The organism is Streptomyces sp. NPDC104309 (genome assembly GCF_055584025.1).
On sequence record NZ_JBVJMV010000015.1, the window covers coordinates 1 to 57,671 of the forward strand.

44 protein-coding genes and 1 riboswitch (1 of these 45 running past the window's edge) are annotated in these 57,671 nt (G+C 71.9%); of the genes, 14 read left to right on the plus strand and 30 right to left on the minus strand.

Annotation, left to right across the window (positions count from 1 at the left end; genetic code table 11):
* Positions 1-321 precede the first annotated feature (321 nt).
* The 3 genes from ACZ68L_RS22350 to ACZ68L_RS22360 form a co-directional block, all read right to left on the minus strand.
* Positions 322-1,311, minus strand: a complete 990-nt coding sequence (locus ACZ68L_RS22350) for a malate dehydrogenase (RefSeq protein ID WP_469579513.1) — start codon at positions 1,309-1,311, stop codon at positions 322-324.
* Positions 1,312-1,804: 493 nt separating this feature from the next.
* Positions 1,805-2,482 carry a DUF3017 domain-containing protein gene (locus ACZ68L_RS22355; RefSeq protein WP_469579515.1) on the minus strand — a complete coding sequence of 226 codons (678 nt, stop codon included), beginning with the start codon at positions 2,480-2,482 and terminating at the stop codon, positions 1,805-1,807.
* Between the two features lie 296 nt (positions 2,483-2,778).
* Complete coding sequence (locus ACZ68L_RS22360) at positions 2,779-3,642, minus strand: bifunctional methylenetetrahydrofolate dehydrogenase/methenyltetrahydrofolate cyclohydrolase (protein ID WP_469579516.1); 864 nt, start codon at positions 3,640-3,642, stop codon at positions 2,779-2,781.
* Between the two features lie 234 nt (positions 3,643-3,876).
* Between ACZ68L_RS22360 and ACZ68L_RS22365 the strand changes: the two genes are divergently transcribed.
* The gene (locus ACZ68L_RS22365; protein ID WP_469579518.1) at positions 3,877-4,464 is read left to right on the plus strand and encodes a hypothetical protein; all 588 of its coding nucleotides are present in this window, start codon (positions 3,877-3,879) and stop codon (positions 4,462-4,464) included.
* A 93-nt stretch (positions 4,465-4,557) separates the two neighbouring features.
* On the opposite strand, the gene purH is transcribed toward ACZ68L_RS22365, so the two are convergent.
* Positions 4,558-6,111, minus strand: a complete 1,554-nt coding sequence (gene purH / locus ACZ68L_RS22370; RefSeq protein ID WP_469579519.1) for a bifunctional phosphoribosylaminoimidazolecarboxamide formyltransferase/IMP cyclohydrolase — start codon at positions 6,109-6,111, stop codon at positions 4,558-4,560.
* Positions 6,098-6,754 (minus strand): phosphoribosylglycinamide formyltransferase, encoded by a 657-nt coding sequence (gene purN / locus ACZ68L_RS22375; RefSeq protein ID WP_469579521.1) that lies wholly within the window; start codon positions 6,752-6,754, stop codon positions 6,098-6,100. The genes purH and purN overlap by 14 nt, the downstream gene beginning before the upstream one ends.
* A gap of 351 nt (positions 6,755-7,105) precedes the next feature.
* On the opposite strand from purN, the gene ACZ68L_RS22380 reads away from it, so the two are divergent.
* Complete coding sequence (locus tag ACZ68L_RS22380) at positions 7,106-8,041, plus strand: hypothetical protein (RefSeq protein ID WP_469579522.1); 936 nt, start codon at positions 7,106-7,108, stop codon at positions 8,039-8,041.
* Between the two features lie 34 nt (positions 8,042-8,075).
* Here ACZ68L_RS22380 and ACZ68L_RS22385 read toward each other — a convergent pair whose 3' ends face one another.
* Together ACZ68L_RS22385 and ACZ68L_RS22390 are read right to left on the minus strand one after the other, a co-directional pair.
* On the minus strand, positions 8,076-9,620 hold the full coding sequence (locus tag ACZ68L_RS22385; RefSeq protein ID WP_469579757.1) for a cell division protein PerM: 1,545 nt from the start codon (positions 9,618-9,620) through the stop codon (positions 8,076-8,078).
* Positions 9,621-9,966: 346 nt separating this feature from the next.
* Positions 9,967-10,350, minus strand: a complete 384-nt coding sequence (locus ACZ68L_RS22390; protein WP_469579774.1) for a hypothetical protein — start codon at positions 10,348-10,350, stop codon at positions 9,967-9,969.
* Positions 10,351-10,360: 10 nt separating this feature from the next.
* Here ACZ68L_RS22390 and ACZ68L_RS22395 point away from each other — a divergent pair, with 10 nt between their 5' ends.
* Positions 10,361-11,239 (plus strand): sigma factor-like helix-turn-helix DNA-binding protein, encoded by an 879-nt coding sequence (locus ACZ68L_RS22395; RefSeq protein ID WP_469579759.1) that lies wholly within the window; start codon positions 10,361-10,363, stop codon positions 11,237-11,239.
* 139 nt (positions 11,240-11,378) lie between these two features.
* Here ACZ68L_RS22395 and sucD read toward each other — a convergent pair whose 3' ends face one another.
* The 6 genes from sucD to ACZ68L_RS22425 all read right to left on the minus strand — a co-directional run bounded on the left by sucD (position 11,379) and on the right by ACZ68L_RS22425 (position 19,353).
* The gene (gene sucD, locus ACZ68L_RS22400) at positions 11,379-12,263 is read right to left on the minus strand and encodes a succinate--CoA ligase subunit alpha (protein WP_469579523.1); all 885 of its coding nucleotides are present in this window, start codon (positions 12,261-12,263) and stop codon (positions 11,379-11,381) included.
* A gap of 21 nt (positions 12,264-12,284) precedes the next feature.
* Positions 12,285-13,466, minus strand: coding sequence for an ADP-forming succinate--CoA ligase subunit beta (sucC, locus tag ACZ68L_RS22405; RefSeq protein WP_469579525.1), 1,182 nt, complete (start codon positions 13,464-13,466; stop codon positions 12,285-12,287).
* 502 nt (positions 13,467-13,968) lie between these two features.
* Positions 13,969-15,186, minus strand: coding sequence for a VWA domain-containing protein (locus ACZ68L_RS22410; RefSeq protein WP_469579526.1), 1,218 nt, complete (start codon positions 15,184-15,186; stop codon positions 13,969-13,971).
* On the minus strand, positions 15,183-17,708 hold the full coding sequence (locus ACZ68L_RS22415; RefSeq protein ID WP_469579528.1) for a DUF5682 family protein: 2,526 nt from the start codon (positions 17,706-17,708) through the stop codon (positions 15,183-15,185). The genes ACZ68L_RS22410 and ACZ68L_RS22415 overlap by 4 nt, the downstream gene beginning before the upstream one ends.
* Complete coding sequence (locus ACZ68L_RS22420) at positions 17,705-18,817, minus strand: ATP-binding protein (protein ID WP_469579530.1); 1,113 nt, start codon at positions 18,815-18,817, stop codon at positions 17,705-17,707. The genes ACZ68L_RS22415 and ACZ68L_RS22420 overlap by 4 nt, the downstream gene beginning before the upstream one ends.
* A 110-nt stretch (positions 18,818-18,927) precedes the next feature.
* The gene (locus ACZ68L_RS22425; RefSeq protein WP_469579533.1) at positions 18,928-19,353 is read right to left on the minus strand and encodes an MmpS family transport accessory protein; all 426 of its coding nucleotides are present in this window, start codon (positions 19,351-19,353) and stop codon (positions 18,928-18,930) included.
* 132 nt (positions 19,354-19,485) lie between these two features.
* Between ACZ68L_RS22425 and ACZ68L_RS22430 the strand changes: the two genes are divergently transcribed.
* A complete protein-coding gene (locus tag ACZ68L_RS22430; RefSeq protein ID WP_469579535.1) occupies positions 19,486-20,934 on the plus strand; it encodes an SWIM zinc finger family protein in 1,449 nt (482 codons plus the stop codon).
* Positions 20,935-20,957: 23 nt separating this feature from the next.
* Positions 20,958-22,592, plus strand: a complete 1,635-nt coding sequence (locus tag ACZ68L_RS22435) for a DUF5691 domain-containing protein (RefSeq protein WP_469579537.1) — start codon at positions 20,958-20,960, stop codon at positions 22,590-22,592.
* Between the two features lie 282 nt (positions 22,593-22,874).
* On the opposite strand, the gene ACZ68L_RS22440 is transcribed toward ACZ68L_RS22435, so the two are convergent.
* The gene (locus ACZ68L_RS22440) at positions 22,875-23,288 is read right to left on the minus strand and encodes a cobalamin B12-binding domain-containing protein (RefSeq protein WP_362625171.1); all 414 of its coding nucleotides are present in this window, start codon (positions 23,286-23,288) and stop codon (positions 22,875-22,877) included.
* 508 nt (positions 23,289-23,796) lie between these two features.
* On the opposite strand from ACZ68L_RS22440, the gene ACZ68L_RS22445 reads away from it, so the two are divergent.
* Positions 23,797-24,774, plus strand: a complete 978-nt coding sequence (locus tag ACZ68L_RS22445; RefSeq protein ID WP_469579540.1) for an esterase/lipase family protein — start codon at positions 23,797-23,799, stop codon at positions 24,772-24,774.
* Positions 24,775-24,837: 63 nt separating this feature from the next.
* Here the strand turns inward: ACZ68L_RS22445 and ACZ68L_RS22450 are convergent, their stop codons facing one another.
* Entirely contained in the window at positions 24,838-25,971 is a 1,134-nt protein-coding gene (locus ACZ68L_RS22450; protein WP_469579542.1) for a winged helix DNA-binding domain-containing protein, read from the minus strand.
* 379 nt (positions 25,972-26,350) lie between these two features.
* Here ACZ68L_RS22450 and ACZ68L_RS22455 point away from each other — a divergent pair, with 379 nt between their 5' ends.
* Positions 26,351-28,006, plus strand: a complete 1,656-nt coding sequence (locus ACZ68L_RS22455; RefSeq protein ID WP_469579543.1) for a M23 family metallopeptidase — start codon at positions 26,351-26,353, stop codon at positions 28,004-28,006.
* Positions 28,007-28,177: 171 nt separating this feature from the next.
* On the opposite strand, the gene pcrA is transcribed toward ACZ68L_RS22455, so the two are convergent.
* Positions 28,178-30,622, minus strand: coding sequence for a DNA helicase PcrA (gene pcrA, locus ACZ68L_RS22460; protein ID WP_469579546.1), 2,445 nt, complete (start codon positions 30,620-30,622; stop codon positions 28,178-28,180).
* Positions 30,623-30,879: 257 nt separating this feature from the next.
* Positions 30,880-31,044: riboswitch (cyclic di-AMP (ydaO/yuaA leader) on the plus strand.
* Here pcrA and ACZ68L_RS22465 point away from each other — a divergent pair.
* Positions 31,043-32,200 carry a C40 family peptidase gene (locus tag ACZ68L_RS22465; protein WP_469579549.1) on the plus strand — a complete coding sequence of 386 codons (1,158 nt, stop codon included), beginning with the start codon at positions 31,043-31,045 and terminating at the stop codon, positions 32,198-32,200. It overlaps the preceding riboswitch by 2 nt.
* Positions 32,201-32,389: 189 nt before the next feature.
* Here ACZ68L_RS22465 and ACZ68L_RS22470 read toward each other — a convergent pair whose 3' ends face one another.
* The gene (locus tag ACZ68L_RS22470; protein WP_469579551.1) at positions 32,390-32,743 is read right to left on the minus strand and encodes a hypothetical protein; all 354 of its coding nucleotides are present in this window, start codon (positions 32,741-32,743) and stop codon (positions 32,390-32,392) included.
* 355 nt (positions 32,744-33,098) lie between these two features.
* Between ACZ68L_RS22470 and ACZ68L_RS22475 the strand changes: the two genes are divergently transcribed.
* Positions 33,099-34,145 carry a C40 family peptidase gene (locus ACZ68L_RS22475; RefSeq protein WP_469579553.1) on the plus strand — a complete coding sequence of 349 codons (1,047 nt, stop codon included), beginning with the start codon at positions 33,099-33,101 and terminating at the stop codon, positions 34,143-34,145.
* 107 nt (positions 34,146-34,252) lie between these two features.
* The gene (locus tag ACZ68L_RS22480; RefSeq protein ID WP_469579555.1) at positions 34,253-35,026 is read left to right on the plus strand and encodes a GNAT family N-acetyltransferase; all 774 of its coding nucleotides are present in this window, start codon (positions 34,253-34,255) and stop codon (positions 35,024-35,026) included.
* Positions 35,027-35,045: 19 nt separating this feature from the next.
* Here ACZ68L_RS22480 and ACZ68L_RS22485 read toward each other — a convergent pair whose 3' ends face one another.
* On the minus strand, positions 35,046-35,741 hold the full coding sequence (locus ACZ68L_RS22485; protein ID WP_469579556.1) for a LuxR C-terminal-related transcriptional regulator: 696 nt from the start codon (positions 35,739-35,741) through the stop codon (positions 35,046-35,048).
* A complete protein-coding gene (locus ACZ68L_RS22490) occupies positions 35,725-37,023 on the minus strand; it encodes a PspC domain-containing protein (protein ID WP_469579557.1) in 1,299 nt (432 codons plus the stop codon). The genes ACZ68L_RS22485 and ACZ68L_RS22490 overlap by 17 nt, the downstream gene beginning before the upstream one ends.
* 158 nt (positions 37,024-37,181) lie before the next feature.
* Between ACZ68L_RS22490 and ACZ68L_RS22495 the strand changes: the two genes are divergently transcribed.
* Positions 37,182-38,519: a PspC domain-containing protein gene (locus ACZ68L_RS22495; protein WP_469579560.1), complete on the plus strand. Its 1,338-nt coding sequence runs from the start codon at positions 37,182-37,184 to the stop codon at positions 38,517-38,519.
* Here the strand turns inward: ACZ68L_RS22495 and ACZ68L_RS22500 are convergent.
* The 6 genes from ACZ68L_RS22500 to guaA all read right to left on the minus strand — a co-directional run bounded on the left by ACZ68L_RS22500 (position 38,514) and on the right by guaA (position 43,885).
* A complete protein-coding gene (locus ACZ68L_RS22500) occupies positions 38,514-38,660 on the minus strand; it encodes a hypothetical protein (protein WP_469579562.1) in 147 nt (48 codons plus the stop codon). The genes ACZ68L_RS22495 and ACZ68L_RS22500 overlap by 6 nt on opposite strands.
* 15 nt (positions 38,661-38,675) lie before the next feature.
* Entirely contained in the window at positions 38,676-39,185 is a 510-nt protein-coding gene (locus tag ACZ68L_RS22505; RefSeq protein WP_469579760.1) for a DoxX family protein, read from the minus strand.
* A 123-nt stretch (positions 39,186-39,308) separates the two neighbouring features.
* The gene (locus ACZ68L_RS22510) at positions 39,309-40,577 is read right to left on the minus strand and encodes a hypothetical protein (RefSeq protein WP_469579762.1); all 1,269 of its coding nucleotides are present in this window, start codon (positions 40,575-40,577) and stop codon (positions 39,309-39,311) included.
* A 113-nt stretch (positions 40,578-40,690) separates the two neighbouring features.
* Positions 40,691-41,461: a class II aldolase/adducin family protein gene (locus tag ACZ68L_RS22515; RefSeq protein ID WP_469579564.1), complete on the minus strand. Its 771-nt coding sequence runs from the start codon at positions 41,459-41,461 to the stop codon at positions 40,691-40,693.
* A 111-nt stretch (positions 41,462-41,572) separates the two neighbouring features.
* The gene (locus ACZ68L_RS22520; protein ID WP_469579565.1) at positions 41,573-42,175 is read right to left on the minus strand and encodes a Uma2 family endonuclease; all 603 of its coding nucleotides are present in this window, start codon (positions 42,173-42,175) and stop codon (positions 41,573-41,575) included.
* A gap of 114 nt (positions 42,176-42,289) precedes the next feature.
* The gene (guaA, locus tag ACZ68L_RS22525) at positions 42,290-43,885 is read right to left on the minus strand and encodes a glutamine-hydrolyzing GMP synthase (protein ID WP_469579567.1); all 1,596 of its coding nucleotides are present in this window, start codon (positions 43,883-43,885) and stop codon (positions 42,290-42,292) included.
* Positions 43,886-44,249: 364 nt separating this feature from the next.
* Between guaA and ACZ68L_RS22530 the strand changes: the two genes are divergently transcribed.
* Both ACZ68L_RS22530 and ACZ68L_RS22535 read left to right on the plus strand, forming a co-directional pair.
* Positions 44,250-44,573 carry a chorismate mutase gene (locus tag ACZ68L_RS22530; protein ID WP_469579570.1) on the plus strand — a complete coding sequence of 108 codons (324 nt, stop codon included), beginning with the start codon at positions 44,250-44,252 and terminating at the stop codon, positions 44,571-44,573.
* A 740-nt stretch (positions 44,574-45,313) separates the two neighbouring features.
* A complete protein-coding gene (locus tag ACZ68L_RS22535; RefSeq protein ID WP_469579572.1) occupies positions 45,314-46,327 on the plus strand; it encodes an LAETG motif-containing sortase-dependent surface protein in 1,014 nt (337 codons plus the stop codon).
* Between the two features lie 99 nt (positions 46,328-46,426).
* Here the strand turns inward: ACZ68L_RS22535 and ACZ68L_RS22540 are convergent, their stop codons facing one another.
* The 5 genes from ACZ68L_RS22540 to ACZ68L_RS22560 all read right to left on the minus strand — a co-directional run bounded on the left by ACZ68L_RS22540 (position 46,427) and on the right by ACZ68L_RS22560 (position 56,876).
* Complete coding sequence (locus ACZ68L_RS22540; RefSeq protein ID WP_469579575.1) at positions 46,427-48,268, minus strand: GMC family oxidoreductase N-terminal domain-containing protein; 1,842 nt, start codon at positions 48,266-48,268, stop codon at positions 46,427-46,429.
* A gap of 48 nt (positions 48,269-48,316) precedes the next feature.
* Complete coding sequence (locus ACZ68L_RS22545; RefSeq protein ID WP_469579576.1) at positions 48,317-49,945, minus strand: succinic semialdehyde dehydrogenase; 1,629 nt, start codon at positions 49,943-49,945, stop codon at positions 48,317-48,319.
* Positions 49,946-50,086: 141 nt separating this feature from the next.
* Entirely contained in the window at positions 50,087-51,763 is a 1,677-nt protein-coding gene (locus ACZ68L_RS22550) for a serine/threonine-protein kinase (RefSeq protein ID WP_469579578.1), read from the minus strand.
* A 131-nt stretch (positions 51,764-51,894) separates the two neighbouring features.
* The gene (locus ACZ68L_RS22555) at positions 51,895-54,711 is read right to left on the minus strand and encodes a protein kinase (protein ID WP_469579580.1); all 2,817 of its coding nucleotides are present in this window, start codon (positions 54,709-54,711) and stop codon (positions 51,895-51,897) included.
* A gap of 182 nt (positions 54,712-54,893) precedes the next feature.
* Complete coding sequence (locus tag ACZ68L_RS22560; RefSeq protein ID WP_469579582.1) at positions 54,894-56,876, minus strand: serine/threonine-protein kinase; 1,983 nt, start codon at positions 56,874-56,876, stop codon at positions 54,894-54,896.
* 120 nt (positions 56,877-56,996) lie between these two features.
* On the opposite strand from ACZ68L_RS22560, the gene ACZ68L_RS22565 reads away from it, so the two are divergent.
* Positions 56,997-57,671 carry the 5' portion of a serine hydrolase domain-containing protein gene (locus tag ACZ68L_RS22565; protein WP_469579584.1) on the plus strand. It continues 405 nt past the right edge of the window, so only the first 675 of its 1,080 coding nucleotides appear in the window; its start codon is at positions 56,997-56,999; its stop codon lies off the right edge, out of view.

Here is a 57,671-nt window from a genome sequence, read left to right on the forward strand (position 1 = left end):
CAAGGCCACAGTGCACCCCAAGGAGGAAGAACCACCTGGCCACGGGGTCAGGTACTCAGCGGGTCCCAGGGGAACTCACGGGATGTCGCACAGAAGAGCGAGTATGCGAGGGGCCGGAACAGCGGGCTGGTCACCTCGGTCAGTGCCGGAAGGATCATCGTCGCGCGCATGCCGGTGCAGACTCGCGAAGTGGTGCGGTCGGTTCCCGGCCGGGGCCGTATGTCCTGACGCGGCCGCCCCCGGCAGCGACGGCTGCCGGGGGCGGTGGGGTACGCGTCAAAAGGCGTACGGACCTGATCCGGGCGGACCGGATCAGGCGGATCAGATCAGGCCGAGCTCGCGAACCGCGTCGCGCTCCTCGATGAGCTCCTGCACCGACGCGTCGATGCGCGTACGGGAGAACTCGTTGATGTCCAGGCCCTGGACGATCTCGTACTTGCCGTCCTTCGTGGTGACCGGGAAGGACGAGATGATGCCCTCGGGCACGCCGTAGGAGCCGTCCGACGGGATACCCATGGAGGTCCAGTCGCCGGCGGCGGTGCCGTTGACCCAGGTGTGGACGTGGTCGATGGCGGCGTTGGCGGCGGAGGCGGCCGAGGACGCGCCACGGGCCTCGATGATCGCGGCGCCGCGCTTGGCGACGGTCGGGATGAAGGTGTCGGCCAGCCACGCCTCGTCGCTGACGAGCTCGGCGGCGTTCTTGCCGACGACCTCCGCGTGGAAGATGTCCGGGTACTGGGTCGCCGAGTGGTTGCCCCAGATCGTCAGCTTCTTGATGTCGGAGACGGCGGCACCGGTCTTGGCGGCCAGCTGCGAGATCGCGCGGTTGTGGTCGAGGCGGGTCATCGCGGTGAAGCGCTCGGCCGGTACGTCGGGGGCGGCGGCCTGCGCGATGAGCGCGTTGGTGTTGGCCGGGTTGCCGACGACGAGGACCTTGATGTCGTCCGCGGCGTTGTCGTTGATGGCCTTGCCCTGCGGCTTGAAGATGCCGCCGTTGGCGGAGAGCAGGTCGCCGCGCTCCATGCCCTTCGTACGCGGGCGGGCGCCGACCAGCAGGGCGACGTTGGCACCGGCGAAACCGACGTTGGCGTCGTCGGTGATCTCGATGTTGCGCAGCAGCGGGAAGGCGCAGTCGTCGAGCTCCATCGCGGTGCCCTCGGCGGCCTTCAGGCCCTGAGGGATTTCCAGGAGACGCAGGTTGACCGGCACGTCCGGGCCGAGCAGGTGGCCGGAGGCGATGCGGAAGAGCAGCGCGTAGCCGATCTGGCCGGCTGCGCCGGTCACGGTGACATTCACGGGAGTGCGGGTCATGGCGATCTCCGTTAGACAGCTGGCGGTGGGGGTCCCTGCCCCTGGTGCTGGACATCCCTGAATCTTGATGTGAAGAGATATCCAGCGTTCAGGCTATCCGACCGGGAACCTCCCTACCGCCCGGACCCCTGTGGCACCGCACACAACCCGTCACACAGCGCTCACCCGGCCCTGTCCACTCACCCGGGAGGCGGTCGCCCGATGGCGGGCCGAGCACACCGACGCATGCCGGACACACCGTTGCAGGACGATCACACCGTGGCGGAATGGTCACTTCCGTGCCACAGGCCACAGGGTTCCCTTGAACCGGTCTTCGCCGTCGACGAGGCTGAAGCCAGGACGGGGGCAAGGCCGCTCAAGTCACCACATTCCGGAGCCACTTCGCTCCGGTGGCCCCCCGCCCTCGGGTGTCCGTCCCTTCTCGGGGGAGGGGACGGACACCGTCCGCGAACGGCGCGGCCGTACGGACGAGCGGATGGACGGGCGGGCGGACTCAGCGGATCGTGAAGTGGACCGCGTCCTCCAGGAACGGCATGTCCAGCCACGGCTTGGGCTGCGCCACCAGCGCGAGCATCACGATGAGGAAGCCGAGCACCCCGTACGTCACCAGGTCGGTGAAGCGGGAACGGACCGCCAGCATGCCCACCGACGGGACCACGAGCCGCAGCACGGCGCCCCCGATGAGGGCCGCCCCGATCAGAATCGTGCCGATCCTGAAGGCCTCGGCGAAGGGGTTGACGGCCACGATCAGCAACCCGATCCCGGCCGTGCAGAGCACGGCGAGCAGCGGCCACTGCCGAGCCGGTGCGGGGGCGTCCCCGGACGCGGCACGGCCACCGCCCTCGGGGCGCGCGGTGTCCCGGGTGAACGAGGGGAACCTCCGCGACGGACGTGCCCCCTCGCGCGGGGCGGTCTGCGGGCGAGCACCCTCACCCCGGTCCGAGCCGGTGCCGCAGCGGGAGCCGGTGCCGGAGCCCTGCTTCGTGCCGGAGGCGGAGCCCGTGCGGGAGTCCGAGTCCGACTCCGGTTCCGAGCCCGTGCTGGAGTCCGAGCCCGAGTCCGACTCCGGTTCCGAGCCCGTGCTGGAGTCCGAGCCCGAGCCCGACTCCGGTTCCGAGCCCGAGCCTGAGCCCGGGTCCGCACCAACCGCCGCGCCGGCGGTCGCGTTCACGTCAGTGTCCGCGTGCGCATCCACGTCAGCGCCGGCATCCACGTCAGCGCCGGAGTCCGCGTCCACGTCCGCGGGGCCCCGAGCGGCTGCCCCTTCAGCTGACTCCTCAGGGGCGGCGCCCTCCGAAGCAGTGCCCTCACGGGTCACAGCCCGATCCGGCACGGCCGCATCCGCCGCACCGGCGGGGGGCATCTCCGCGTCCGACGGCACCGGAGACGTCCGGTCCGCCTCGGCGGCCGGGTCGGCCGGACTCGTACCAGCACCCATGGGGTTCCTTCCGGATCGGGTCGGTCGGCTCAGACCGCGGCGGCCGCGTCGCGCTCGGCCGCCTCGACCACGTTGACGAGCAGCTGGGCGCGGGTCATCGGGCCGACGCCGCCCGGGTTCGGGGAGATCCAGGCGGCGACCTCGGCCACGCCCGGGTGGACGTCCCCGACGATCTTGCCGTTCTCGTCCCGGCTGACGCCGACGTCGAGCACGGCCGCGCCCGGCTTCACGTCCTCGGGCTTGATGATGTGCGGAACACCGGCGGCGGCGACGATGATGTCGGCCTGCCTCAGCTGGGCGGAGAGGTCACGCGTACCGGTGTGGCACTGGGTGACGGTGGCGTTCTCGGACTTGCGGGTCAGCAGCAGCGGGATCGAGCGGCCGATGGTCACACCGCGGCCGACGACCACGACGTGCGCCCCGTTGATCTCCACGTCGTGGTGGCGGAGCAGCTGGACGACACCCTGCGGAGTACAGGGCAGCGGACCCGCCTCGTTCAGCACGAGACGGCCGAGGTTCATCGGGTGGAGGCCGTCGGCGTCCTTGGCCGGATCCATCAGCTCCAGGACGCGGTTGGTGTCGATCCCCTTGGGGAGGGGAAGCTGCACGATGTAGCCCGTGCACTCAGGGTTGGCGTTGAGCTCCCGTACGACGTCCTCGATCTCCTCCTGGGTGGCGGTGTCGGGGAGTTCGCGCTGGATCGAGCCGATGCCGACCTGGGCGCAGTCGCGGTGCTTGCCGTTCACGTACCACCGGCTGCCCGGGTCGTCCCCGACGAGCAGGGTTCCCAGGCCAGGGGTGATGCCCTGCGCCTTGAGGGCCGCCACGCGGACGGTGAGATCGGACTTGATCGCGGCTGCGGTGGCCTTGCCATCGAGAATCTGGGCAGTCATGTCCCCATACTCGCGGATGACCCCGCCCGCATACCAATTCCGGGCGCCGAGGATGGCCACCAGGTTGCGCTTGGACAACGCATTCGGCAATTGGCTGGACAAAAAGCCGACGTCAAGACCACGATGAGCCGCGCAGTACCGCGGACAGTGCCGGGGGGACAGACCGTACTCATTGCGCATGTTTCCTCCGCCCGGACCGCGTCGTCCCCATTTTTACAACGGAGGAATCTCGCCATGAGCTTCGGCGACCCGAACAACCCCTACAGCCAGCAGCAGGGCGGGCAGCCGGGGTCCGGCTATCCGCAGCAGTCCCCGCAGGGCGTGCCGCAGCAGGGTGGCTACCCCACGGCCCCGCCCGCGCAGGGCGGATACGGCTTCCCCGGTGCACCCACCGAGATGCCGGGCGGCGTGAAGGCGGCCCGCGTCATGCTCTACGTGATCACCGGCCTGCAGGTCATCGGCGCGATCATCTTCGCGATCGCCGCCGCGGCCGTGAACGCCGCCAAGAACGACGCGACGCTCAAGGACGACGTCCAGTTCCAGCAGCTCGCCGACTACTCCGGCAACGCCCTGTGGGGCATCGTGGCCTTCGCGGTGCTGTGGGGTGTCTTCGCCGTGTTCCTCGCCGTGAAGTTCGGCAAGGGGACCAACGGCATCCGCATCACGGCGATCGTCTTCGGTGCGATCACCGCGATTCTCGGCATCTACCCGTTCGTCATCTTCGGCCTCGTGCACACGGTTCTCGCCGTGCTGATCATCGTCTTCGTCGCGAGGGCCGATGGCAACGCCTGGTTCAACCGGCAGCAGCAGCCGCAGTACTGAGACGTTCGTCCTGCTGTTCCCCACGGGAACGAAGAAGGCCGTAAACCCGCACGCTCGCGGGTTTACGGCCTTCGGCCTTTTCCGGGCCGGATGTCAGTGGAAGAAGTGCCGCGTACCCGTGAAGTACATCGTCACGCCCGCCTTCTTCGCGGCCTCGACGACCAGCTCGTCACGGACCGAACCCCCCGGCTGGGCCACGGCCTTGATGCCGGCGGCGGTGAGGATCTCCAGCCCGTCCGGGAACGGGAAGAACGCGTCGGAGGCGGCGTACGCGCCCCTCGCCCGCTCCTCGCCCGCCCGCTCGACGGCCAGCTTCGCGGAGTCGACCCGGTTGACCTGCCCCATGCCGACGCCGACGGAGGCACCGCCCCTGGCGAGCAGGATCGCGTTGGACTTGACCGCGCGGCATGCCTTCCACGCGAAGGCGAGCTCCTTCAGCTCGTCCTCGGAGAGGGCCTCGCCGGTGGCGAGGGTCCAGTTGGCCGGGTCGTCACCGTCGGCCTGGAGGCGGTCGGTGACCTGGAGCAGCACGCCGCCGTCGATCGGCTTCACCTCGACCGGGGCGGTCGGGGCGTCGGGGCAGCGCAGCACCCGGATGTTCTTCTTCCGGGCCAGGACCTCGACCGCGCCGTCCTCGTACGCCGGGGCGACGATGACCTCGGTGAAGATCTCCGCGACCTGCTCGGCCATGGCGACGGTCACCGGACGGTTGACGGCGATGACACCACCGAAGGCCGACAGCGGGTCGCAGGCGTGTGCGTTGCGGTGCGCCTCGGCGACGTCGTCGGCGATCGCGATGCCGCACGGGTTGGCGTGCTTGATGATCGCGACGCACGGCTCGGAGTGGTCGTACGCGGCCCGGCGCGCGGCGTCGGTGTCCGTGTAGTTGTTGTACGACATCGCCTTGCCGTGCAGCTGCTCCGCCTCGGCCAGGCCGCCAGTGCCGGAGGTGTAGAGCGCGGCGGGCTGGTGCGGGTTCTCGCCGTACCGCAGGACGTTCTTGCGCTCGTACGTCGCACCGAAGAAGTCGGGGAAGCCCGAGTCGTCGGCGGCGGCGTAGCCGTCCGCGAACCAGGAGGCCACGGCCACGTCGTACGCGGCGGTGTGCTGGAACGCCTCGGCGGCCAGGCGCTTACGGGCGGTCAGGTCGAAGCCGCCCGCCCCGACGGCGGCGAGGACGTCGCCGTACCGCGCGGGGCTGGTGACGACGGCCACGGACGGGTGGTTCTTGGCGGCGGCGCGGACCATGGAGGGGCCGCCGATGTCGATCTGCTCCACGCACTCGTCGGCGGACGCGCCGGAGGCGACGGTCTCCTTGAACGGGTACAGGTTCACGACGACGAGGTCGAAGGGCTCGACACCCAGCTCGGCGAGCTGCTCGCGATGGGCGTCCAGGCGCAGGTCGGCGAGGATGCCGGCGTGGACGCGCGGGTGCAGCGTCTTGACGCGGCCGTCGAGGCACTCGGGGAAGCCGGTGAGCTCCTCGACCTTGGTGACCGGCACTCCGGCGGCGGCGATCCGCCCGGCGGTGGAGCCGGTGGAGACGAGCTCGACACCCGCCTCGTGCAGACCGCGGGCGAGGTCTTCGAGCCCCGTCTTGTCGTAGACACTGACCAGGGCGCGGCGGATGGGCTTATTCACCGACATGACCGAGATGAACCTTTCGTCCCTCAATGCGATAGCCGTCACGGGCGAGCCGCCCCACGGCCTCGACGAGCAGCTTGCGCTCGACTTCCTTGATGCGTTCATGGAGGGCTGCCTCGCCCTCCGCCGTGTCCGCTTCGGTCACCTCGACCACGCCCTGCGCGATGATCGGACCGGTGTCGACGCCGTCGTCGACGAAGTGGACGGTGCACCCGGTGACCTTCACGCCGTACGCGAGTGCGTCACGCACCCCATGGGCACCGGGAAAGCTGGGGAGCAGGGCGGGGTGGGTGTTGAGGAACCGGCCGCCGAAGCGGGCGAGGAACTCCTTGCCCACGATCTTCATGAATCCCGCGGACACCACGAGGTCCGGACGGTGCTCGGCCGTCGCGGCCGCCAGCGCCGCGTCCCACTCCTCGCGGGTGGCGTGGTCCTTGACCCTGCACACGAAGGTCGGCAGCCCGGCGCGCTCCGCCCGTTCCAGGCCGACGATGCCGGAGCGGTCCGCGCCGACCGCGACGACCTGCGCGCCGAAGCCCTCGGGATCCTCACCGATGGCGTCGAGCAGGGCTTGGAGATTCGTTCCTGAGCCGGACACCAGCACGACCAGGCGGGCCGGGGCGGCGGAGGGGGGCGGGGAGGCCACGGCTGGGCCCTTTCTCGCGTGGTGAAGCAGAGTGACGCTGATTTGTATGGTCGTACGAATGAACCGAACCCCTCGATACGGGGAACTCTACGAACGAGCCGACCGTCAGCAACGATACCGGCACCTCCGGGGCCCTCTGCGGGACGGGGGTGAGGGGCCGCGGGCCGATCATGGGCAGGCCGGGGGGAGCGGCGGAAGTGGTGGAGAAGCGCCGGAGGGCCAGGGTGACGGGGACCGGCCGCCTGGCGCAGCCGCTCCCAGCTTTCGGCCCCTACTGGCCGGGAGGTAGCGTCAGGGGACAGGGAACCGTCCGAAGGGCGGAAATGACGAGATGGGGAAGACGTTCACCATATGCCGGACCGACGCCGCCGCACCGCCTTCCGCCACCCGCTGCCCGAGCGGACCTCACTCCTGCTGCGGGAGCGCCGGTCCCCCACGGGCCCTGCCTCTTCTTCCGGTGATTCCGCCGGTTCCTCCGGCCCGTCGGGGTCCATGGGCTCCGCGGACGACAACCCGTTCGCCGCACCGCCGGAGAACCGCCCCGACCAGCCCTGGCAGCCCCGCCGGCCCGGGAACGGCAACGGGGAGGACGGGAACGGCGGCCGGGGCAACGGCGACGGGTCGCCCGAGGGCGGCTCCTCCGACGAACAGCCGGTCTGGGGCAGCCAGTGGAGCAGTCGGCAGCCCGGTCGCCAGGGCGGCGGCTTCGGCGGCCGCCCCGGAGGCCAGGGCGGGCCGAACGGTCCGGGTGGCCCCGAGGGCAAACCCGGCGGGCTGCGCTGGGATCCGAGCGACCCCGCCCAGCGCCGCGCACGCTACGCACTGCTCTGCGGCATGTGGGCCTTCTTCTTCGCGCTCTTCGACTTCCCGGAGATCGCCCTGCTGCTCGGCGCGCTCGCCCTGTACTGGTCGATCAGCTCGCTCCGGGCCAAGCCGAAGGGCGCGTCCGCACCGGGCGGCTCCACCGGAGCGGCCGGGCCGGCCGGCCCACCGGCCGCCGGTCCCCTTCAGGGCTCCGGTTCCGGTCATGTCCCGGCGCCCCCCGCGCCCGTATCCGCACCCGGCGCCCCCGCTCCGGGCTACGGCAGGCAGCAGACCACGGCTGCGGTCAGCGGCCTGGTGACGGCACTGCTCGCGCTCTCGATCGTGGCGACGACGTTCACGGTGCAGCTGGTCTATCGCGACTACTACACCTGCGTGAACGACGCCCTGACCAAGTCCGGCCAACTGGCCTGCAACGACCTGCTGCCGAAGCCGCTGGAGCCCTTCTTCGGCGTCAAGAACTGACACCCGTCGGCGTCTGCCGGCCCCGCACGACACCTCAGGGATGAACGGACGGCCCCGTGCCCCCGGGCCGGGCCGTCCGTTCGTGCCAGGGATCGCTCGGCAGGAAGTCGTACGGCTCGGAGTCCCCGTCCTTCGCTGCCATGGGGGATACCGCCGCGGGGGACGCCGCCGCGGGGGACATACCCCCGGAGGTGCGTACGGCTACCGGCGCCGCTCCCGGTCCGGGCAGCTTCTCGGGCGCCTCCGCAGGCTCCTGACCAGCGACCGTCCGGCCCGCCGCCGTCGCCGGCTCCGCACTCCGTCGCCACCACCCCCGGGCGCTCCCCCGCAGCCGCCAGGCCCGCAGCAGCAGTGCCCCGGGGACACCGAGCACCGCCGTCCACACCAGGGCCGCCGCACCCGTGAGCCACCACACCGGGCCGAACTCCGCCAGCGCCCCGGTGCCGAGCGGTCCCCCCGCGGCCCCGGCAAGCACCGCCGTGCCCACCCCGCATCCCAGCGCCCCCAGCCCGGCCGACAGCGCGGTCTCCCTCACACTCCACGCCTCCTCCCGTCCGGCATCGGCGGGTGCGGCCCGTCGGACCGTGAACCAGGCGACCGTCACCCCGGCCGCGACCGGCACCGCCACGGCCGCCCAGTTCAGGACCGTCGCCGGGCTCTGGTCCGGCACCGCGGCGAGCAGCGGGAAGACGGGCCGTGCCGGACGCCCCGTGAAAGCGAGCGGGGTGACCGTGGAGGCCGTACCGAGGGCGAAGCCCGGCCCGAGCCCGTAGGCGGCGCCCCAGACCGCCGCGTTCGGCACCAGGACCAGCGCGAGCAGCAGCACCGAGACCCGGCCGGCCCAGTCACCGGAGAGCTGGATGAACGACTGCTGCGCCGGCTGCGCGTGCCGGACCAGCGACACCGCGACCAGCAGCGCCCCGCCGCCGAGCAGCATCGCCACCCCGGCCGCGGCCGACCGGGCGACCGTGTCGGCGCGCTCCCTGAACCGGGTGCGCGCCAGCTCCTCGTGCACCCGCACCGGCGCCCAGGACGGCGGCGGACCGATGGGGCGCCCGGAAGCCGTCCAGACCCCGGCCGCCGCCGCGCCGGCCACCACAATGGCCGAAGGGAAGAGCAGCGACCCCGCGTGCACGGACAGCGAACCGCCCCGCGCATAGAGCGCGACAGCGGCCCCGACCAGCAGATATCCGCCGATGGTCAGGACGAACGCGCTCGCCGCCGAGGGGGCCTGACGCCCCTCGTCGACCTCCAGGGTGTCCCGGGCCGCACGGTGCACCAGCCACACCGGAATCACGGCGAGCAGCAGCGGGACAAGGCCGACCGGGGCAGGGACCCCACTGAGCGTGTCGGCTCTGATCAGCTCCGCACCATGGGCGAGCAGCCAGAGTCCCGCCGACGCGTGAAGAGCCTCGCCGGGGCCGTTGTCGGGGGCCGGGGAGCTGATCCACAGCACCGTGACGAGCACGGTGAACCCGCCCAGCCCCAGTCCGGCGGCCAGCGCTCCACGCAGGAAGGCGAAGGCCAGAACGGCGGACCTGCTCTGCTCGGCCGGCAACGAGGGGCTGCCTTCGGTCACTTGGGTCACACCGCAATGCTGCCAACGACACGCGCTTATTCCGCGTAACAGGCGAACACCCGCTGTGTCGCTCAATATGCGTTTATGTACTTTTCCACCCGGCGTAGGCCCTCGGGGGGTCATTCATGACGCAGAGCTCGACCGATGCGACCACCGCGCATCCGCTTCCCGCCCCCAAGGAGCGACGCAGGCTGCGCAAGGCGAAGGCGTTGAGTGAAGAGCAGGTCGCGACGGCGATGGGCGTCACCCGGGCCACGGTCCGGGACTGGGAAAGGGGCCGCACCGCGCCCCAGGGACGCAGGCGTGAGGCGTACGCCAGGCTGATCGGCGGGGGCCGGACAGGCTCTCAGGCGGCGCCCGCGAGTACCCGGACCAAGCCCACCGCCCCGAGCACCCGGCCGAAGGCCGCCGCCAGACGGGCGGCCCGACCGGTGACGCCGACGACGGTCGGGAGACCGTCCAAGCCGGTGACGTCCCCTCCGCCGTCCCGCCCGCAGACCCCCGTCGAAGCCACCGGGAGCACCGTCATGGCCCCGACCGAGCCCGGCACCACCCCCGATCCGCCCGGCACACCCGACGCGTCCGGCACAGCGGGCACACCCGGCGCGCCCGGCACATCCGGTGCTTCCCGCTCGTCCGGCACATCCGGTGCTCCCAGCGCTTCCCGCTCGTCCCGCTCATCCGGCGCTTCCGGCGCTTCCCGCTCATCCGGCGCTTCCGGTGCGGGCAACGCATCTGCGGTGCCGGCCGCACCTGCCGCCCAAGTCGCGCCTGAAGCACCTGGAGCCGATGAGGCGCCCGGAGCGGCTGCCGAGGCTTTCGATGCCCTCTACGCACATTGCGCCGCCGCCCTTCTGCACCAGACGTTCCTGCTGACCGGGCGCAGCGGCCTCTCCCAGGAGTCCGTCGCGCGGGCCTTCGCGCGGGCCTGGGAACGCTGGCCCGAAGTCGCGGTGGATCGCGATCCGGTCGGCTGGGTGCGGGCCGCCGCGTACGAGTACGCGACGTCGCCCTGGCACCGGCTGCGCCGCACGCACCGCCGCTTCGACCCGCCGCCCGCCGAACCCGGTGCGCGCGCGCTGCTCGACGCGCTGCTCGCCCTGCCGCCGTCGTACCGTCGGACCCTGCTGCTGTACGACGGTGTCGGCCTGGACCTGCCGGAGACCGCCGCGGAGACGGAGGCCAGCACCCCGGCGGCGGCGAGCAGGCTGATGAACGCCCGTGCCACGGTCGCCGAGCGGCTGCCCGAGCTGGCGGAGCCCTCGTCGCCCGGCGAGCAGTCGGCGCTCCTGCATGAGTGGCTCGGCGCGCTCGCCCGGACCCGGGCCCCCGGCCGGCTCCCCTCGCCGGACGTGATCCGTACGAACAGCGAGCGCAGGGCCCAGCGGTGGACCAGGGCGACCTTTTCCTTCACCGCGCTGCTCATCGGTCTGACGCTGTTCACCCTGGCGACGGCCCCGACGCGGTACGAGACCCCGGAGTCACCCGCTCAGCAGGTCGGCGGGGTGCCGCCACGCAGCGGCCCGCAGAAGCTGACGCCGCAGGACCTGCAGTTGCAGAAACAGCTGCACGGCGAACTCGTGCAGGGTCCGGGCCGGCTGGTCCCCCGGGCCGGCTGAACGCGAGAACCCGCGGGCCGCGCAAGGGGCGGCGGACAGCGGGAAACGTCGCGGGCCCGTATCCCTGTGCAGGGGTACGGGCCCGCGACGTCTGTGCGGTGACGCGATACTGCGGTGCTGCTCCGACGTGGTGGAGCGATCAGGCGCCGAGGATCTCGCGCGCCAGCTTGGCGGTCTCGGTCGGCGTCTTGCCGACCTTGACGCCGGCGGCCTCAAGGGCCTCCTTCTTCGCCTGCGCGGTGCCGGAGGAGCCGGAGACGATGGCGCCGGCGTGGCCCATGGTCTTGCCCTCGGGGGCGGTGAAGCCCGCGACGTAACCGACGACCGGCTTGGTGACGTTGGCCTTGATGAAGTCGGCCGCACGCTCCTCGGCGTCGCCGCCGATCTCACCGATCATCACGATCAGGTCGGTCTCGGGGTCGGCCTCGAACGCCGCGAGGGCGTCGATGTGCGTCGTGCCGATGACCGGGTCGCCACCGATGCCGACGGCGGAGGAGAAACCGATGTCACGGAGCTCGTACATCATCTGGTAGGTCAGCGTGCCGGACTTGGACACGAGACCGATGCGGCCGGGCTTGGTGATGTCGCCCGGGATGATGCCGGCGTTGGACTGACCGGGGGTGATCAGGCCGGGGCAGTTCGGGCCGATGATCCGGGTCTTGTTGCCCTTCGAGCCCGCGTACGCCCAGAAGGCGGCGGAGTCGTGGACGGCGATGCCCTCGGTGATCACGACGGCGAGCGGGATCTCGGCGTCGATCGCCTCGACGACGGCGGCCTTGGCGAAGGCCGGCGGCACGAAGAGAACCGACACGTTCGCGCCGGTCTTCTCCATCGCCTCGGCGACGGTCCCGAACACGGGTACCTCGTTGCCGTCGAAGTCGACGGACGTGCCGGCCTTGCGCGGGTTCACGCCGCCGACGATGTTGGTGCCGTCACCGAGCATGAGCTTGGTGTGCTTCATGCCGGTGGCACCGGTCATCCCCTGGACGATGACCTTGCTGTCCTTGGTGAGGAAGATAGCCATGGTGTTGGAGTCCCTCGTCCCTTACTTCGCAGCCGCGGCGAGCTCAGCGGCCTTGTCGGCCGCGCCGTCCATGGTGTCCACGCGCTGAACGAGCGGGTGGTTGGCGTCTGAAAGGATCTTGCGACCCAGCTCCGCGTTGTTGCCGTCGAGGCGCACGACCAGCGGCTTGGTGACCTCTTCGCCCTTGCTCTTGAGCAGCGCAAGAGCCTGGACGATGCCGTTGGCGACCTCGTCGCACGCGGTGATGCCGCCGAAGACGTTGACGAAGACGGACTTGACGTCCGGGTCGCCGAGGATGATCTCCAGGCCGTTCGCCATGACCTCGGCGGAGGCGCCGCCACCGATGTCGAGGAAGTTGGCGGGCTTCACGTTGCCGTGGTTCTCACCGGCGTACGCGACGACGTCCAGGGTCGACATGACCAGACCGGCGCCGTTGCCGATGATGCCGACCTCGCCGTCCAGCTTGACGTAGTTGAGGTTCTTGGCCTTGGCGGCAGCCTCGAGCGGGTTGGCTGCGGCCTTGTCCTCAAGAGCCTCGTGCTCGGGCTGACGGAAGTCGGCGTTCTCGTCGAGAGACACCTTGCCGTCCAGCGCGAGGATGTCACCGGAGGCGACCTTGGCCAGTGGGTTGACCTCGACGAGGAGCGCGTCCTCGGCGATGAAGGTCTCCCACAGCGTCACCAGGACCTCGGCGACCTTCTCGGCGACGTCGGCCGGGAACTTCGCCTGCGCGACGATCTCGCGGGCCTTCTCGATCGTGACTCCGGAGTTGGAGTCGACCGGGACCTTCGCGAGGGCCTCGGGGGTCTTCTCCGCGACCTCCTCGATGTCCATGCCGCCCTGCACCGAGGCCATGGCCAGGAAGGTGCGGTTGGTGCGGTCGAGGAGGTACGAGACGTAGTACTCCTCAAGAATCTCCGGCGCGGTCTCGGCGATCATCACCTTGTGGACCGTGTGGCCCTTGATGTCCATGCCGAGGATGTCGGTCGCGCGGGCGACCGCCTCGTCGGGGGTGGCGGCCAGCTTGACGCCGCCGGCCTTGCCGCGGCCTCCGACCTTCACCTGCGCCTTGACGACCGACTTGCCGCCCAGCCGCTCGGTCGCCTCGCGGGCTGCCTCAGGCGTGTCGATGACTTCACCGGCCAGCACCGGTACACCGTGCTTGGCGAAGAGGTCCCTCGCCTGGTACTCGAACAGGTCCACGCGCGTCCGTCCCTTAATCAAATGGTCTCGCGGTTCGATTTCTGCGTGGGCGTGCCGCGAGGGGCAACGTGACTGCTCTGTCACTAGGAAGGCGCACACGGTGACCCGGGGTACGCGGCATGTCCATCTCGCAGGTTATCCCCGCGCTCCGCAGGACCCTAAATCGCGGATCGCACCTGAGCGGTGATTACGGTCACAGATCCAGCCCGTGGCCGGGTCGCAGTGGACGGAACGGCGCGGATGCGGTGTCTGCGGGGAAGGCGCCGGGACCAGCCGGTCGGGTGGTCCAGGGGCAGCCGGTCCCGGCTGCCCCGGTCGAACGGGAAGGGGCCGGTGGGTCCCGTGCGCCGGACCGGCCGGCGGCGTCATGGAGCGTGCCGGTGACCGCGACCATGACCGTGTTCGTGTTCGGCACCCCCCGCCACCTCGTGCCGGACCGGCCCGGCCCGGCCGGCCGGCCGGCTCGGCGGCCGTACCTACCCCGCTTCGGTGCCGCCCCTCGTCACTGAACGATCTCCTTGTCCGGTACGGGCAGCGGCCTCTTCTCGATCGCCGCCGCCATCACCTCCGGGAAGAGATCCGGGGTGCATGCGAACGCGGGTGCGCCCAGGGCCCCGAGGGCCGCCGCGTGGTCGTGGTCGTAGGCGGGCGCCCCCTCGTCGGACAGCGCGAGCAGCGTCACGAACTGCACGCCGGAGGCCTTCATCGCGGCGACCCGCTTCAGCATCTCGTCGCGTATGCCGCCCTCGTAGAGGTCGCTGATGAGCACGACGACGGTGTCGGCGGGGCGGGTGACCTTCGACTGGCAGTAGGCGAGCGCCCGGTTGATGTCGGTCCCGCCGCCGAGCTGGGTGCCGAAGAGTACGTCGACGGGGTCGTCGAGCTGGTCGGTGAGGTCGACCACGGCCGTGTCGAAGACGACGAGCCTGGTACGCAGGGTGCGCATGGAGGCGAGCACCGCGCCGAAGACGGAGGCGTAGACGACCGAGGCCGCCATCGACCCGGACTGATCGATGCAGAGGATCACGTCCTTCTTCACGGACTGCGCGGCCCGTCCGTAGCCGATGAGCCGCTCGGGGACGACGGTGCCGTACTCGGGGAGGTAGTTCTTGAGGTTGGCCCGGATGGTGCGGTTCCAGTCGATGTCGTGGTGGCGCGGGCGGTTGATCTTGGCCGAGCGGTCCAGCGCGCCGGTGAGTGTGGCCCGGGTACGGGTGGCCAGCCGCTTCTCCAGATCGTCGACGACCTTGCGCACGACCGCTCTTGCGGTCTCCTTCGTCGTCTCGGGCATGGCCTTGTTGAGCGAGAGGAGCGTCCCGACGAGGTGGACGTCCGCCTCGACGGCCTCCAGCATCTCCGATTCGAGAAGCAGGGCGGAGAGCCCGAGCCGGTCGATCGCGTCACGCTGCATGACCTGGACCACGGAGCTGGGGAAGTACGTGCGGATGTCTCCGAGCCAACGGGCCACCGAGGGGGCGGAGGCTCCGAGCCCCGCCGAGCGGCTGTTCCCGCCCCGGCCACCGGGACTTCCCCCACCGCCGTACAGCGCGCTGAGCGCGCCGTCCATCGCGGCGTCGCGTGCGGTGAGGGTGCAGCCGGTGCTCTCGGCGCTGTCGCCGCCCAGGACCAGCCGCCACCGGCGCAGCCGTTCGTCGTCCGCCGGGCCGGACGGCGAGCCGTGGGCCGGGTGCGGTGCGGTTCCGGCCGTGTCCGTGGTCATCCTGTCGCCCCCAGTGGTTCCTTGGCGTTCTCGACTCTCTCGTGCCTCTCGTGCGGGCCGACGCCGCCCGGGTCCGGACCGATGCCGGTGTCCGGACCGGTGCCGCTCTCGATGCCGATGCCGATGCCGGTGCCGGTGTCCAGGCCGAGCATCAGGCGCAGCACCGGGACCACCGCATCGGCCCGGTCCGTGTCGAGCCCGGGGCCGAAGCCGGCTGCCGTCGTGCCGGTGCCGGTGCCGGTGGCTGTCGGCCCCCCGGTGGCCGGACCGCGCCGTACCAGCTCGCCCAGCGTGCGCCGTACGCCCGCCTCGTACGCCGAGAAGGTGCGGCGCAGCAGGGGCAGTACATCGGCGAAGGTGTCGGCGGGAACCCCGGCGAGCCAGGCGTCGACCAGGCCGAGCAGCCGCTCGTCGTGGACGAGGAGCATGCCGCCCCCGGCGGCGCCGCCGACGAACCCCTCGATCCAGGCGGCGGCCTCGGCCGGGGGTGTGCCGGGCGAGAGGGCCAAGCCCATCAGCCGGGCCGCGTCGTCCTCCGCGAGCTGTCCTACGTCGAGCAGCAGCCGGGCCGCACGGCCCCGGATGACGCCCGCGACCGTGTCCCGGGCGGCGAGCCTGTGCAGTACGGTGGTCCAGCGCGCGCGCAGCCCGGCCCCGTCGGCATCCGCCCGATCGACGCCGGTGAGCAGCCCGATCGCGGAGTGGACCCCGTCCACCCGGCGGCGCAGTTCGGCGGCACCGTCGGCATCGAGTCCGGTGCACGCGGGCGGCAGACCGACGCAGATCCGTTCGGCGAGCCCGGCCGCGACCCCGCCGAGGGCCGCTGTGTCCGTGGACCGCACATCGCCGTAGCGCAGGGTGCGGGCCAGCGCGGGAAGGGCGTCGGCGAGATGGCCGACGTCGGCGTCGAGCGCGGCACGGTCGGCGAGGATCCCCATCACCACGGGCAGTGCGTCGGACAGTTCCGCGAGGAGGCAGTGCTCGGCCAGTGCGGTGACCTCGGCGAGCGCGGTCGCCGAAGCGGCCTGGGACTCGGCCCTGGCGGTCGCGGCGGAGAGCACGGTGGTGCCCCAGGTCCCGGCCTCCGCGACACGTACGTACAGCTCGGGTTCCCAGCGCAGCCGCCAGCTCTCCCGGAACGTGCCGGTGCTCGCCCGGCCGGTGACGGGCTCGCCCCAGCCGACGGCGAGGATCCGCAGCCGGTGGAGCAGCCGGCTGCGGGCCGCGTCGGTGTCCTTGCGCAGGTCGAGCTCCAACTCCCGCTCCAACGCCTCCGGTTTGAGCCGGAGCGTGCGCTGCTGTCGGGTGAGGTCGCGTTGCAGGGGCACGGCGGGGGCGCTGTCCGGCACTTCACCGAGTGTCTCGCCGACGATCAACCGGTCCTGCACGAGCGCGAGCGGCACATCGGAGCCTTCGCACATCACGGCCCTGATCGCGTCGGTCGTCTCGCCCAGACCGGCGAGCGGGCGGCCCCGCATGGCGGCGAGGGTCTCGGCGAGCCGGACCGCCTCGATGACATGGGCGGACGAGACGAACCGGTCCTCGTCGCGAAAGAGCCCGGCGACCTTGGTCATCCACCGTTCGATCGGACGGTCGGCGGCGTCGAAGAGGTGTCCGTACCAGCCGGGTGAGTCGATGCCCGCCCCGTATCCGCTGTGCCGGGCGAGCCGACGGTGCGACCAGGGGACCCAGGTCAGCTCGGTCCTGACCTTGGGCAGCCCCTTGAGCAGGGCCCGGTCGGCGGCGAGCGTGGTCTTCGCGCCGAGCGCGGGCACGTGCCAGGCGCCGCAGACGACCGCGACGTCCTCGCCGAACTCCTTCACCGCCTTGCGCAGTTGGAGGCGCATGTACGCCTCGCGGACGGTGTCACGGGGATGACCGCCGTCTCCGTACACCTCGCGCAGGGCGGTCATCGCCTCGGCGAGCGCGGCGAACGGTGCCCGCGGATCGGTGTCCTCGCCGTCCCGGGTGCGGTGTTCGACGACGTCCTCCCACCAGCGCTCCGGATCGTCGTAACCCGCGGCCTCGGCCAGCACTCCGATGGGGTCGACCGGTGCGGGTGCGGGAGGGCCGCCCGCGCCCGCCCCCGGGTCCACGTCCGTGTCCGCCGCCCCCTTCCCGGCCCCGTTCCCGGCCTCGTCCTCGTTCCCGTCGTGGCCCGCTCGGCGCTCCTCCACCTGTGTCAGGGCCAGGGAGTTGGCGGCGGGCAGGTCGATGAAACGGACCGGCACGTCGTGCGCCAGCGCCCAGCGGATCGCGACCCACTCGGGCGAGAACGCGGCCAGCGGCCAGAACGCCGCCTGCCCGGGGTCGTCCACGGCGTGGGCGAGGAGCGCGACCGGCGGCCGCATCTGCTCGTCGGCGGCCAGCGGCAGCAGTGCGTCACCCTCCGGGGGCCCCTCGATGAGCACGGCCCCCGGGCGGGCGGCTTCCAGGGCCGCGCGGACGGCTCGGGCCGAGCCGGGCCCGTGGTGCCGCACCCCCAGCAGCAGCGGTCCGGCAGGACGCGCGGCCCGGGTCATGCGGACACCTCGCGGCAGGCGCGGTAGAAGTCCTTCCACCCGTCCCGCTCACGGACCACGGTCTCCAGGTACTCCTGCCAGACCACTCGGTCGGCCGCGGGGTCGCGGACGACCGCGCCGAGGATGCCCGCCGCCACGTCACCGGGGCGCAGCACCCCGTCGCCGAAGTGTGCGGCCAGCGCGAGACCGTTGGTGACGACGGAGATCGCCTCGGCCGTCGACAGCGTCCCCGAGGGGGATTTGAGTTTGGTACGTCCGTCGGTGGTGACGCCGTCGCGCAGTTCGCGGAAGACCGTGACGACACGCCGGATCTCGGCCATGCCGTCGGGTGCGGCCGGGAGGTCGAGCGACCGCCCGATCTGGTCGACGCGCCGGGACACGATGTCGACCTCCGCGTCGGGGGTGGCCGGCAAGGGAAGCACGACGGTGTTGAACCGGCGGCGCAACGCGCTGGACAGCTCGTTGACCCCGCGGTCGCGGTCGTTGGCGGTGGCGATGACGTTGAATCCGCGGACTGCCTGGACCTCCTGACCCAGTTCCGGGACGGGGAGGGTCTTCTCCGACAGGATCGTGATGAGCGAGTCCTGCACATCCGCGGGGATTCGGGTGAGCTCCTCGATCCGCGCGGTCATGCCACCGGACATGGCGCGCATGAGCGGGCTGGGCACCAGGGCGTCCCGGCTGGGCCCGTGCGCGAGCAGCTGCGCGTAGTTCCAGCCGTAGCGGACGGCCTCCTCCGGGGTGCCGGCCGTGCCCTGGACGAGCAGCGTCGAGTCACCGCTGACGGCGGCCGCGAGATGCTCGGACACCCAGGTCTTGGCGGTGCCCGGAACGCCGAGGAGCAGCAGGGCGCGGTCGGTGGCGAGCGTGGTCACGGCGACTTCGACGAGGCGGCGCGGACCGACGTACTTGGGTGTGATCACCGTGCCGTCGGACAGGGTGCCGCCGAGCAGGTACGTGGCGACGGCCCACGGGGACAGCTGCCAACGGGCGGGCCGCGGACGGTCGTCGGCTGCGGCAAGGGCCTTCAGCTCATGGGCGAAGGCGTCCTCGGCATGCGGTCGCAGCGCCTGCGCGGCGACGGCTGCGGTGGTTTCGGACACGGTCATGGATCCCCCTCCAGATCGGTCGACCTGATGTGGTTTCCACCGTGCACCATGGCACTGACAATCGGCCCCGACCGCAGGTCAGGACCGATTCGGACGCTTCGGGGAGGAGTTCAGCCCGCCACCGGCGAGACCGCCACGCAGCCGCCCGCGGCGATGAGGCCCTCGCCCTCGGCCTCCTTGATGACCTTGCCCTTGTACGTGATGGAGCAGGCGACCTCGGCCCCGTCCGCGTCCAGGGCGACCGGCATGACGGCGGGCGGCATGAATCCGCGCAGCGTGACGGTCTTCCGCCACGGCAGGGTGGGGGACTCGACCGTCTCGGTCTTCGACTCCATGGCCTTGCCTCCACCCTCGTGGAACTGAATCTCGTCGACGCTCGTGCCGGTGACCTCGTAGGTGACTTCGTAGGTCTCGTCCACGGCCTTGTCCACCTGATCGACGGCCTCGGAGCAGGCGCCGAGGCCGAGGACGACGGCTGGGCGGACGGCAGTACGCACGGTGCCGACGTCACGGATGTTGCGGACGGTGCAGTTCATCGGTTGATCCCCCGGAATCCGAGTGTCATCGCTCGCAGCAAATCGCAAAGAGAGAGTAAAGACAAGTTGCGTGCATGACGACGAATCAGCAGGTCGGAACGATTGTCAGTGGCGCGCTCTACCGTCGTTCCCATGCTGCTATCTCACGGGGGAGAACCCTTGCGCGCGGCCGACCCGGCGACGCGCTGGACGGTGGAGCAGGTCCTGGCCCTGGCTCCTGACGAGGCATCACGCAAGGCGGGGAGCAAGCTCGGTTCGGCCGGTCCGTGGTCGGGCGCCGGGTGTGACGGTTCGGGTGCGGTGTGGGGGCTGTGCAGAGGAAGCGGAAGCAAGCCGTATCAGACGGTGGTCGACACCACCGGCCCTGCGTACACGTGCAGTTGTCCCAGCCGGAAGTTCCCTTGCAAGCACGCGCTGGGCCTGCTGCTGGTCTGGGCGTCCGGCGCATCGGCCCTGCCTGCGGGCGAGGTCCCGGACTGGGCCGGTGAGTGGCTGACGGGCCGTCGCAGGCGCGTGGCGGAGAAGAACGAGGGGAAGGCCGGGGCTGCGGCGGGTGGCGCCCCGGCCACCGGCCCGGCCGATCCGGAGGCCGTCCGGCGGCGCGCCGAGCGCCGGGCCGAGCGGATCACCGGCGGCGCGCAGGAGCTGGAACAGCGGCTGGGAGATCTGTTGCGCGGCGGTCTGGCGGCGGCCGATCAGCCGGGGTACGGGCTGTGGGAAGAGACGGCCGCCCGCATGGTCGACGCCCAGGCTCCCGGACTGGCCTCACGGGTAAGGGAGTTGGGCGCCGTCCCGGCGTCCGGGCCGGGCTGGCCGGTGCGGCTGTTGGAGGAGTGCGCGCTGCTCCATCTGCTGGACAGCGCATGGCTGCGCATCGACCGGCTGCCGCAGCCACTGGCTGCCACGGTCCGCACGCGGGTGGGCCTGACCGCCCCCGCCGAGGGCCCATCGGTCCGCGACCACTGGCTGGTCCTCGCCCAGTACGACACCCCGGACGGCAAGCTCGTCACGCGCCGGATCTGGCTGTACGGGAAGGACTCGGGCCGCGTGGCGCTGCTGCTCTCCTTCGGGGCGGCCGGGCGCTCCCCGGGTCTGGCACTGCCGGTGGGCGTCACGATCGACGCCGAGGTCACGCCCTATCCGGGCGCCGGCCAGCCGCGGGCGGAGCTGGGTCGGCAGTTCGGTGTCCCGTCATCGGCCGGTGCGCCACCGACGGGTGGCACGGTGGCGGCCGCGATCGGTGCGTACGGGGACGCGCTTCGGAACGATCCCTGGCTGGACTCCTGGCCGGTGACGCTGCGCGAGGTCATACCCGTGCCGTCCGGGGACGGCTGGCAACTGGTGGACGCGACGGGGGACGCGGCCCTGCCCCTCACCCCGGCGGCGCTGTCCCGGCCCGGCCTGTGGAAGCTCGTCGCACTCTCCGGCGGCTCCCCGGTCACGGTCTTCGGCACATGCGGCCACCGCGGCTTCGACCCGCTCACGGCCTGGTCCACGGACGCGGATGCCGACGGTGTCGAGACCGACGGCGCCGAAATCAGCGGCGCCGCAACGACGTCCGAAACCGTGCCGCTCATCTGAACATCGGATTCGAAGGGGGACCAATGCCTCGCACCATGACAGCCACGCCCCGCGCCACTACAGCCATGCCACCGACCGTCACAGCCGTGCCATGGGAGGAGCTCGTCACCTCGGCGCTGCTCGGCACCGACCGCCGTCCCCCGGAGGGAGGCGGCGGGCCGGACGGACTGCTGGACGCGGCGGCGCTCCACACCGTGCGGCGCAGAGCGGGGCTGCTGCCCGCCACCGCGGCCGCCCGTCCTCGCCCGGCGCCCGCCGATCCCCGCCCGTCGCTGCCCCCGGCCGCCCGGCGCAGGCTGGCCCAACTCCTCACGGACCGTTCGGCATCGGGCGGCTCGGGCGGCCGGCGCGGCACGGCCCCTGATCTCACGGAGCTGATCCCGCAGTGGCTGGCCACCGCCAACCGGCACGGCTACGGGGCACCGCCCGCGCTGCTCCCGCCCCTGCTGGACGCGGCCAGGTCCCGCACCGATCTGCGGCCTCAGGCACTGGCCTTCGCCGGGCCGCGCGGGTTGTGGCTGGCCGGACTGAACCCCGAGTGGAAGTTCGCGCTGCGCGGCTCGCCCGGCGGCTCGTCGCTGCCCGACGCCACCGATCCGGAAGCGGTCTCCCGGCTCTGGCAGGAGGGCCTCTTCGCCGAACGGGTCGCCCTGCTAGGAGCCGTGCGCTCGCACGATCCGGCCGAAGCGCTCGCTCTGCTCGCCGCCACGTGGACGACCGAGCGCGCCGAGGACCGGCTGATGTTCCTCGATTCTCTGCGCACCGGACTGTCCGCGGTGGATGAGCCCTTCCTGGAACAGGCCCTCTCCGACCGCAGCCGCAATGTCCGCTCGACGGCCGCCGAACTGCTGTCCGCGCTGCCGGAGTCGGCGTTCGCCAGACGGATGGCGGCCCGCGCGATGTCCTGTGTGGGTCCGGACCTCACGGGTGACGCCGCCACCGTCGCCGTGGAGGCCCCGCACGAGTGCGACGCGGCGATGGAGCGCGACGGTGTGGTGGCGGTGCCGCCCTCCGGACGAGGCGAACGGTCGTGGTGGTTGGGCCAGTTGGTGGAGGCCACACCGCTCGCCACCTGGCCGGAGCGGTTCGGTGGCCGTACCGCACCGGAAGTGGTCGCCCTGCCGGTGGCCGACGGCTGGGCGGAGGAGCTCCACGCGGCATGGTGCCGGGCAGCAGTGCGGCAGCGGGATCCGGAGTGGGCCCGCGCGCTGCTCGGCTCCCCCTCCGTCCCCCCGTCGAACGGCCCCGGTACGGCGTCGCTCGCCGAGCGGTCGAAGCTTCTCGCGGTGCTTCCCGCACCCGAACGGAGCGAATGGGTGGCCGGCTTCATCGCGGCGCACGGGCTGTCCGAGGCGTTCCAGCTGCTCGGGGTCTGCCCCACGCCATGGGCCGGGCCACTGGGCCGCTCGGTCGTCGACGCCCTGGACATCGCCCGGGACGCGGGCAGCTACCCCTGGAGCTTCAGCGGCGTGATGGGCCTCGCCGAGCGCTGCCTGAACCCGGCCGAGGCGGACCGTCTCGAAATCCTCACCACCACCCCGGACGAACCGGAAGACGCCTCACCGGGCGCGAACGGCTACTGGTCGGAGGCGTTCCAGCGCCTGGTCTCCACATTGCGGCTGCGCGCGACGATGGACGTGGAGCTCATACCGGGCTGAGGGGGGCGACGGACTCCGGGTTCTGCTCGACGGACTCCGGGCTCGCCCGACGGACCCCGATTCGGGGGTGCCGGTGCACCGGGCGGTCTGCGCGTGGGCCGGGGCAGGGGCCGGGACCTGTGCACGGCTGGGGAGGGCGGGTCAGTCAGCCGTCACCCGGGTCCGTCACCCGCGTCCGGGCATCACCCGCGTCCGGGCGTCTCCCTGCCTGAGATCAGGGCAGGCCGGAACACCGCCCCGGGCAGGCGGGCCGAGCGGCCCGCTGCCTCGTGGTGGGAAGGGTCAGGCCTCCGCGGGGTGCCGGACGTTCGCGTTGACCCAGTCGACGATCGACGCCGTCGTCGCACCCGGGGTGAAGATCTCCGCGACGCCCTGTTCCTTCAGCGGGGCGATGTCCGCCTCCGGGATGATGCCGCCGCCGAAGACCTTGATGTCCTCCGCCTCGCGCTCCTTCAGCAGTTCGATCACCTTGGCGAAGAGCGTGTTGTGCGCGCCGGAGAGGATCGAGAGGCCGATCGCGTCGGCGTCCTCCTGGATCGCGGTGTCCACGATCTGCTCCGGCGTCTGGTGGAGCCCGGTGTAGATGACCTCCATACCGGCGTCGCGCAACGCCCGCGCGATCACCTTGGCTCCGCGATCATGGCCGTCCAGGCCCGGCTTGGCCACCACCACACGGATAGGACCGGTCACACCCATCACTGCCTCCACATGCGTCTCCCGTACCTGAAGGGCCGGGGATGTGAACGAACGTTATCGACAGCATCCCGCAACCCGCCGTTTCGCGGTGGGCGGGGAGGGGGAAATCACACGTGGGACATGTTCACCGGGCGCCGTTCCCGTTTCACGCGGCACACCTGCCGCGCGGGACCGGCCGCCAGGGGAGCCGCTACGAGGTCACCGTACCGCCGCGCCGACAGCCGCGCGGCACGGCGGTACGGCCCGTCGATCCACCGGCATCGGAACCATCGGTGCCGGGAGCGTCGGCATCGGGACCATCGGCGCCGGATCGACCAGCGTCAGGAGCGTCGGCATCGGGACCGTCGGCCGGGCCTTCATCGGTCACCACCGGTGAGGATTGGCCCGCGAACCGCGGTCGGCGCCGGCCGACCGGCCGCGCGTGCCGCCCGTACCTCCGCGACGGCACCCCATGAGGGCATACGGGGACGGGAGCCGCCTCCCCGCTTGCCGAAGCAGGAGGTCGGCCATGAGGGTCCTGCCTTTCCTTCCCCTACCGCTGCGCCGACCGTGTCTGTGCTGCACCCGGCTGTCATCCGCGCTGCTCAAGGCCACCGCACTTGAGCTGGTGGTCCTCGCCGGGCACGTACTCCTCTACCCCACCGGCATCACAGCGGAACGGCGCCCTCCGCCGCGTCCGGCCGGGCCGCCCGCCGCCACCGCACCCGCACCCGCACCCGCCGGGACGACCGCCCTCACGGCCGAGGGCGGCGAGCAGCCGCCCGTCGTGCTCCTGCACGGCTTCATCGACAACCGTTCGGTCTTCGTCCTGCTCCGCCGCTCCCTCGCCCGGCACGGCCGACGCCACCTGGAGTCGCTCAACTACTCGCCGCTGACCTGCGACATCCGTACGGCGGCCGAGCTGCTCGGGCGGCACGTCGAGGAGATCTGCGCCCGCACCGGTCACCACGAGGTCGACATCGTCGGGCACAGCCTCGGTGGCCTGATCGCCCGCTACTACGTACAGCGGCTGGGCGGTGACCAACGGGTCCGCACCCTGGTCACCCTCGGCACACCGCACGGGGGCACGGCCGTCGCCCCGCCGGCGAGTGCTCACCCGATCGTGCGCCAGATGCGCACGGGCTCCGCACCGATCGAGGAACTGCGCAGGCCGGCACCCGGCTGCCGTACCCGGTTCGTGAGTTTCTGGAGCGAGCTGGACCGGGTGATCGTCCCGGCCGAGGCGGCCTGCATCGACCATCCGGATCTCGACGCGCTGAACGTACGCGTCAGCGGGATCGGCCATCTCGCACTCCCGGTCCACCCGACCGTCGCCTCAGCGGTCCGGCAGGCCCTGGAGTCCCGCGAGGCACTGACCGAAGCCACCGAAGCCACCGGAGCAGCAGGAACAGCACGAGCCGACGGAACCACCGGCGCCACTGGAGCCACCGGAGCGGCAGGAGTCACTGGAACGGCTGGGGGTGCCGGGGCCGCTTCGGTCGCGTGAGCCTCGTCCGGTGCCGGCGAACGTCGAGTGCGCGCCACCGAAGTCCGAGCAACGGACCGGTGGTCACAGCAGCCGCACCTCCGCCTCGGGGAGCTTCGCCCACCAGTGGTGGTAGCGGCTGTAGACCGCGGCCTCGCGGTCGCCGAGAAGCGCGGTCAGGGACCGGGCCTCGGCGGCGAGTCCGTCCCAGGTGGCGGGCGACAGGGGGTGGAAGGCCGTGGCCTCGATGCCGCCGTCCACCGGGCGCCACACCCCGGCGACATGGCCGTCCACCAGCAGGGTGGGCAGCACGTCGCCGTTCCGCCGGATCACCAGCGGGCGGTAGGCCGGGGGTATCACCCGGCTGCGGTCGGCGTAGGCCAGCAGGATGCTGTCCCACATCGCCATGAGCCGGGGCGGCGCGGGGGTGTCCGCGGGCGGCCGGGAGGCACCCGGGAGGTCGAACAACGTGACGCCGTCCGGCCCCTGGAGCTGTTCGACGGCGCCGTCCAGCGCGCGCAGGGCCTCACGGACGGGGGCCCGCCGCACCAAGGAGAACTGCGTCACGTCCGCCACCGACGCGGGCCCGAACCCCGCCAGATAGCGCAGGATCAGGGTCCGCAGCGCCTGCGGGTCCACCGCCTGCCCCGTGAGGACGGGTCCCGTCCCGGCCGCGACGAAGGACGGCCGGGGGCCGAACGACCACGGCGCGTCCGTAGGAGCGTGGTGCAGCGGCGCGTACCCCTTCAGCCCCCACCACACCCCGTCCTTCTTCTCGGCGCCGATCCGCTCCTCGACCCACGCCTGCGTCTGCGCCGAGGTGCGCGGGCGACGGGTGAAGGCCAGTAGCTCCGGCACCAGTTCATCGGCGTCCGCGGGGGTCAGCCCCGTGGCTGCGAAACGGTGGCCGAGCCGGGAGGCGTACAGCGTGGGCTGCATCGCCGCGCGGAACGCCGGGTAGTCCTCGGCGTGCACGGCGTGCAGGGTGATCCGCATCAGGGTCGCCTTGACCACCGAACGTCCGGTGAAGCCGGCGTCGAGTTCGGCCGGGGCGAAATCGGTGAGCCGGTTCCACAGCGCGAGATACGGCGAGGCCGGGTGCTGCGCCTGGAGCGCGACCACACGCCGCACCCCGTCGGAGACGGTCAGCGGCTCACGCTCCAGCAGCAGTTGACGGCTGAGGGTCGCCCGGTTGAGCTCGCGAGCAGTCATCATCACAGCGCAGGATTCTGCCCCACGCCGCACCGCCGCCGACGGCGCGGTCCCCATCCTGTGCGGTCTCCGGCATCGACGGGCCGCCCGACGCCTCACGAGGTTTCTCGGCAGAGGTTTCACCGGCGGAAGACAATCCGGGCATGCCTGCCCCCACGCCACCCTCGCCGCAGGCGTCACAAATGGAACACGTTTCGAACATAGAGCCAAGGCTCTGTGGACAGTCCGCCGAAAGACGGTCGATTGCCCGTTTCCTGAGCCGTCCGAACCTGCCGAAGATTGTCGGCGTCGCATACCGCCGGGTACAGTCGCGGCCACTGCTCCCCCTGGGATCCCCCGTCGGACCCCGGACAAAGGTCCTGCTGCCGAGGCGAGAGAGAAGTTGGTGGACGACCAGCCCCCCCACGCCGGGTTCGCCGGATACGACAGCCGGGCCACCGGCGGCTTCGACAACGATCCGCTCTTCGGCTCCCTCCCCGGCAGCTACGACGGCACGTACGGCAGCGGCTACGACACCGGGCAGGCCAACCCGGCCGCGCAGGCCGCCCAGGCCGGATTCAGCGGCCCGTACGACTCCACGCAGTGGGACACGGGCGCACACCCGACAGCCGGGTACGACGCCTACGCCCCGTACGCGACGCAGTCCCAGCCGCAGTACGCCGCGGGTCCGGCGTACGACACCACGACCGCCTGGACGTCCGACGCCGGCTACGGCACGGCGGGGACCACGGCCACCACCACCGTCACCGCCTTCGCTGACATCCCGGCACAGGGCGGCACCCCGGACTCCACGGGCCAGTGGGACACCAACGGCTGGTACGGGACCGGCCAGTGGGCGACGACCGGCACGGCCGTCTACGACACCGGCGCGTACGACGCCACCGCCTGGAACACCGGCGCCACGCCCGAGCACGAACAGCAAACCGTGCAAACTACGCAAACCGCACAGGTGTTGCACGAGGCGCCGCCGGCACACGAGGCATACGAAGCACAAGAGGCGCACACAGCGCACACGGCGCACGAGGCGCGGGGAACGCACCAGTCGTACGAGTCCTACGCCGATCGGGACTCCTTCGACTTCGCCGCGCACGAACCCCACAGCACCGCCGAGTTCAGCCTCCCGGAACCGGAAGCGGACTTCGAGACCGACGGACGCGGCATCGACAGCCATGGCACCGACGGTCACGAAGCCGCGGCGGACGACAGCGACGACGACACGGAATCCGCTGCCGTCCACACCGCGCCCGACACCCACAGCCCCCTCGGCCGCCCCGGCACCCGCAACGGCGGCGGCAGCCGCAGTCGGCGGCGTTCCCCGGCGAAGCGTTCCGCACTCCTCACCGTCGCCGTTCCCTCCGCCTGCGTGATGAGCGTGGCCGGCATCGCCGCGGCCTCCGTCGGCGGACTCGGCGGCGAGGACAAGAAGGACGACAACACCACGACGATGGCGGCGGCCGACCCCGGTTCCGTCAAGCCGGTCGCGGCCAACAACAAGCTGGACACCCAGCTCGCCAACCTCAGGGCCGACGCCGAGAACTTCGGCGCCCGCGTCAGCCGTACCCAGGAACGCATCGATCTGCGCGAACGGCAGGCCGCCGAGAAGAAGAAGCGCGAGGAAGAGGCCGCCCGCAAGGAGGCGTTGCGCCCCAAGTTCGTCCTGCCGGTCGCGGAGCACGGCCTCAGCGCCTACTTCGGCCAGGCGGGCGTCAACTGGATGTCCGTGCACACGGGCATCGACTTCCCCGTCTGGTACGGCACGCCCGTGATGGCCGCGACCGACGGCACCGTACGCACCCAGTGGAACAATGCCTACGGGAACATGGCCATCGTCACCATGGCCGACGGCACCGAGACCTGGTACTGCCACCTGAGCAGCACCAGGATCCGCTCGGGTGTGGTCAAGGCCGGTGACGTCATCGCGTACTCCGGCAAGTCCGGGAACTCGACCGGCCCGCACCTGCACTTCGAGGTCCGGCCCGGTGGGGGCGCGGCCATAGACCCGCTCCCCTGGCTCCGCAGCCACGGCGTCGACCCGACCTGAGCCACCCGCCGGCCGCCCCGCCACCGCGCGGATGACGGTCGGCGGCCGACGCGACGGTTCCGGCCGCCGACCGGCCCAGGGCCTCGCGTCCGGATCACGCCGGGCTCGCGCGCCCCGGCATCGCGCGCTGATCCGGCTTGATCCGAACGAACGGCCCCGGGCCGTGTCGTCCTAGAGCTTCTCGACCGGCGCGTACCGCAGCAGCAGCTTCTTCGGCCGCTCGTCGCCGAAGTCGACCGTCGCCTTCGCCTGGTCGCCGATCCCCTCGACCGCCGTCACCGTGCCGAGCCCGAACTGGTCGTGCGTGACCCGGTCCCCGACCACCAGCGTGATCGTCGGCTTGTCCGAGGTCCGCCGGGTCGCGAAGCCCGAGGGACCGGACCGCGAACGCGACGAGGACAGCGACGAGGTGATCCCCGACGTCGGCCCGGCCGGGGCCGCCATCGGACCGGTCCGCTTCCACTCCAGGTGCTGGTCCGGGATCTCCTCCAGGAACCGGGACGGCGGGTTGTACGAGGGCTGCCCCCAGGCACTGCGCATCGCCGCCCGGGTCAGATAGAGCCGCTCGCGGGCCCGGGTGATGCCGACGTACGCGAGCCGCCGCTCCTCCTCCAGCTCCTTGACCTGGCCGAGCGCGCGCATGTGCGGGAAGACGCCGTCCTCCATGCCCGTCAGGAAGACCACCGGGAATTCCAGGCCCTTGGCGGTGTGCAGTGTCATCAGTGTGATGACGCCGGAGCCGTCCTCGTCCTCGTCGGGGATCTGGTCGGAGTCCGCGACGAGCGCGACCCGCTCCAGGAATTCGGCGAGCGTGCCCGCGCCCTCCTCGCCGGCCTCGCCGCGCTCCTGCTCGAATTCGAGGGCGACGGCGGCGAGTTCCTGGAGGTTCTCGATGCGGGTCTCGTCCTGCGGGTCGGTGGACGCCTGGAGCTCGGCGAGGTAGCCGGTCCGTTCCAGGACGGCCTCCAGGACCACCGCCGGGCCCGCGCCGGACTCGACGATCGTGCGCAGCTCCTCCATCAGCGTGTTGAACCGCTTGACGGCGTTGGCCGACCGGGCCGCCATGCCGTACGCCTCGTCGACCCGGCGCAGCGCCTGCGGGAAGGTGATCTTCTCGCGCAGGGACAGCGCGTCGATCATCGCTTCGGCGCGGTCGCCGATGCCGCGCTTGGGCACATTGAGGATGCGGCGCAGCGGGACGGTGTCCTCGGGGTTGGCGAGGACCCGGAGGTAGGCCAGGACGTCCCGGACCTCCTTGCGCTCGTAGAAGCGCACGCCGCCGACGACCTTGTAGGGAAGGCCGACGCGGATGAAGATCTCTTCGAAGACCCGGGACTGCGCGTTCGTACGGTAGAAGATCGCGACGTCACCGGCCTTGGCGTCGCCCGCGTCGGTCAGCCGGTCGATCTCTTCGGCGACGAACTGGGCCTCGTCGTGCTCGGTGTCGGCGACGTAGCCGGTGATTCGGGCGCCCGTACCGGCGTTCGTCCAGAGGTTCTTGGGGCGGCGGCTCTCGTTGCGCTCGATGACCGCGTTGGCGGCGGACAGGATCGTCTGCGTGGAGCGGTAGTTCTGCTCCAGCAGGATCGTCGTCGCGTTCGGGTAGTCCTCCTCGAACTGGAGGATGTTGCGGATGGTCGCGCCGCGGAACGCGTAGATCGACTGGTCCGCGTCACCGACGACACACAGCTCGGCGGGGGCGTCGCCCTCGCCGGCCGGGCCGACCAGTTCGCGTACGAGGGTGTACTGGGCGTGGTTGGTGTCCTGGTACTCGTCGACCAGGACGTGCCGGAAGCGGCGGCGGTAGTGCTCGGCGACATCGGGGAACGCCTGCAGCAGGTGGACCGTCGTCATGATGATGTCGTCGAAGTCCAGCGCGTTGGCCTCGCGCAGCCGGGACTGGTACATCGCGTAGGCCTGGGCGAGGGTCTTCTCGAAACCGTCCGCGGCCTGACCGGCGAAGGTCTCCTCGTCGATCAGTTCGTTCTTCAGGTTGGAGACCTTGGCGGTGAACGACTTCGGCGGGAAGCGCTTGGGGTCGAGGTCGAGATCACGGCAGACCAGGGCCATCAGCCGCTTGGAGTCGGCGGCGTCGTAGATCGAGAACGACGAGGTGAAGCCGAGCTTCTTCGACTCGCGGCGCAGGATGCGTACGCACGCGCTGTGGAAGGTCATGACCCACATGGCGTGGGCACGCGGTCCGACGAGCTGCTCGACGCGCTCCTTCATCTCGCCCGCGGCCTTGTTGGTGAAGGTGATCGCCAGGATCTGGCCGGGGTGCACTCCGCGCTCGGCGAGGAGGTGGGCGATCCGGTGGGTCAGCACCCGGGTCTTGCCGGAGCCCGCCCCGGCGACGATGAGCAGCGGGGAGCCGGCGTGGACCACCGCGGCGCGCTGTTCGGTGTTCAGCCCGTCGAGGAGCGCCGCGGAGTCGATGACGGGGCGGTGCGCGCCGTCACGGTAGTACGCGTCCCTGGGCGGCGCGGGCCCGTCGAAGACGCCCGCGAAGAGGTCCTCCGGCACCGCTTCGGGTGCGGAGTCCTCGGGGGGTGGCGGGGGCTCTTCCTCCGAGTGCTGGAGGCCGGCCAGGAAGCTGTCGTCAAAGAGGCTGCTCATCGCTTGTCGAGTCTAGGCCGCCGCACCGACACGTGGCTGCCGCATGGCGAACCGCACCCGACCACCGGGCACACAAAGAGACCGGACACCCACGCCCCGTAAGGAATTCCGGGCCTCGACCGGCCCCGTCGCCCCCGCCCCGCGAAGGTCACGAAAATGTATCGGGCATATCGAACATCGACCTTCACAGCAGCACCATGGATTGGCTAGCGTGCTCGACCGGGCGGCCCGTACCCCCTGAGGCGAACCACGCCGAGCGGGCGCCCGCGCCGAATCCGGGCTGTCCTCGCGGACGTTCGGAACCGGGGACCCACACGCACCACCGGGGTGAATCGGTCCGTACCCCCACTCGGACCGTAGGGCAGCCTTCCGTTCCGCCCGAACCCGACAGCTAACCCGGTAGGCGGTCCACGGAAGGAGATGCCGGCCTTGGCGTCGCATCGCAAACCGCGTACCCGGGTGCGCACCACCACACCGGCCGTCGGTCTCACGACGGCCGCGCTGGCGTCCGTGACCCTGCTCTCCACGCAGAGCGCCACGGCGGCGCCCGCTCCGAAGCCCAGCATCGAGGACGTCCAGAAGAAGGTCGACGACCTCTACCGGCAGGCGGGCACCGCGACCCAGCGGTACAACCAGGCGAAGGAGGACTCCGCCGCCCAGCGCGCCGAGGTCGACGCCCTCCTGGAGGACGTGGCGAGGCGCGCCGACAAACTCAACGACGCCCGCAGGACGCTCGGCGCCTACGCCGCCGCGCAGTACCGCACCGGCTCGCTCACGCCGAGCGCCACCTTCTTCCTGGCCGACGACCCGCAGTCGTACTTCGACCAGAGCCAGCTGATGAACCGCATGACGGCTCAGCAGCAGAAGGCGGTCACGGACTTCCGCGCACAGCAGGTCAAGGCCTCGAAGAAGCGCGCCGAGGCGGTGCAGAGCCTGGAGACGCTGACCACGACACAGACCACGCTGCGCACCAGCAAGCAGAACGTCCAGCGGAAGCTGGGCGAGGCGCGCGCGACGCTGTCGAAACTGACCGCCGAGGAGAAGGCGCGGCTCGCGGCGCTGGAGCGGAAGAAGGAGGCGGAGGCCAAGCGCAAGGCGGAGGAACTGGCGCGGCAGCAGGCCGCCGCCAAGGCGGAGGCGGACCGCAAGGCCGAGGAGGCCGCGAGGAAGTCGGGGTCCGGCGGCGGTACGGGGACGGGCGCCGGGACCGGCTCGGACAGCAGCGCCACCACCAAGGCGGAGAAGGTCCTCTCCTTCGCCAGGGCCCAGCTGGGCAAGCCGTACGTCTGGGGCGCGACGGGTCCGTCCTCGTACGACTGCTCCGGACTCACCCAGGCCGCGTGGAAGGCGGCGGGCGTCGACATCCCGCGCACCACCTGGGACCAGGTGAAGATCGGCACCAAGGTCGCCACGGCGGATCTGCGTCCGGGTGACCTCGTCTTCTTCTACGACGACATCAGCCACGTCGGCATCTACAAGGGCGACGGAATGATGATCCACGCGCCGAAGCCGGGGGCGAATGTGCGCGAGGAGTCGATCTACTACATGCCGATCTACGGCAGCGTGCGGCCGGCGTAGCGGCCCGCTCCCCGGCGGCCGGCGCGTGGGCCCGCCCCGCGCGGCGGCCGGGCCGGGCATTGTCCTGGCCGGGCACCGTCCCGGCCGCGATCCGCAGACCTCGTACCGCGGCCCTCAGAGCTCAGGGCCCGGACGACGGCCCCCGGCTGCCGGACGCCGGGCCGCGGTCCTCCTCAGGCCTTCGGGCCCTCAGGTCCAGAGCGTGGCGATGAAGATGTTGGCGAGCGTCAGCCCGCCCACCGCCGCGAAGGCGCCCTTGTCGACCTTCTCCTCGTCCCGCTTGATGTAGACGAGCGCGAGGACGACGACCAGGAGCAGCAGCTTGACCCCGATCTTTATGTTGTTCACGTGGTGGTCGTCGGCCTCGTTGAGCCCGACCAGCGCGACCCCGGTGACCAGCATCGTCAGCGCGCCGTGCAGCATCGCCGGGACGAACCGGGCCGCGCCCGCGCCCATCGCCTTCATCTGGGTCAGGAAGCCGCCCAGCAGTGAGGCGATACCGATGATGTGCAGTGCGACGAAGGCATGAATGAGTACGTCCATGAGGCCGCAGCCTAGCCCCGCCCATATCACCACTCCGCAGGCAGGTACGGCTTCCTGGCGCTTCACTCGTGTCTGCACCAATTGCCTGACTCTGTTGTCATTTTTCCGATCAGACAGAGACAGTGCCACGCCAAATTCGGGCAATAAGCGTCATTACGACTCTTCCCCGTGCGCCGGGTTTAGCGTCCCTGACCAGGTGACCGTCTTCACCGCCGCTCCGCCCCGGACGGCACGCCGGTCACCCCGCCGGAGATCCGGCGGCGGGCCGCTCAGCCATGGGTGGCCCGCCTCCGGATCCCGGGCGGGCCCGCCGGTAGTCCCCGTCGGGCAGTCGCCAGGAAGGACGCACGCCCCCGTGGCAGCGCATCGGAAACCCAAGCAGCGCCCGTACACCGGCTCTGCTGCCCGCACCGCGGCCACCCTCGCCTTCGCCGGGGCCGCCACCGCTGCCGCTCTGCCGGGCTCCGCGCACGCCGATCCCCAGCGCACCCCCGCCCAGGTCAGATCGGAGGTGGACCGGCTGTACCACGACGCGGAGGTCGCCACCGAGCAGTACAACGGCGCGAAGGAGAAGGCCACCGCCGCCGCCGACGCCGTCGACACCCTGCGCGACGAGGCCGCCCGCCGGACCGAGCGCCTCAACGCCTCGCGCGACGCGCTGGGTTCGCTCGCCGCCGCGCAGTACCGCACGGGCGGCCTCGACCCCGCCCTGCAGCTGGCGCTCTCCTCCGACCCCGACCAGTATCTGGAGCGCGCGTCGTACGTGGACCGGATCGGCGACCGCCAGGCCGCCGAGGTCGACACGGTGGAGCGACAGGTCGCCAGGATCGCCCAGCTCCGTTCCCAGGCCAAGGGAGAGCTGGCCGCGCTGGCGTCGCGCCAGGCCGAGCTGAAGAAGCACAAGGCGACGGTCAGGACCAAACTGGCCGACGCGCAGCGGCTCCTCGCCACCCTGTCCCCGGCCGAACGCGGCGCCTACGAGGACTCGGACGGCGCGCGTTCCGCCGGCCATGCCGGCCGGGACACCCCGCGCGGCCCCGTCCTCGCCCCCAACGCCCGTGCCGCAGAAGCCGTCGCGTTCGCGTACGGAGCGCTCGGCAAACCGTACGTCTGGGGTGCGACCGGCCCGTCCTCGTTCGACTGCTCCGGGCTCACCCAGGCCGCCTGGCGGTCCGCCGGTGTCTCGCTCCCCCGGACCACGTACACCCAGATCAACGCCGGACAGCACATCTCACGCTCCGAACTTGCCCCGGGCGACCTGGTGTTCTTCTACTCCGGCGTCAGCCACGTCGGGCTCTACATCGGCAACGGCCGGATGATCCACGCCCCGCGCCCCGGGGCGCCGGTCCGCATCGCGCCGATCGACCAGATGCCCTTCGCCGGGGCGACCCGGGTGGCATAGGCTCCCGACTCCGATCCGGATCAGCCCGCCGCCGGGGCAACCCGCCGTCGGAACGGCCCGGCGTCGGAGCAGCCCGCCATCGATCAGCCGGCCGGAGGACACCCCACATGCCCATGGACGTCGAGGTCCAGACCCATGCCCGTACGCTCGCCCTGCGCTCCCCCGACCACCTCCGGGTCGGCCCCTTCACCGTGCGGTACAACCCCGGCTGGTCGCTCAAGTACGCCAACTACGCGATACCCGACCAGGACGCCGAGCCCACGGCCGAGGACGTCGGCGCGCTGATCGCGGCGTTCCGCGAGCGCGACCGGATCCCGCGGCTGGAGTATCTGCCGGGCTGGGCGCCCGCCGTCGAACCCGCGCTGCTCGCCGCCGGGTTCACCGTCGAGAACCGGGCACCGGTCCTGGCCTGTGCCCCCGGCGATCTGCTGCCGCCGAAGCCGGTGGACCCCCTCGCGATCGCCGAACCGGTCACCGACGCGGAGTTCGACGCCGCGGCGCTCGTCCAGCACCACGGCTACGGCGGTACCGGCGAGCCCGAGGGCGGCGAGGCGGCCTGGCTGCGGGCGGCGGCCGGGGGCGGCGGGGTCGCGGCCCTCGCCACCGTCGACGGCGTCCCGGCGGGCGCGGGCGGCTGCTCGGTCCCGGTCGACGGTCTCACCGAGCTGGCCGGCCTCGCCGTCGCCGCCGCGTTCCGCCGCCGCGGCATCGGCGCCGCCCTCTGCGCCCACCTGACCGCGACCGCCTTCGAGCGGGGCTGCCGGGTGGTGTGGCTGGAGCCCGGCGACGCCGACGTGGAGCGGATCTACGCGGGCATCGGCTACCGCCGGGTCGGCGAGAAGCTGAACATCTCGCTCGACCCCGACGGCACGACCGGCTGACTCGGTACGGCGGTCGGTCTCAGACCAGCCGGCGTGCCGTCGCCCACCGGGTCAGCTCGTGCCGGTTCGACAGCTGGAGCTTGCGCAGCACCGCCGAGACATGCGACTCGACCGTCTTCACCGAGATGAACAGCTGCTTGGCGATCTCCTTGTACGCGTAGCCACGGGCGATCAGCCGCAGCACCTCGCGCTCTCGCTGCGTCAGCCGGTCCAGGTCCTCGTCGACCGGTGGCGCGTCCGTGGAGGCGAAGGCGTCGAGGACGAAGCCGGCCAGCCGGGGCGAGAACACCGCGTCGCCCTCCTGGACCCGGAAGACCGAGTCGACCAGGTCGGTGCCGGTGATCGTCTTGGTGACATAGCCGCGGGCGCCGCCGCGGATGACGCCGATGACGTCCTCGGCGGCGTCCGAGACGGACAGCGCCAGGAAACGGACCGGGTTCTCCACGGCTCCCATCAGCGGCGCGCAGCGGCGCAGCACCTCGACGCCGCCGCCGCCCGGCAGATGGACGTCGAGGAGGACGACCTCGGGGCGGGTCGCCGTGATGACGGTGACCGCCTGGTCGACGTCGGCGGCCTCGCCGACCACCTCGACGCCCGTCTCCTCGGTGCGGCCGATCTCGGCCTGGACGCCGGTGCGGAACATCCGGTGGTCGTCGACGAGCACGACCCGTACCCGGCGCTCCGGGCCCCCGGTCGTCTCAGTGCTCTTGGTCATCGCTCGCCCTCTCCATCTCCAGTTCGACCTCCGTGCCCCCGCCGGGCACCGAACGCAGCCGCGCCGTACCGCCGTTGCGCTGCATCCGGCCGATGATTGATTCTCGTACGCCCATTCTGTCCCCCGGGACGGAATCCGGATCGAATCCCGGGCCCCGGTCGCGCACCGAGACGAAGACCGTGCGGCCCTCGACCTCCGCGTAGACCTGCACGGCGCCGCCCTCGCCACCGTACTTGGCGGCGTTGACCATCGCCTCGCGCGCGGCCTGCATCTGCGCGGCCAGCTTCTCGTCCAGCGGGCAGTCGCCGACGACGACGACCTCCAGCGGGACGCCGTGCTTGTCCTCGACCTCGGCGGCGGCGCGCTTGACCGCCTCGGCGAGGGTCTCGGGCTCGTCGTCCTCGTCCTTGCCGGTGCCCTCGGGGTTGTAGAGCCAGTTGCGCAGTTCGCGCTCCTGGGCGCGGGCCAGTCTGCGGACCTCGCCCGCGTCCTCGGCGTTGCGCTGGATCAGGGTGAGGGTGTGCAGCACCGAGTCATGGACGTGGGCGGCGACCTCGGCGCGTTCCTGGGCCCGGATGCGCATCGTGCGTTCCTCGGACAGGTCCTGGGTCATGCGCACGAGGTAGGGGCCGGCCAGCAGCGCGATACCGGTGAGGACGGCGATCGCGGCGGTCAGGACGTTGCCGAGCTGGGCCGCGGAGCCCCGTACCACCATGAAGACGGCGAGCCCCAGGCCGACCAGGGCGACCCCGGCGAGACCCCGGGCCAGATGCAGGACCCGGCGGCGGCTGCCGACGTCCATCCAGCGGGCGCGCCGGGCGTTGTCGGCCTGCCGCCACACCAGTACGGAACCCGCGCCGATCAGCAGCGTGGGCCAGATGTAGCGGTCGGCCTCGCTGCCCATGTCGACATTGCCGACGAAGATCATCGCGCCGATGAACAGCGCGATGAGGGCGAAGACCTGGCCTCTGTCGGGTTTACGGAGGCGGCGTCTGCCGTCCGGGGCGGTCTCGAAGACGGAGCGCGGCGCCTCCACGCCACCGACGCCGAGCGGGACGACGATCCAGAACACGGCGTAGAGCAGCGCGCCGAGGCCGTCCGCGAAGAACAGGCCGAGGAAGACGAACCGCACCCAGGCGACGGGCAGCCCGAGGTGTCCGGCGAGGCCGCGCGCGACGCCGCCGAGCAGCCGTCCGTCGGCGCTGCGGTACAGCTTGCGCAGCTGCGGCTCCTCCGGGTCGGCGTTGAGGGAGCTCGTTGCTCGGGACGTGGCGGCTGGCATGCACCGATCGTCACATGTCCGTACGGGTGACGGCATCAGGGTCCGCCCCCGACGTGACCCTGAGAGCCCGGCCCTCGGGGACCCGTGGGGGCAATATCAGGGATCGGCCAGGGTCGGCGCGGGTCCCGGACGGGCGCTCGGCCCGTCACCATGGAGCCATGACCGTTCCCCAGGACGCCTCCCCCGGTGTCGCGCCGCCCCCCGAACCGAGGCCGCAGCTGCGGCGCAGCCCGCGGCACAAGGTCGTGGCCGGGGTGTGCGGCGGGCTCGGCCGGTACTGCGACGTCGATCCGGTGATCTTCCGGATCGTGCTCGGTGTGCTGTCCGTGACCGGCGGCATCGGACTGATCTTCTACGGCTTCGCCTGGCTGCTGATCCCGCTGGAGGGCGAGGACGAGAACGAGGCGCGCAGACTGCTGTCCGGCCGCGTCGAGGGTGCGTCGCTGATCGCGGTGCTGCTCGCACTGATCGGCTGCGGACTGTTCCTCTCCATGCTGGGCAACGGCGGCACGCTGGCGTTCTCCGCGATGCTGTCGCTCGCGGTCGTCGGGTTCGCCGTCTGGACGCAGAACCGCAGGGCGGCGGCGCCCGAGGATCCGCTGCATCCGGCGACCGCGCAGGCGGTGGCGGACGCACCGCCCGAGGTGAAGGCCCCGCCGTCGCCGGGCAGCCCGTCGTGGTGGCGGGATCCGATCATCAAGGACGGCACGTCGGGGCCGATGGGCGTCGGCTATCTGTGGGGTCCGGCCGACGCGACGCTCGACAAACGGGCGCCGCGCCCGCGCGGAGCGGCTCCGGACGACCCGTTCCGCGCGCCGCGGCGGGAGCCCGGCACCACGGGTCCGACCTCGATCGGCGGCCTGGTCTTCCTGTTCGCGCTGATCGCGGGCGGCCTGGGCACGGGCCTGAGCTGGGACTCCCACCCCCTGGGCACGAGTCTGCAGTTCGGGCTGGCCGGCGCGCTGGCGGTGTTCGGGCTGGGGATGCTGGTCAGCGCGTTCCTCGGCCGGACCGGGTTCGGCACGGTCATGCTGTCGATGATCACGGCGGCCCTGCTGGCGGGCGCGTCCGCGCTGCCCAAGGACATCACCACCCAGTGGGTGCGCGAGGGCTGGCGTCCCGCCTCGGTGGCGGCGGTCCGGCCGCACTACGAACTGGGCTCCGGGGTGGCGCGGCTGGACCTCACCGAGATCATGGTCCCCCGGGGCGACACCGTCGTGACGCGGGTGCGGGTCGCGGCGGGCCGCGCGGTCGTCGTCGTACCGAAGGCGGTGACGGTGAAGGTGGACGCGCGGGCGGGCCTGGGCGACATCACGCTGCCGGTCAGCCGGCCGAGCGGCGCGCAGACGGGCCCGCAGGTCGATGTGAACGTCACTCCGTCGCGACAGGAGCACAGGACGCTTCCGCCGCCCCCGGGCAGCAAACCGGCCGGCACGGTCGCGCTCACCCTCGAAGTCGGCATCGGACAGGTGGAGGTCACCCGTGCTGCGTCATGAGATCCGTCCCGGACGGGCGGTGGCGGGCTCGGCCATGCTCGTCCTGGCGGCGGGATACGCGGCGGACGCGGCGGGGGCCTGGGACGCCCCGTGGGTCTTCTTCTTCCCGTTGTTCTTCGGCGGCCTCTGGCTGGCCGCCACCGCGACCTGGGTGAACTACCGGATCCGTCGCCGTCGTGACGCGCGCAGGGCGTCCACGGAGAACGCCGCGGCCCCGCCGAGCAGCAACGGCAGCCAGGCCATGAGGTAGATCAGGTCGTTGCCGTAGTAGTACGGCTTGACCTGCCAGCTCACCGTCAGCCAGAGGCTCAACGAGATCAGCGCCCCGCCGAGCGCCGCGAGCCGCGCCCACAGACCGAGGAGGGTGGCGATGCCGACGAGGAGTTCACCGATGGCGATGGCGTGCCCGAAGCCGCTGGGGCTCTTCAGCGCGAGGTCGACGAGGGCCGGGATCGCGGACGAGTCGCGTACCGCGTGCATCGTCTCGCCGATGGATCCGGCGCCGCTCGCGCGGAAGAAGGAACTGTCCGTCAGTTTGTCGAGCCCGGCGTAGACGAAGGTGACGCCGAGGAAGATCCGCAGGGGCAGCAGGGCGTGCTCCCGCGCCAGTTCCCCGAGCCCCCTCGGCTCGCCCAGACCGCGTACGTTGGTGCCGTAACCCTGCATGGTGGCTGCCCCGCCTTCCCGTAGACCCGTCACCAGACCATACGTACGCGGTGCACGCGCCGCCCACCCGGTGGGGCGGCCGGTCGGCCGGTCGGCGCCACCCGACCGGGCCGTCCCCGGCCGTCAGTCCGTCACATCGATCTCGACCCGGTTCGTCTCCACTCCGGCGGCGGTCACGACCTGCACCTCCACCAGCCCCGGTTCCACCTCCACCGGCACCGGCACGGTGAGCACTCCGTCGGTCGGGTTGGCGAAGCCGCCGGCGACCGGGATCAGCGGCACGTGCACATGGACCCGGCCGATCCGCACGACCATGCGGGCCAGCCGGTCCGGCGTCCCGGCCCCGGGCGGCACGAAGCCCGCGCCGCGGATCTCGATGTCGTCGCCGGTACGGATCGGCGCGTCCAGATCCCCGGCCTCCCGGGCCCGGACCACCGAGAGCACCACCGGGCGCCCGCCCTCCGCGTACTTCCCGGCGAAGTACGCGACCGCCGAGACGGTGACCAGCAGCGCGAGCCCCCACGGCAGGTCGGGCAGCTGCTCGGGCCTGCGGGCCAGGCGGACCGCGGCGAACAGTACGGCGACGGTGCTCACCAGCACGTACTGCACATCCGTGAAGCTGCCCCGCCCGGAGTCGTCGGTGAGCAGATCGGCGGCGCGCGGCCGGTCGGCCCGCAGCTTCTGCAGCCGCCCCGACAGGGCCCGTACGGTCACCACCCGGCGTACGACCACGGCGACGGCGCACACCAGCGCCAACACGGTCACCACCCCGGCGCCCCGGGCCAGATCCAGCCCCTCGATCAGTTCGTCACGCTCGGCATGGCCGGAGGCGCCCGCCAGCTGGAGGGCCAGCACGAGTACGGAGAAGACCGCGAGCAGCACCCAGGACGCGGCGACCGCCCGGGAGGTGGAGAGCCGGTTGTCCTCGCCGATCACCGGGGCGAGGAGGCCGCCGCGGGCCCGGTGGACATGGGCGGCACCGGTCAGCAGGCCGGCGGTGACGAGTCCGGCGAGCAGTCCCGCCGTACGGGCGTTGGTCCAGCCCGCACCGATGGCGGTGGCGGATTCCGCGACGACCAGGACGACGAGGCTCCCCCACACCGCGATCAGGGTGCGCCGCCACACCCGGTACAGCCAGGCGTCACCCGCCTCCCGGCCCCGTTCGGCGACGGTCCTGGCCGACTGGGTCAGCTCGTCGGAGACCCACTGGCGGGTCGCGGAGGCGGACTGGGCGACCCCGGGCGGCAGCCCCTGCCCCGCGGCGAGTTCGTCCCGCTTGGCCAGGAAGGCGGCCACCGCGCGCCGGTGGCCCTCGCGCGCCCCGTGCGGGCAGCCGCCGCACGTGCAGCCGCCGCCGTGCGTGCTGCTCGCCCTCGCCTCGTCCAACGCCACGGAGAACGCCGCCCTTTCCTGTACCGGTACAGCCAACTCAGCTGTTAATGCTGCGAATTGTGCCGTACAGGAGGGCTCGGGGCCGCATCGGGGCGGCCCGTCGGCGCGTACCGTCAGAATGTGCGACTGATCCGGCGCCACAGAGGCTGGTAGTTGATCCAGGCCACCAGATCGCTGCCCAACTGCTCACGGGTGGCGATCGCGTCCCGGTGCTCGATCAGCACCGGCTTTCCGGCCGCCCGCGCGGCCAGCTGCACCTGGCAGGAGCGCTCCAGCGTGATGAACCACCAGGCGGCCGCGTCCACCGAGTCGCCGACGGTCAGCAGTCCGTGGTTGCGCAGCACGATCGCCTTGTGCCCGCCGAGCGCGGCGGCGATCCGGCGCCCCTCCTCCTCGTCGACGACGACCCCGGTGTACGCGTCGTACAGCACGTGGTCCTCGTAGAAGGCGCAGGATTCCTGCGTGATCGGCTCGATGAGCTCGCCGAGCGCGGACAGGGCCCGCCCGTGCACGGAGTGGGTGTGCGCGACCGCGACGGCGTCCGGGCGTGCCCGGTGCACCTGCGCGTGGACGGCGAAGGCGGCCTGATTGACATGGCGCCGCCCCTCGACGACCTGCCCCTCCCCGTTGACCAGGATCAGTTCGTCCGGCACGAGCCCGTCGAAGGGCACCCCGAAGGGATTGACCCAGAAGCAGTCGGTGAACTCCGGGTCCCGCGCGGTGATGTGACCGGAGACGCCGTCCTCGTACCCGTACTCCCCGAACAGCCTGAGCGCCCCGACCAGCCGTTCCTTGCGGTACGCGCGCTCCTCCTCCACGGACTCGTGGACGGGCGGCATCGCGAAGTGGAGCTGGTCCAGAGGTATGGGCGTGGGCTCGGGCATGGCGACTCCTCGGGGCTCCCAGGGCGTACGGGATCGGAAGTTACCGCCGGTTGCCGCAAGTGGCCAGGGGTGTCGCCGAATGATCCGGTGCGGGGTCGGAGGCGGGCTCCTTCAGGGGCGGCGACGGTTGATCGCGGCGAGGTCGACATCGATGGGGAAGGGGACGTCCAGCTTCAGTCTGCTGTGGTGGATGCCGGTGGCCACGTAAGCCCCGAGCGCGGGATCGAGCTCGTAGACGTACACCACCGGGAGGCCCTCGTTCTGCTCCACCCGCCAGAAGTGCCGGACGCCTGCGGCAGCGTATTTGCGGGGTTTGACCTCGCGGTCCCTGTCTTCCGACTCCTCCGAGACGACCTCCACGGCCAGAATGACGTCCTCCGGCCGCAGCCACGTGTCGTTCGGTCCGGTATCCGCTCCGAGCGGAACCACGAGCACGTCCGGCTCCGGCCGGTTCCGCTTGTTCAGCCTGATGCTGAATTCCCGGAAGACATCGAGATCGTCCGGAGCCTGATCGAGAAGTGCGTTTTCCAGCAGACGCATGGTTCGCATATGAAACTTTGTCTGCGGACTCATGAAAACGAGACTCCCGTCGATCAACTCCGTGCGCCTCGGCAGATTCGGCAGCCGGTCGAGGTCGTCAGCCGTCCAGCCGCCGGGCGGCGGAACCGGATAGTTGTACTTCTCGTCCAACTCGAACTCGGGTGCAGCACTCATGATTGCTCCCATGGGAGTGAGTCTCGTCCAATAAATCAGCCTACCCAGCTGGTACGACAATGCCGCCGCCCAAACGAATGAGCGACGGCATCAGCGTTGACCCTGCAAAAAAGGTCACTCCCACTCGATGGTGCCCGGCGGCTTGCTCGTCACGTCGAGCACGACGCGGTTGACGTCGGCGACCTCGTTGGTGATGCGGGTGGAGATCTTGGCGAGCGTCTCGTACGGCAGGCGCGACCAGTCGGCCGTCATGGCGTCCTCGGAGGAGACCGGACGCAGCACGATCGGGTGGCCGTAGGTGCGGCCGTCGCCCTGGACGCCGACCGAGCGGACATCGGCGAGCAGGACCACCGGGCACTGCCAGATGTCGCGGTCCAGACCGGCCGCGGTCAGCTCCTCGCGGGCGATGGCGTCGGCCTCGCGGAGCAGGTCGAGCCGCTCCTTGGTGACCTCGCCGACGATACGGATGCCGAGGCCGGGGCCGGGGAACGGCTGGCGCTGGACGATCTCATCGGGCAGGCCGAGCTCCTGGCCGACCATCCGGACCTCGTCCTTGAACAGCTGGCGCAGCGGCTCGACGAGCTGGAACTCGATGTCGTCGGGGAGACCGCCGACATTGTGGTGGGACTTGATGTTGGCGGTGCCGGTGCCGCCGCCGGACTCGACGACGTCCGGGTAGAGCGTGCCCTGGACGAGGAAGGCGACCTCCTCGCCGTCGGCGGCGCCCTCGGCGACGAGCTCGGCCTGGGCCTGCTCGAAGACGCGGATGAACTCCCGGCCGATGATCTTCCGCTTCTGCTCGGGGTCGGAGACCCCGGCCAGCGCGTTCAGGAACCGCTCCTCGGCGTCGACGACCTTGAGCTGGACGCCGGTGGAGGCCACGAAGTCCTTCTCGACCTGCTCGCTCTCGCCCTTGCGCATCAGACCGTGGTCGACGTAGACGCAGGTCAGCTGCGAGCCGATGGCCTTCTGCACGAGTGCGGCGGCGACCGCGGAGTCGACACCGCCGGACAGCCCGCAGATGGCGCGCTTGGTGCCGACCTGCTCACGGATCAGCGCGATCTGCTCCTCGACCACGTTGGTCGTGGTCCAGGTCGGCTCGATGCCGGCGCCGCGGTAGAGGAAGTGCTCCAGGACCTGCTGGCCGTGCGTGGAGTGCAGGACCTCGGGGTGGTACTGGACGCCGTAGAGCTTCTTCTCGTCGTTCTCGAAGGCGGCGACCGGTACGACGTCCGTGGACGCGGTGACGGTGAAGCCCTCGGGGGCGGCGGAGCAGGCGTCGCCGTGCGACATCCAGACCGACTGCTCGGCGGGGGTGCCCTCGAAGAGCGTGGAGCCGGTCTTGGAGACGGTGAGCGGGGTGCGGCCGTACTCACGGGCACCGTTGTCGTCGACGGTGCCGCCGAGCGTGGTGGCCATCAGCTGGAAGCCGTAGCACATGCCGAAGACCGGGACACCGGCCTCGAAGATCGCCCGGTCCAGGGAGGGCGCGCCCTGCGCGTACACCGAGGAGGGGCCGCCGGACAGGATGATCGCCCGGGGGTTCTTGGCCAGCATCTCGGCCACCGGCATCGTGGACGGGACGATCTCGCTGTAGACCCGCGCCTCACGGACGCGTCGGGCGATGAGCTGGGCGTACTGCGCCCCGAAGTCGACAACGAGGACCACGTCGGTGGCGATGTCGGGGGCGGCGAGGGGTGCTGCTGGCACGGGGCGGCCTTCCGGCGGTGAAGGGGGGGGTCGGTTTTGTCGATTCTACCGGGGTTGCGAAGGCGGGCGTCGTCACGCCCGGACGGGGGTGCGGGAAGCGCGGGCCGCGGGCCCGGGGCCCGCGGGTGTCTCAGCATCCGGGCCCCGTGTTGGTCCGGATGCGCGGCGGGGCCATACTGAGGACATGCGTGAGCACACGACCTTCGTCTTTACCTATGGCATCCGGCCCGCCGGCTGCCATGGTCGTGCTGCTTGATCCACTGACAAGCAACGTTCCAGGCGCCCCGGGCCGAAAGGCCCGGGGCGTTCTGTCGTTCCGGACCGGTCGGCTTCGGGGAGCCGCGTCCCCCGAGGAGTCACCGACATGACCAGCACCGCCCCCACGAAGTCCGGCACCGCCCCCGCGAAGACCGCCGCCGAGAAGACCGGCGCGCACACCGAGGAGGCCGCCGCGCTGATCGACGGCGCGAGGTCCCGCATCGACGCCCTCGACGACCGGATCATCGGGCTCGTCCAGGAGCGGATGGCCGTCTCGGCGGTCATCCAGGAGGCTCGGATCACCTCCGGCGGCCGGCGGATCAACCTCTCCCGCGAGATGGAGATCCTCGGCCAGTACCGGGACGCGCTCGGGAAGCCCGGCACCGCTCTCGCCATGACGCTGCTGGAGCTCTGCCGCGGCCGGGCCTGACGCCGCGCGGCCCGGGTGTCCGGGCGTATCCCAGTTCGCCAGTTCGGGCCGACTCTCACCCGTACGGCGCGTGACCGGGTCAGCCGCGGCTTCGTTGGTCCCGGTGTCCGTGCCAGCCAGGGGCGGCTTTGGAAGGAACCACGCGTGGCTCCGCTGGAGCGTGTGGCGTACTGCAGGGTACGCCGTGGGACCGCGCCCCAGCGTGCGTGACCGGTCGGCAGGGGACAGCAGCCCGGTCACCCCAAGAACGGTCGGCTCCGGGGACGCCCGGAGCCGACCGTATCCGGGCGGAACGGTCCGCGTGGGGCAGCCGTCCGGCCCGGCGCCGACGCGCCCCGGTACTCGGACCGACCGGCGCATGGGGGCGGTCTCCTTCGCGCAGGGCCCCATGGACCGGATTCCCGGTCCGCAGGGGCCCTTGCTCATGCCGTCTCCTGCGCCTCCTGCGCACCTCTCGCACCGTGCGTCTCCTCCGCCCGGACATCTCGCGCACCGTGCGTCTCCTCCGCCCGGACATCTCGCGCACCGTGCACCCGATGTGCGTGGCGCACCGTGGTCGACCGGCGCACGGAGAGAGACGTGAGCGGCGTCACGTAAATGTTTTGTGAGTATCCGGACAACCATTGCGCCGGACCGCGGGTCAACCATGCGGAACCACCGGCCCCGCCTGTGACCCTCACGGCTGGCCCGTCCCGATATCCGTACTGCTCACAGCGGTACGCCGGACTCCTGAGGTCTTCATGAAGCTTCGCCGCACCATGGCGCTCGCCGCCGCCACGGCCGTCATCGCGCCCGCCGCGATCCTGGCCGCCCCGGCCGCGTTCGCCGACACGACGGACGCGACCACCCTCGCCGAGAGCTCCACCACCCCCGCGCCGAGCGACTCCGCGTCCCCGGAGACCGACGCCTCCCCGTCGGCCACCGAGTCCCCTTCGGCGCCCGCAGAGGGCGAGCCCGGCCCGAGCAAGGCGGCCGAGGACACCGGAAGCACCTCTCCGGCCCCGGACCTGGTCACCAGCGCGTCCCCGAGCGCTTCGGCGAGCGCGTCCACGTCGTCGTCCGCGTCCCCGTCCGAGTCCGAGGACCCCGAGCCGACGGAGTGCGCCAAGTCCGATCTGGACATCTCCATCAACGGCCTGCCCGGCAAGATCGCCCGGGGCAGTGGCTGGCACACGTTCAAGATGAACGTCTACAACGCGTCGAAGTCCACCGTGAAGAAGATCGACTACTTCGCGGGCGCCTCCTCCGACAAGAACGGCGACGACCTCTTCAAGTCCAAGCACGTCAGTCTCCAGGCCCTCGACACGGACACCGGCACGTGGGAGGAGCTCAGCGAGGGCGGCCGCACGGTCGGCTACGTCGGCCAGTCCGACAAGATCCGCGCGGGCTACGAGGTCGACATCCCGCTGCGCATCAACGTGAAGGCGAGCGCCCCCGTCGGCGCCGGCTTCACCCTCGGCGCCGGTGTCTACGTGGGCGACAAGAACTGCGCGGGCGTCAGCGACGTCGCGTACAAGTTCAAGATCGTGAACTCCGGCGAGAGCGGTGCGAAGCCGCAGACCGGCGGCAGCGCTCCGGTGCCGTCCACCAAGCCGGCCGACAACCCGACGGGCAAGGTCTCCGGCACGCTGGCGGAGACCGGTTCGTCCTCCGCGGTGCCGGTGTTCGCCACCGCGGGTGGTGCGGCCGTAGTGCTCGGCGCGGGCGCGATGTTCATCGTGCGGCGCCGCAGGAACGGTGACGCGGCCGTGTAAGGCGCTTCGTCACCGTCGGCGTGGGGGCTGCACTCGGAGGGGGGTGCAGCCCCTTTGCGCTGTCCCGGTTCGCCACCGCCGTCGGCGCTACGGCTACGGCTACGGCTTCTTCTTCGGCGGGACGGCCGGCAGCCCGAGGAACGGCAGCCTCAGTGCGCCGAAGGCCTCCTTCGGCACCGCCGGCGCCTTCGGCTCGACGGCGGCCAGCCGTGCGTAGGCCGCGCCCTGTGCCGGGCGCGGGTCCGCCTCGCCCTTGTTGGGCCAGAAGGACATCGCCCGCTCGGCCTGAGCGGTGATGGTGAGCGACGGGTTGACGCCGAGGTTCGCGGAGACCGCCGAACCGTCCACCACCGAGATGCCGGGGTGTCCGTAGAGCCGGTGGTAGGGGTCGATGACCCCCTCCTCAGCGCTCGCACCGATGGGGCAGCCGCCGAGGAAGTGCGCGGTGAGCGGGGTACCCATCAGCTCACCGATGTTCGAACCGGCGAAGCCGTTGATCTCGTCGGCGAGCAGCGTGGCGCTGCGCGTCGCCTCCTCGATCTGTGTGGGGTTGGGCGCGCCGTGCCCCTGCCGGGCGGTGAGCAGACCCTTCCCTATGCCGCCCGGCTTGCGGTACGTCGTCAGGGAGTTGTCCAGCGACTGCATGACGAGCCCGATGATGGTCCGCTCCGACCAGCGGCGGTTGGAGAGCGAGCGCACGGCGAGCGTCGGGTGCTTGGCCATGCTGCCGAGCCAGCCCAGTACCCGGCGCCCGCCGTACGGCACCTGCAGGATGGACAGCGCGCCCATGGCGTTGGAGCCCTTGCCGTAGCGGACCGGCTCGATGTGGGTGTTCCCGTCGGGGTGGATCGAGGATGTGATCGCGACGCCCCGGGTGAAGTCGGCCTTGGCGGTACCGTGCTTCTTGCGGTAGCGCCGGTCGCTGGTCTGCGAGCCGACGAGCGCCTCGGAGTTGGTACGGGTCAGCTCGCCGAGCCGGTCGGAGAGCCGGGGCAGCAGTCCCCGGTCCTTCATGGTGTGCAGCAGGGTCTGCGTTCCGTACGTGCCCGCCGCGACCACCACCTCGCGGGCGCGCAGCCGCGTCGGCTTCGCCTTCCCCCGGCGATCGGTGGGGACGGTGGTGACACGGTAGCCGCCCTCCGGATGGTCCGTGATCGCGACGACGGAGGTCATCGGGTGGATGACGGCTCCGGCCTTCTCGGCGAGGTGGAGGTAGTTCTCGTTGAGGGTGTTCTTCGCGCCGTGGCGGCAGCCCGTCATGCATTCGCCGCACTCGGTGCACGCCTTGCGGGCGGGGCCCGCGCCGCCGAAGTACGGGTCGGCGACCGTGCCGCCGGGCTTCGCCCTCGCCGTGCCGTCGGCGTCCTCGCCGTCGCCGAAGAAGACGCCGACCGGAGCGAGATGGAAGGTGTCGCCGACGCCCATGGCCTGCGCGGCCGCCTTCAGATGGACGTCGGAGGGCGTCGTCGTCGGGTTGAGCCGGACCCCGAGCATCCGCGTGGCCTGGTCGTAGTACGGCTTCAGCTCGTCCTGCCAGTCGGTGATGGACGCCCACTGCCGGTCCTCGAAGAACGGCGCGGGGGGTACGTACAGCGTGTTGGCGTAGTTGAGCGAACCGCCGCCGACCCCCGCGCCGGCCAGCACCATCACCTTGCCGAGCAGATGCACGCGTTGGATGCCGTAGAGCCCGAGGGCCGGGGCCCACAGGTAGTTCTTGAGGTCCCAGGAATTCTTGGGCAGGGTTCCGGGGGTGAAACGGCGGCCCGCCTCCAGCACCCCGACCCGGTAGCCCTTCTCGGTCAGCCGCAGGGCCGACACCGCACCGCCGAAGCCCGAGCCGACGACCAGGACGTCGTAGTCGTACGCGGCGTCGTCGTACGCGGCGTCGTCGGCCGGTTCCGGGGAGACGGGCCGATTCCGGGCAGGGCTGTCCTGGGGCATGGCTCTCCTCGGTACGAAAAGGACAGAAGGTGCTGCGGTGTTATGGAGTCAGCGCAGGCGGAACGCCTTCATCGCCTTCAGGCTGCGGGTCATGAACGCCGCGTACTTCTCGTCGTCCATGCCGAAGACCGGGGCGAGCGGAATCAGCCGCTGCTGGGCGACGGTCTGCGCCTCGGTGTACTTGAGGATGCCCTCGGAGCCGTGCCGCCGGCCGAGACCGGAGTCCTTCATGCCGCCCATCGGGGACTGCACGCTGCCGTACGCCGGGGCGTACCCCTCGTTGATGTTGACCGTGCCGGTCCGCAGCCGGGCGGCGACCTGGTGCCCCCGCTTGGAGTTCTTGGTCCAGACGCTCGAATTCAGGCCGTACGGGGTGGCGTTGGCGAGGGCGACGACCTCGTCCTCGTCGGTGAAGCGGTAGACGGAGACGACCGGGCCGAAGGTCTCCTCGTTGCAGACGGCCATCGGCGCCTCGACGCCGTCGAGAATGGTCGGCTCGTAGAAGAGCGGGCCGATGTCGGGGCGAGCGACGCCGCCCGCGACGAGCGTGGCGCCCTTCTCGACGGCCTCCGCGACATGCCGGGTGACCGTCTCCAGCTGGCGTTCGCCGACCAGGGAACCCATGTCGGCCCCGTAGGCGAGGGAGTTGCCGAGCCGCATGGTCTTCGTACGGGCGGCGAAGCGGGCCACGAAGTCGTCGGCGACCGACTCGTGGACGTACAGCCGCTCGATGGAGATGCAGAGCTGACCCGCGGAGGAGAAGCAGGCGCGGACGGCGCCCGCGGCGGCCTTCTCCACGTCGGCGTCCTCCAGGACCAGCATGGCGTTCTTGCCGCCGAGCTCCAGCGAGACCCCGACGAGCCGGGCCGCCGCACCCTGCGCGACCTCGCGGCCGGTCCGGGTGGAACCCGTGAACGAGACGTAGTCGGCGTGCTTGACGACCTCGGGGCCGACGACCGGTCCGTCACCGAGGACCACCTGGAAGACCTCGGCGGGCAGCCCGGCCTCGATCAGCAGGTCCCGCGCCCACAGCGCGGTCAGCGCGGTCTCCGTGTCGGGCTTCATCACGACGGCGTTGCCGGAGACGAACGCGGGCAGCGCGTCACCGACGGACAGCTCCAAGGGGTAGTTCCACGGCGCGATCTGGCCGACCACGCCGCGCGGCTGACGCAGCTCGGTGACCTTCGTGAGCGTCGGCACGACTCCGGTGTGCCGCTTGGGCTTCAGATACGAGGCGGCCGTGCGCCCGTAGTGGCGGGCCGCGACGGCGACGGCCTGCACCTCCTCGTGAGCATGCAGCCGGGCCTTGCCGGTCTCCAGCTGGATGAGGTCGAGCACCTCGGCCTGGCGGCCGAGCACGAGGTCGTGGAAGCGGAGCAGAACGGCCGCCCTCGCGCGGACGGGGGTCGCGGCCCAGGCGGGCTGGGCCTTGCGGGCGCGGTCGAAGGCCGTCGCGACGTCCTCGGGGGTGGACTCGGGCAGGTCAGCCAGCTTCTCCCCGGTGAAGGGGGTGTGGTTGGCCGTGCGGCCGCTGCCGACGACCCCGCGCGTGAGGTGGGCGACCACCTCGGGGGTGACCACGTCGGCGGCGGTGCGCGCGCCTTCGGGGGCGGCGGCCACGGGGTTGGTGCCGACCGGGGCGGAGGAGGTGGACGTGGAGGCCTGCGAGTCCGTCATGAGGGCGAGAGTACGTCCAGCCGCACGCTTTGGGTACCCGTGAGTAACGGGTTTTCACACTCCCCACAAACAAGCCAGTGATCACTGGCAACAAAGCCCCTGATCAGGACCCCTGTGGTCGTCGGCACGATCCGACGGGCGTCAGTCGGAGCCGTCGGGCGCCCGCCATCCGCGCAGTATCGTCTCGAACTGTTCCCGCGTGGTGTCCCAGTCCGACGCCGGCCCCGTCATGTACATCGCATACTCCGGACCCCCGTCCTCCCCGAAGTACATCTGCTCGATCGCGTGGCGCGGCCCCGGGTGGTCCTTGGTCTCGGTCCAGGTGAACTCCCAGAGCGAGCCCGGCCGGTCGCGGTACGTGTTGGAGTGCAGGGTCCTGCTCTTGTACTCGGGCAGCCGCTTGGCCAGCTGCTTCTCCAGATTCAGCATGTGCATGTACGAGTTCTCGAAGTCCGGCGCCGGGTCGACGCTGATCCGGATGTAGTGCACCCCGTTGTCCGGCGTGTAGTCGATCTGGTTGCGGTTCGCCCGGCGCTCCCAGCCGACGGGCACGGTCAGGCTGAACCCCTCGGGGTCGTCCACCCGGTGCCAGCCCTTGGGTATGCCGTTGACCGGCCGATCGGGCTTCGGCGCCGACGGAGTGCCGAGCGTCCTGGGGGCCGTGGGGGTCCCGCTCGCGTGGGTGCCCGTGCCGCCGCGCCCGGCGGAGTTCTCCGCGCGGTCGCCGTACTTCATCGCGGCGAGCCCCGCACCGCCGCCCACCAGCGCGGCGGCGGCGATGACCAGGACCGCCGTACGCCACCGGCCACCGCTGCGCCGGGTCACCGGGGGCGACGCCGGGCCCGATGCGGAACCGGCCGCCGGTTGGGGCAGTTGAGCCGCGCCTGCCGCACCCGCCCCGGAAGCGGCGTCCTGGTCCAGCGTGCGCAGCACCTCGTCGGGGACGCGCTGCGTCGGTACGTACGCCTGCGCGGCTCGCGGTTCGCGGCCCTCCATGGCCTCCAGCAGCATCCGTTCCGCCTCCGCCGCCGACGGCCGGTCGTCGGGCTCCTTGCGGAGCAGCGCGGTGATCACGGGGGCGAGCGGGCCCGCCTTCCGGGGCGGCGGCGGTTCCTCGGTGACGACGGCCTGCATGGTGGAGATCGGGGACGTACGGCGGAACGGCGAGCGCCCCTCGACCGCGGTGTAGAGCGTGGCGCCGAGGGACCACAGGTCGGACGCGGGGCCGGGATCGCCGCCGCGTACCCGTTCGGGCGCCAGATAGTCGATGGAGCCGACCAGTTCACCGGTCCTGGTGATGGTCGAGTCGCCCTCTATCGCCGCGATCCCGAAGTCGGTGAGCAGCACCTGGCCGTCCTTGGCCAGAAGGACGTTGCCGGGCTTCACGTCCCGGTGCAGGACCCCCGCGCCGTGTGCGGCGCGCAGGGCGCCCAGCACATGGAGTCCGATCCTGGCGGCCTCGCGCGGCTCGATCTCGCCGGACTCCTTGGCCTCGTCGGCGAGTGACGGGCCGTCGACGTACTGCATGACGATCCAGGGCCGGTTGTCGTACTCGATCACGTCGTGCACCGTGACCACGCCCGGGTGCGTGATCCGGGCCGCCGCGCGGGCCTCCTTCTGCGTGCGTGCGTGCAGCACGATCCGGTCGGCCTCGGCGACGTACAGCCCGGCTGTCAGCTCCTTGACCGCGACCGTGCGGCCCAGCACCTCGTCGTGGGCCCGCCAGACCTTGCCCATGCCGCCGCGCCCGAGGACTTCGCCGAGCCGGTACCTTCCGGCCAGCACCAGTCCCGCGTCCGTGCCTTGTGATCGATCCACGTCTCCCCGCCCCGTTCCCTCGGAGGCCAGATTACGGAGGGGGTGCACGGCCACGGAACCTCGCCTCCCCCACGAGACCGCACTGTGATGCTTGTCGCTCCGCCGTCGTCCGGCCGAGTCACCGGGATGTTTCAGTGCGTCACGCGGTAGGAGGCGATGGCTTGTTCGTAGATGTCCGAAACCTTGTCGCGCCGGTTTTCCGGGCCGATGACCTGGAGAATGTGGTAGCGGCCGTCGACGATCATCGCGAGGTTACGGGCGTACACCTCACGGCCGGAGGCGTCCTGCCAGGTGAACTGGCCCTCGGCCATGGCCTGTCGGCCGACGTCGATCCGGCGCAGCCCGCTCGACCCCGACCAACTGGAGTCACGGAAGGGCCGCAACTCCAGTTCCTTCTCGGCCTGGTAGACGAGGGGGTCGCCGCCATTGGCCTTGACGGTGTCGCGTCCGGGGACGATCAGCAGGCTGAACCCGTCGCTGCCGTACCGGATCTGACGGTCCGCGTTGGCGGGACTGCGCTGCCAGCCCTTGGGTACCCCGACCTCGAAACCCTCCGGGTCCTTGCGCAGGGCGTAGCCGGGAGCGAGCGCGACGGCGGAGCGGCTGGTCTGCGGCTGCTGGGCGCCGGGGGGCTGTGTGGACGACTGTCCGCCGGTCCCGCCGCCGCCGGGCTCCGGTGAGCCGGACGCCGACGACGCGGGGCCCGAGGAGCGGGCGCCGGAGTCGCTGCCCGCCTTGGGCATGAACAGCATGGCGTACGCGACGGCCGCGACCAGGGCCAGCAGGACCAGCACCAGCAGCAGCCGCCCCAGCCGTCGCGGTGCCCGCCCCTCGCCCTGCCGGGGGCCGGGCGGCGGGGTGCGCAGCGCCTTGGGGCCCTTGGGCTCGCGCGGTGCTCTGGGCGCTCTCTCCGGTCCGGGCCTGTCGCGCCGGTCGGTCGTCTCCTTGGTGTGGCGGTGGCGGCCGTGGGCCGAGCCCTGGCCGAAGCGGCCGCGGCGCCTGCGGACCAGCTCGCCCCGGCGGCGCACGATGGGAAGCCGGGCGCTGTCGACGGACGGCAGCGGTACGACGTCCAGACCGGCCTCGGGCTCGGGCGCCGACCGCACGAGGGAACGCAGCCAGCCGCTCAGCTCCTCGAAGTCCGGCCGCTCGGTGGGGTCCTGGCGCAGCAGCGACTCGACGACGGGGCGCAGCGGACCGCACTCCTCGGCGAAGGCGGGCGGCTCCCCGCACACCATCTGGACCAGTTCCGCCGCGTTCTCCTCGGGGTACGGCGCGTGGCCCTGGACGGCGCGGTAGAGCAGCGCGCCCAGTGCCCAGAGGTCGGTGGCGGGGCCGATCGGCGGCGCCAGCTGCCAGTTCTCGTGAACGGGGCCCGCCTGCTCGGGCGCCCAGCGCTCGGTGACCGCGCCGACGAGGGCGATCCGGGTCTGCCGGGCGCGCTCGGCGGCGAGGGTGGTGGCGGGGCCGCGATAGGCGGGGCCCGAACCCTCGCCCGCGACGACGTCGTCCCAGCGGCCCGGCTGCTGCCGCTGGGGGGAGGGGTGGGCCGGCAGCGCCGGGGAGTTGCCGTGGCGCCGGGCGTCGGCGCGCAGGGCGTCCTCGCCCGAGCCTCCGGCGGGGACGGGACGCCCGGAGCCGGGGCCGTCGCTCCAGGTGCCGGTGAGATGCAGCCGCCGGCCGGGGGGCGCCTGGTCGTCGTCCCCGTAGCCGCCGTCGTCCTCGTCGTCCTCGTCGTCGTACGGGTCGTCCTCGTGCGGAGCCTTGGCGTACGGGTCCTCGGCGTACGGGCCCTTGGCGTACGGGTCCTCGGCCCGGTTCCAGGGGTCGGTCGGCCGCGGGCGACTGTCCGGGTCGGACGGTCCCGTGTCCTCCGGCCGCGCGGGGCGCTGCACCGGGAGGCTGCCGGTGTCCTCCGCCTCGCCCGCCCCGGCCCGGCGCTGGTCCTCGCCGACCCGGGCGGCGGCGCGGGCGCCCGCGCGGTAGGCGGCGATGGCTCCGGCGCGCTCGGCCCGCGACCGCGCGGCGCTTCCCGTTCCGGGGGCGGGCACGGGAAGAGCGGGATTCACCGGCCGCCGCACGGACTCCAGTTCGCCCGGCCCGCTGCCCCGCACATCGCCGTGGAGGTCGTCGCCGGACCGGTCGCCGGGGTACGCGTCATCGGCGTGCGCCTCGTCGTCGCCGTACCGGTCGCCCGTGGTGCGGCCCGTCTCGATGGCCGCCGGGCCGCGCGAAGCCGGCACCTCGGCCGGAGGGACGGGCGGGGGCGACGGGGGCAGCGGAGGCGGTGCGTACGGCCCGGTCGGGCCCGTCCCGACCGCCGGGCGGCCGAAGGCGATCTCGTCCCCGTCGTCGGGCTGCGGCGTCGGCACGTACCCGCAGAGCGCCTCCTGGGCCGCACCGCTCGCCAGACCGGTCAGCACGACACGGCCGTCGTCGCAGATCAGCACCGTGCGGACGGTGATGTTCCGGTGGGTCCAGCCATGGGCGTGCAGCACCCGCAGCGCCGTCAGCACGTCGGAGCCGATCTCGGCGGCCCGAAAGGGATCGAGGGGACGCTCCGCGAGCAGCGCGGCGAGCGGGCGGGCCATGACGAATTCGCTCACGATCCAGAGCGAGCCGGCCTCGGCGAACACGTCGAAGACCTGATCGAGCCGGGGATGGTCGGGGACCTGGGCCGCCGCCTGCGCGGCCTCGATGGCGCGCCGGACCGCCGGGTCCGTGGACCGTCGCACCGCGCGTCCCGTGACTCGCTGGGCCGTCGGCACCGGGCCGTCGGCGTCGAGCACCTCGGCGTCCACCACTTCGGGCAACGGCACCTGCCGGATCAGGACTTCCTGTCCGCTGTAGGTGTCGAACGCCCGGGTCTCGACCAGTTCGTACTCATCGGACGGGGGCAGCGGAAGGCGGTAGCGGTCGGCAAGCACCCGACCCGCGTAGTCGTCCACGACGCCTCCCCAGAGCGCGCTGTCCCCCGGTCACGAAACCCGTACGAATTCATCAATTGCGCTCACTCACCGAGCAATTGATCCGCCGTTCCGGCTGCGTACGGTCTTCAGGCTCTCACGATACGTGGCAAGGGCCGGACGCGCGCCGGGGTCGGTGCATCCCGGCCCTTTTCACCCATCGATCAGTCGGCGGGCGCGAACGTGTCGAACGCGGTCTCGCGCAGCGTCCGGCACTCCTTGCCGTCCCACTCGCTCGACCTGCAGCTGATCATGATCGCGTAGCCATGGGTGGCGTCGACCTTGAAGCCCCTGTTCAGCACGTGGATCCGCTGCCCCTGCTGGGTGCGCTCGAACTGCCAGTCGGCGACGGTCGGGTAGCCGTTGTACTCGACCTTCTTCACACCGAGGTGGTGGTAGCCGTTACTGCTGGCCGCGACGCCGGCCTTCGCGGCGTTCCAGGCCGCGGCGGCGTCGCCGCCGGGCGAAGCGGTGTAGTCGACCTGGAGGCGCGGGAAGCCCCCGTCGGCATTGAAGATGCCGCCGGAGTTACGCCCGGACGTGGTGTCGAGCCGGAAGTCCTCGGGCATCGCAATGGTGAAGTGGAACTGCTTGTTCGTGATGGTTCCGTATCCGGCGGGCAGTGCGTCGCCCTTGGCGCCCGGGTCGTCCGCCTTGGAACCGTCCGACCCCTTGCCCGAGTCGTCGCCCTTGCCCTGGTCCTTGCCCTGGTCCTGGGCCTTGCCGCTGCCGTTGCCGCTGTCGGTGTCTGTGGCGCTGCTGGTCGCGGAGGGCCCGGCCGAGGCCGACTTGTCGCCCTTGCCGCTGCCGTCGCTCGCCTTGTTCTTGTCGTCGCCGCCGAGCGTGAGCGCGAGGACCGTGCCGATCACGGCGAGCACGATGACGGCCGCGATGATCGCCAGGGTGCGGCGCGGCACCACGTCCGTGAGGGACGCGCGGGGCGGGGTGGCCGACGACGTGGCCTGGCGCGGCGGCGGTACGGCGGCGGAGGCCGCGCCCCCGGTCGCCGTGGCCGGGGGCCGGGCAGGCTTCGCCGGGGCCGCGGCGCCACTCGCCGAGGCGGCCTTCGGGGGCGTCGAGGGCGGGGGCGGCGCGGTGGCCGGGGCCGCGGCGGCGGCCGGCGTCGTCTTCGCGTTGCGCACGGAGCGCAGCGCGCCGCGTAGCCGGTCCCGTGTGCCCTCGACCTGCTCGCCGGAGTTCGGGGCCGTCCTGGCGCCGGACGCCGATGCCTGGCCGGGCAGCGCCATGATCTGGGTGGCGTCGGCGGGCGCGGGCACCACCGGGTCCGGCTTCTCGGGGGCGTGGATCACCTCGTCGAGCAGGGCGCGCGCGCCCGCTTCGTCGAGCCGCTGATCGGGGTCCTTGGCGAGCAGGCCGTAGATGACCTCTTTGAGTGGACCGGCGTTCTTCGGCGGATCGAGCGGTTCGGTCATCACCGCCGTCAGGGTGGCGATGGCCGATCCCTTGTCGTACGGCGGGGTGCCTTCGACGCTGGCGTAGAGCAGTCCGCCGAGCGACCACAGGTCGGCGGGCGGTCCCGGCTTGTGCCCCCGGGCGCGCTCCGGCGAGATGTACGACGGTGCGCCGACGAGCATGCCCGTCGAGGTGACCGACGGGTCGCCCTCGACCTGGGCGATGCCGAAGTCGGTCAGCACGACCCGGCCGTCCTCGGCGATCAGTACGTTGGACGGCTTCACATCGCGGTGCAGGATGCCCTCGCGGTGCGCCGAGCGCAGCACGTCGAGGATGGCGAGACCGACCTCGGCGGCGCGCCGGGGCGTCAGCACCCCGTCCTCGCGGATGGCCTCGGCGAGGGACTTGCCCTCGATGAGTTCCATCACGATCCACGGCCGGTCGTCCTCGTCGACCACGTCGAAGACCGTCACGGCGCCGTTGTTGCGGATCCGGGCGATCGCCTTCGCCTCGCGCAGCGTACGCGTGATGAGGCGGCGCTTCTCGTCCTCGTCGATGGCCGAGGGGAACCGCAGCTCCTTGACCGCGACCGTGCGGCCCAGCGTCTCGTCGACGGCACGCCAGACCGTGCCCATACCGCCCCGGCCGAGCACCTCCCCGAGCCGGTAGCGCCCCGCAAGGAGACGTCCGTCCTTGTCCCGTTGGGGCTCCCGTGCCTGCTCCGCCTCCGACATGCGTCCCCTCTGCGATCAACCCGCCCTGGCAGAGCGTTCATTGTCCCTCACCCCGGGACCGGCCATGGTGCCGGGTCCGCGGGCCCGTCATGATGGGGCCGGAGAAAGGGATTCCCTGCCATGCCGATGCTCAGGGCGCTGCGCGCCGCCCCGTTGCTGCTGGCGCTGTTCGGCCTCGGAACAGCGACCCTGCCCAGCGAACCACATCTCACGCCCGCGGCCTCCTACCTTCCCCGGCTCGTCGGCGTGGGCGGCGCCCCCACGGCTGCGCTGCTGGCCGACCGCGCCTCCTCCGCACCGTACGGCACCTACCGCTCGACGGGCCCCGGTATCCGCAGGGCGGACAGGTTCCGGGCCGGCAGCATCACCAAGACCTTCGTCGCCACCGTCGTGCTCCAACTCGCCCGGGAAGGAAGGCTTCGGCTGTCGGACCCCGTCGAGCGGCTGCTGCCGGGGCTGATCCACGGCAACGGCAACGACGGCCGCCGCATCACCCTGCGCGCCCTGCTCAGCCACACCAGCGGCCTCTACGACTACACCGCCGACGCCTCCGCCCGCCCCGTCTCCGCCACCGCGGCGGTCCGTCTCGCCCTGACCCACCGACCGACGAACGCGCCGGGCCGCTATGCCTACTCCAACACCAATTACGTCGTGCTCGGACTCGTCGTCCGGCGCGTCACCGGACACGACTACGCCACCGAGATCCGCCGCCGCATCATCACCCCCCTCCGCCTCACCGGCACTTCCCTCCCCGGCGCCCGTACCGCGCTGCCCGCCCCGCACGGCCGCGGCTTC

Excerpts from the sequence above, each read along its gene's own strand:
- ACZ68L_RS22420 (WP_469579530.1), bottom strand. The coding sequence starts at position 18,817 with ATGACCGTGTCCGAAACCACCGCAGCCGTCGCCGCGCAGGCGCTGCGA.
- ACZ68L_RS22425 (WP_469579533.1), bottom strand. The coding sequence starts at position 19,353 with ATGAACTGCACCGTCCGCAACATCCGTGACGTCGGCACCGTGCGTACT.
- ACZ68L_RS22360 (WP_469579516.1), bottom strand. The coding sequence starts at position 3,642 with ATGACTGCCCAGATTCTCGATGGCAAGGCCACCGCAGCCGCGATCAAG.
- ACZ68L_RS22410 (WP_469579526.1), bottom strand. The coding sequence starts at position 15,186 with ATGACCACGGACACGGCCGGAACCGCACCGCACCCGGCCCACGGCTCG.
- ACZ68L_RS22380 (WP_469579522.1), top strand. The coding sequence starts at position 7,106 with ATGCCGGACCGACGCCGCCGCACCGCCTTCCGCCACCCGCTGCCCGAG.
- ACZ68L_RS22435 (WP_469579537.1), top strand. The coding sequence starts at position 20,958 with ATGCCTCGCACCATGACAGCCACGCCCCGCGCCACTACAGCCATGCCA.
- ACZ68L_RS22445 (WP_469579540.1), top strand. The coding sequence starts at position 23,797 with ATGAGGGTCCTGCCTTTCCTTCCCCTACCGCTGCGCCGACCGTGTCTG.
- ACZ68L_RS22495 (WP_469579560.1), top strand. The coding sequence starts at position 37,182 with ATGACCGTTCCCCAGGACGCCTCCCCCGGTGTCGCGCCGCCCCCCGAA.
- ACZ68L_RS22350 (WP_469579513.1), bottom strand. The coding sequence starts at position 1,311 with ATGACCCGCACTCCCGTGAATGTCACCGTGACCGGCGCAGCCGGCCAG.
- ACZ68L_RS22430 (WP_469579535.1), top strand. The coding sequence starts at position 19,486 with ATGCTGCTATCTCACGGGGGAGAACCCTTGCGCGCGGCCGACCCGGCG.
- ACZ68L_RS22415 (WP_469579528.1), bottom strand. The coding sequence starts at position 17,708 with ATGACCCGGGCCGCGCGTCCTGCCGGACCGCTGCTGCTGGGGGTGCGG.
- ACZ68L_RS22485 (WP_469579556.1), bottom strand. The coding sequence starts at position 35,741 with ATGACCAAGAGCACTGAGACGACCGGGGGCCCGGAGCGCCGGGTACGG.
- purH (WP_469579519.1), bottom strand. The coding sequence starts at position 6,111 with ATGTCGGTGAATAAGCCCATCCGCCGCGCCCTGGTCAGTGTCTACGAC.
- ACZ68L_RS22530 (WP_469579570.1), top strand. The coding sequence starts at position 44,250 with ATGACCAGCACCGCCCCCACGAAGTCCGGCACCGCCCCCGCGAAGACC.
- ACZ68L_RS22470 (WP_469579551.1), bottom strand. The coding sequence starts at position 32,743 with ATGGACGTACTCATTCATGCCTTCGTCGCACTGCACATCATCGGTATC.
- ACZ68L_RS22465 (WP_469579549.1), top strand. The coding sequence starts at position 31,043 with ATGCCGGCCTTGGCGTCGCATCGCAAACCGCGTACCCGGGTGCGCACC.
- ACZ68L_RS22535 (WP_469579572.1), top strand. The coding sequence starts at position 45,314 with ATGAAGCTTCGCCGCACCATGGCGCTCGCCGCCGCCACGGCCGTCATC.
- pcrA (WP_469579546.1), bottom strand. The coding sequence starts at position 30,622 with ATGAGCAGCCTCTTTGACGACAGCTTCCTGGCCGGCCTCCAGCACTCG.
- ACZ68L_RS22540 (WP_469579575.1), bottom strand. The coding sequence starts at position 48,268 with ATGCCCCAGGACAGCCCTGCCCGGAATCGGCCCGTCTCCCCGGAACCG.
- ACZ68L_RS22480 (WP_469579555.1), top strand. The coding sequence starts at position 34,253 with ATGCCCATGGACGTCGAGGTCCAGACCCATGCCCGTACGCTCGCCCTG.
- sucD (WP_469579523.1), bottom strand. The coding sequence starts at position 12,263 with ATGGCTATCTTCCTCACCAAGGACAGCAAGGTCATCGTCCAGGGGATG.
- ACZ68L_RS22560 (WP_469579582.1), bottom strand. The coding sequence starts at position 56,876 with ATGTCGGAGGCGGAGCAGGCACGGGAGCCCCAACGGGACAAGGACGGA.
- ACZ68L_RS22545 (WP_469579576.1), bottom strand. The coding sequence starts at position 49,945 with ATGACGGACTCGCAGGCCTCCACGTCCACCTCCTCCGCCCCGGTCGGC.
- ACZ68L_RS22440 (WP_362625171.1), bottom strand. The coding sequence starts at position 23,288 with ATGGGTGTGACCGGTCCTATCCGTGTGGTGGTGGCCAAGCCGGGCCTG.
- ACZ68L_RS22520 (WP_469579565.1), bottom strand. The coding sequence starts at position 42,175 with ATGAGTGCTGCACCCGAGTTCGAGTTGGACGAGAAGTACAACTATCCG.
- ACZ68L_RS22490 (WP_469579557.1), bottom strand. The coding sequence starts at position 37,023 with ATGCCAGCCGCCACGTCCCGAGCAACGAGCTCCCTCAACGCCGACCCG.
- ACZ68L_RS22515 (WP_469579564.1), bottom strand. The coding sequence starts at position 41,461 with ATGCCCGAGCCCACGCCCATACCTCTGGACCAGCTCCACTTCGCGATG.
- ACZ68L_RS22505 (WP_469579760.1), bottom strand. The coding sequence starts at position 39,185 with ATGCAGGGTTACGGCACCAACGTACGCGGTCTGGGCGAGCCGAGGGGG.
- ACZ68L_RS22365 (WP_469579518.1), top strand. The coding sequence starts at position 3,877 with ATGAGCTTCGGCGACCCGAACAACCCCTACAGCCAGCAGCAGGGCGGG.